Origin of the sequence: Streptomyces sp. HP-A2021 (assembly GCF_022807935.1) — a bacterium.
GTDB classification, from domain to species: Bacteria; Actinomycetota; Actinomycetes; order Streptomycetales; family Streptomycetaceae; genus Streptomyces; species Streptomyces afghaniensis.
Map to the genome: position 1 here is coordinate 1,646,582 of NZ_CP094344.1, position 56,227 is coordinate 1,702,808.

The 56,227-nt window shown below is 71.9% G+C and carries 52 protein-coding genes and 5 pseudogenes (2 of these 57 cut by a window edge); 31 read left to right on the forward strand and 26 right to left on the reverse strand.

Annotated elements, in window-relative coordinates; translation table 11 throughout:
• On the forward strand, positions 1–186 hold the end of the coding sequence (locus MQE23_RS07450) for an ATP-dependent DNA ligase (protein WP_020277730.1). The gene continues 879 nt to the left of window position 1, outside the view; only the last 186 of its 1,065 coding nucleotides appear in the window; the start codon falls outside the window, past its left edge; the stop codon is at positions 184–186.
• A 16-nt stretch (positions 187–202) separates the two neighbouring features.
• On the opposite strand, the gene MQE23_RS07455 is transcribed toward MQE23_RS07450, so the two are convergent.
• Complete coding sequence (locus tag MQE23_RS07455; protein WP_243378616.1) at positions 203–1,393, reverse strand: zinc-dependent alcohol dehydrogenase; 1,191 nt, start codon at positions 1,391–1,393, stop codon at positions 203–205.
• A gap of 184 nt (positions 1,394–1,577) precedes the next feature.
• On the opposite strand from MQE23_RS07455, the gene MQE23_RS07460 reads away from it, so the two are divergent.
• A complete protein-coding gene (locus MQE23_RS07460) occupies positions 1,578–2,591 on the forward strand; it encodes a DUF3048 domain-containing protein (RefSeq protein WP_243378617.1) in 1,014 nt (337 codons plus the stop codon).
• 17 nt (positions 2,592–2,608) lie between these two features.
• Here the strand turns inward: MQE23_RS07460 and MQE23_RS07465 are convergent, their stop codons facing one another.
• Positions 2,609–3,073 (reverse strand): MarR family transcriptional regulator, encoded by a 465-nt coding sequence (locus MQE23_RS07465; RefSeq protein WP_243378618.1) that lies wholly within the window; start codon positions 3,071–3,073, stop codon positions 2,609–2,611.
• A gap of 207 nt (positions 3,074–3,280) precedes the next feature.
• On the opposite strand from MQE23_RS07465, the gene MQE23_RS07470 reads away from it, so the two are divergent.
• From MQE23_RS07470 to MQE23_RS07505, 8 genes are all read left to right on the forward strand, one after another.
• Positions 3,281–4,036 carry a CoA transferase subunit A gene (locus MQE23_RS07470; RefSeq protein WP_243378619.1) on the forward strand — a complete coding sequence of 252 codons (756 nt, stop codon included), beginning with the start codon at positions 3,281–3,283 and terminating at the stop codon, positions 4,034–4,036.
• Entirely contained in the window at positions 4,036–4,680 is a 645-nt protein-coding gene (locus MQE23_RS07475) for a CoA transferase subunit B (RefSeq protein WP_020277735.1), read from the forward strand. The genes MQE23_RS07470 and MQE23_RS07475 overlap by 1 nt, the downstream gene beginning before the upstream one ends.
• Positions 4,677–5,879 (forward strand): thiolase family protein, encoded by a 1,203-nt coding sequence (locus tag MQE23_RS07480; RefSeq protein WP_020277736.1) that lies wholly within the window; start codon positions 4,677–4,679, stop codon positions 5,877–5,879. The genes MQE23_RS07475 and MQE23_RS07480 overlap by 4 nt, the downstream gene beginning before the upstream one ends.
• Positions 5,880–5,896: 17 nt before the next feature.
• A complete protein-coding gene (pcaH, locus tag MQE23_RS07485; protein WP_020277737.1) occupies positions 5,897–6,670 on the forward strand; it encodes a protocatechuate 3,4-dioxygenase subunit beta in 774 nt (257 codons plus the stop codon).
• A gap of 6 nt (positions 6,671–6,676) precedes the next feature.
• Entirely contained in the window at positions 6,677–7,282 is a 606-nt protein-coding gene (pcaG, locus tag MQE23_RS07490; RefSeq protein ID WP_020277738.1) for a protocatechuate 3,4-dioxygenase subunit alpha, read from the forward strand.
• A complete protein-coding gene (pcaB, locus tag MQE23_RS07495) occupies positions 7,279–8,574 on the forward strand; it encodes a 3-carboxy-cis,cis-muconate cycloisomerase (protein ID WP_243378620.1) in 1,296 nt (431 codons plus the stop codon). The genes pcaG and pcaB overlap by 4 nt, the downstream gene beginning before the upstream one ends.
• Complete coding sequence (pcaD, locus tag MQE23_RS07500) at positions 8,571–9,692, forward strand: 3-oxoadipate enol-lactonase (RefSeq protein WP_020277740.1); 1,122 nt, start codon at positions 8,571–8,573, stop codon at positions 9,690–9,692. The genes pcaB and pcaD overlap by 4 nt, the downstream gene beginning before the upstream one ends.
• 64 nt (positions 9,693–9,756) lie before the next feature.
• Positions 9,757–10,548 (forward strand): SDR family NAD(P)-dependent oxidoreductase, encoded by a 792-nt coding sequence (locus MQE23_RS07505; protein WP_243378621.1) that lies wholly within the window; start codon positions 9,757–9,759, stop codon positions 10,546–10,548.
• Between the two features lies 1 nt (position 10,549).
• Here MQE23_RS07505 and MQE23_RS07510 read toward each other — a convergent pair.
• Positions 10,550–13,311, reverse strand: a pseudogene (locus tag MQE23_RS07510) (AAA family ATPase).
• A 180-nt stretch (positions 13,312–13,491) separates the two neighbouring features.
• On the opposite strand from MQE23_RS07510, the gene MQE23_RS07515 reads away from it, so the two are divergent.
• The 3 genes and pseudogenes from MQE23_RS07515 to MQE23_RS07525 form a co-directional block, all read left to right on the forward strand.
• Entirely contained in the window at positions 13,492–14,802 is a 1,311-nt protein-coding gene (locus tag MQE23_RS07515; protein ID WP_243378622.1) for an MFS transporter, read from the forward strand.
• A 32-nt stretch (positions 14,803–14,834) separates the two neighbouring features.
• Positions 14,835–15,989 (forward strand): anhydro-N-acetylmuramic acid kinase, encoded by a 1,155-nt coding sequence (locus tag MQE23_RS07520; RefSeq protein ID WP_020277743.1) that lies wholly within the window; start codon positions 14,835–14,837, stop codon positions 15,987–15,989.
• A 57-nt stretch (positions 15,990–16,046) separates the two neighbouring features.
• A pseudogene (locus MQE23_RS07525) lies at positions 16,047–16,163 on the forward strand (DUF2510 domain-containing protein); the annotation flags it as partial.
• 72 nt (positions 16,164–16,235) lie between these two features.
• Here MQE23_RS07525 and MQE23_RS07530 read toward each other — a convergent pair.
• Positions 16,236–16,601, reverse strand: a complete 366-nt coding sequence (locus tag MQE23_RS07530) for a hypothetical protein (RefSeq protein ID WP_243382999.1) — start codon at positions 16,599–16,601, stop codon at positions 16,236–16,238.
• A 138-nt stretch (positions 16,602–16,739) separates the two neighbouring features.
• Here MQE23_RS07530 and MQE23_RS07535 point away from each other — a divergent pair.
• Positions 16,740–17,621 (forward strand): annotated as a pseudogene (locus MQE23_RS07535) (hypothetical protein); the annotation flags it as partial.
• 185 nt (positions 17,622–17,806) lie between these two features.
• On the opposite strand, the gene MQE23_RS07540 reads toward MQE23_RS07535, so the two are convergent.
• Positions 17,807–18,415 carry a TetR/AcrR family transcriptional regulator gene (locus tag MQE23_RS07540; protein ID WP_243378623.1) on the reverse strand — a complete coding sequence of 203 codons (609 nt, stop codon included), beginning with the start codon at positions 18,413–18,415 and terminating at the stop codon, positions 17,807–17,809.
• 167 nt (positions 18,416–18,582) lie between these two features.
• On the opposite strand from MQE23_RS07540, the gene MQE23_RS07545 reads away from it, so the two are divergent.
• Both MQE23_RS07545 and MQE23_RS07550 read left to right on the forward strand, forming a co-directional pair.
• Positions 18,583–19,404 carry a phosphatase PAP2 family protein gene (locus MQE23_RS07545; RefSeq protein ID WP_243378624.1) on the forward strand — a complete coding sequence of 274 codons (822 nt, stop codon included), beginning with the start codon at positions 18,583–18,585 and terminating at the stop codon, positions 19,402–19,404.
• Positions 19,401–20,348, forward strand: coding sequence for a hypothetical protein (locus MQE23_RS07550; protein ID WP_243378625.1), 948 nt, complete (start codon positions 19,401–19,403; stop codon positions 20,346–20,348). Before MQE23_RS07545 ends, MQE23_RS07550 begins: the two co-directional genes overlap by 4 nt.
• Here MQE23_RS07550 and MQE23_RS07555 read toward each other — a convergent pair.
• On the reverse strand, positions 20,338–22,389 hold the full coding sequence (locus MQE23_RS07555) for a phospholipase C, phosphocholine-specific (RefSeq protein ID WP_037670013.1): 2,052 nt from the start codon (positions 22,387–22,389) through the stop codon (positions 20,338–20,340). The genes MQE23_RS07550 and MQE23_RS07555 overlap by 11 nt on opposite strands.
• A gap of 163 nt (positions 22,390–22,552) precedes the next feature.
• Here MQE23_RS07555 and MQE23_RS07560 point away from each other — a divergent pair, with 163 nt between their 5' ends.
• A complete protein-coding gene (locus MQE23_RS07560) occupies positions 22,553–23,842 on the forward strand; it encodes an MFS transporter (protein ID WP_020273473.1) in 1,290 nt (429 codons plus the stop codon).
• Between the two features lie 25 nt (positions 23,843–23,867).
• Here the strand turns inward: MQE23_RS07560 and MQE23_RS07565 are convergent, their stop codons facing one another.
• From MQE23_RS07565 to MQE23_RS07585, 5 genes and pseudogenes are all read right to left on the reverse strand, one after another.
• Positions 23,868–24,815, reverse strand: a complete 948-nt coding sequence (locus MQE23_RS07565; protein WP_243378626.1) for a hypothetical protein — start codon at positions 24,813–24,815, stop codon at positions 23,868–23,870.
• A gap of 257 nt (positions 24,816–25,072) precedes the next feature.
• Positions 25,073–25,324, reverse strand: a pseudogene (locus tag MQE23_RS07570) (peptidoglycan-binding protein); the annotation flags it as partial.
• Positions 25,325–25,360: 36 nt separating this feature from the next.
• Positions 25,361–25,501 (reverse strand): annotated as a pseudogene (locus MQE23_RS43500) (LysM domain-containing protein); the annotation flags it as partial.
• Positions 25,502–25,596: 95 nt separating this feature from the next.
• On the reverse strand, positions 25,597–26,835 hold the full coding sequence (locus tag MQE23_RS07580; protein WP_243378627.1) for a SpoIIE family protein phosphatase: 1,239 nt from the start codon (positions 26,833–26,835) through the stop codon (positions 25,597–25,599).
• A 1,007-nt stretch (positions 26,836–27,842) separates the two neighbouring features.
• Positions 27,843–28,049, reverse strand: coding sequence for a LysM domain-containing protein (locus MQE23_RS07585; RefSeq protein ID WP_037670016.1), 207 nt, complete (start codon positions 28,047–28,049; stop codon positions 27,843–27,845).
• A 178-nt stretch (positions 28,050–28,227) separates the two neighbouring features.
• Here MQE23_RS07585 and MQE23_RS07590 point away from each other — a divergent pair, with 178 nt between their 5' ends.
• Genes MQE23_RS07590 through MQE23_RS07600 form a run of 3 tightly spaced genes read left to right on the forward strand, consistent with a single transcriptional unit; the run spans position 28,228 to position 30,406 of the window.
• Positions 28,228–29,298: an aromatic ring-hydroxylating dioxygenase subunit alpha gene (locus tag MQE23_RS07590; protein ID WP_243378628.1), complete on the forward strand. Its 1,071-nt coding sequence runs from the start codon at positions 28,228–28,230 to the stop codon at positions 29,296–29,298.
• The gene (locus MQE23_RS07595; RefSeq protein ID WP_020273480.1) at positions 29,295–29,474 is read left to right on the forward strand and encodes a hypothetical protein; all 180 of its coding nucleotides are present in this window, start codon (positions 29,295–29,297) and stop codon (positions 29,472–29,474) included. The genes MQE23_RS07590 and MQE23_RS07595 overlap by 4 nt, the downstream gene beginning before the upstream one ends.
• Entirely contained in the window at positions 29,471–30,406 is a 936-nt protein-coding gene (locus tag MQE23_RS07600; protein WP_243378629.1) for a PDR/VanB family oxidoreductase, read from the forward strand. The genes MQE23_RS07595 and MQE23_RS07600 overlap by 4 nt, the downstream gene beginning before the upstream one ends.
• Here the strand turns inward: MQE23_RS07600 and MQE23_RS07605 are convergent.
• On the reverse strand, positions 30,321–31,172 hold the full coding sequence (locus tag MQE23_RS07605; protein WP_020273482.1) for an IclR family transcriptional regulator C-terminal domain-containing protein: 852 nt from the start codon (positions 31,170–31,172) through the stop codon (positions 30,321–30,323). The genes MQE23_RS07600 and MQE23_RS07605 overlap by 86 nt on opposite strands.
• Before the next feature lie 192 nt (positions 31,173–31,364).
• On the opposite strand from MQE23_RS07605, the gene MQE23_RS07610 reads away from it, so the two are divergent.
• Genes MQE23_RS07610 through MQE23_RS07625 form a run of 4 tightly spaced genes read left to right on the forward strand, consistent with a single transcriptional unit; the run spans position 31,365 to position 34,735 of the window.
• Entirely contained in the window at positions 31,365–32,339 is a 975-nt protein-coding gene (locus tag MQE23_RS07610) for an ABC transporter substrate-binding protein (RefSeq protein ID WP_243378630.1), read from the forward strand.
• A 46-nt stretch (positions 32,340–32,385) separates the two neighbouring features.
• Positions 32,386–33,159, forward strand: a complete 774-nt coding sequence (locus tag MQE23_RS07615; protein ID WP_243378631.1) for an ABC transporter permease subunit — start codon at positions 32,386–32,388, stop codon at positions 33,157–33,159.
• Positions 33,156–33,935, forward strand: a complete 780-nt coding sequence (locus MQE23_RS07620) for an ABC transporter permease subunit (RefSeq protein WP_243378632.1) — start codon at positions 33,156–33,158, stop codon at positions 33,933–33,935. Before MQE23_RS07615 ends, MQE23_RS07620 begins: the two co-directional genes overlap by 4 nt.
• A 20-nt stretch (positions 33,936–33,955) precedes the next feature.
• The gene (locus MQE23_RS07625; protein WP_243378633.1) at positions 33,956–34,735 is read left to right on the forward strand and encodes an ABC transporter ATP-binding protein; all 780 of its coding nucleotides are present in this window, start codon (positions 33,956–33,958) and stop codon (positions 34,733–34,735) included.
• Positions 34,736–34,828: 93 nt separating this feature from the next.
• On the opposite strand, the gene MQE23_RS07630 is transcribed toward MQE23_RS07625, so the two are convergent.
• From MQE23_RS07630 to MQE23_RS07660, 7 genes are all read right to left on the reverse strand, one after another.
• Complete coding sequence (locus tag MQE23_RS07630) at positions 34,829–35,497, reverse strand: GntR family transcriptional regulator (RefSeq protein ID WP_243378634.1); 669 nt, start codon at positions 35,495–35,497, stop codon at positions 34,829–34,831.
• A complete protein-coding gene (locus MQE23_RS07635; protein WP_243378635.1) occupies positions 35,494–36,495 on the reverse strand; it encodes a proline racemase family protein in 1,002 nt (333 codons plus the stop codon). The genes MQE23_RS07630 and MQE23_RS07635 overlap by 4 nt, the downstream gene beginning before the upstream one ends.
• Positions 36,496–36,509: 14 nt before the next feature.
• A complete protein-coding gene (locus MQE23_RS07640) occupies positions 36,510–37,400 on the reverse strand; it encodes a dihydrodipicolinate synthase family protein (protein ID WP_020273488.1) in 891 nt (296 codons plus the stop codon).
• Entirely contained in the window at positions 37,397–38,761 is a 1,365-nt protein-coding gene (locus MQE23_RS07645) for an NAD(P)/FAD-dependent oxidoreductase (protein WP_243378636.1), read from the reverse strand. Before MQE23_RS07645 ends, MQE23_RS07640 begins: the two co-directional genes overlap by 4 nt.
• Positions 38,751–39,083, reverse strand: coding sequence for a (2Fe-2S)-binding protein (locus tag MQE23_RS07650; RefSeq protein WP_243378637.1), 333 nt, complete (start codon positions 39,081–39,083; stop codon positions 38,751–38,753). Before MQE23_RS07650 ends, MQE23_RS07645 begins: the two co-directional genes overlap by 11 nt.
• A complete protein-coding gene (locus MQE23_RS07655) occupies positions 39,080–40,234 on the reverse strand; it encodes an FAD-binding oxidoreductase (protein WP_020272692.1) in 1,155 nt (384 codons plus the stop codon). The genes MQE23_RS07650 and MQE23_RS07655 overlap by 4 nt, the downstream gene beginning before the upstream one ends.
• A gap of 96 nt (positions 40,235–40,330) precedes the next feature.
• Positions 40,331–40,990 (reverse strand): hypothetical protein, encoded by a 660-nt coding sequence (locus MQE23_RS07660; RefSeq protein WP_020272693.1) that lies wholly within the window; start codon positions 40,988–40,990, stop codon positions 40,331–40,333.
• Positions 40,991–41,228: 238 nt separating this feature from the next.
• On the opposite strand from MQE23_RS07660, the gene MQE23_RS07665 reads away from it, so the two are divergent.
• The 3 genes from MQE23_RS07665 to MQE23_RS07675 all read left to right on the forward strand — a co-directional run bounded on the left by MQE23_RS07665 (position 41,229) and on the right by MQE23_RS07675 (position 42,870).
• Positions 41,229–41,888 (forward strand): helix-turn-helix transcriptional regulator, encoded by a 660-nt coding sequence (locus MQE23_RS07665; RefSeq protein WP_037669263.1) that lies wholly within the window; start codon positions 41,229–41,231, stop codon positions 41,886–41,888.
• Positions 41,889–41,920: 32 nt separating this feature from the next.
• Positions 41,921–42,451, forward strand: a complete 531-nt coding sequence (locus MQE23_RS07670; protein ID WP_020272695.1) for a hypothetical protein — start codon at positions 41,921–41,923, stop codon at positions 42,449–42,451.
• Positions 42,452–42,627: 176 nt separating this feature from the next.
• Positions 42,628–42,870, forward strand: a complete 243-nt coding sequence (locus MQE23_RS07675) for a hypothetical protein (RefSeq protein ID WP_020272696.1) — start codon at positions 42,628–42,630, stop codon at positions 42,868–42,870.
• 47 nt (positions 42,871–42,917) lie between these two features.
• Here the strand turns inward: MQE23_RS07675 and MQE23_RS07680 are convergent, their stop codons facing one another.
• Together MQE23_RS07680 and MQE23_RS07685 are read right to left on the reverse strand one after the other, a co-directional pair.
• A complete protein-coding gene (locus MQE23_RS07680) occupies positions 42,918–43,595 on the reverse strand; it encodes a 4'-phosphopantetheinyl transferase superfamily protein (protein WP_020272697.1) in 678 nt (225 codons plus the stop codon).
• Positions 43,592–44,452, reverse strand: a complete 861-nt coding sequence (locus MQE23_RS07685) for a metallophosphoesterase (RefSeq protein WP_243378638.1) — start codon at positions 44,450–44,452, stop codon at positions 43,592–43,594. Before MQE23_RS07685 ends, MQE23_RS07680 begins: the two co-directional genes overlap by 4 nt.
• A gap of 261 nt (positions 44,453–44,713) precedes the next feature.
• Here MQE23_RS07685 and MQE23_RS07690 point away from each other — a divergent pair, with 261 nt between their 5' ends.
• Positions 44,714–45,850: an ATP-grasp domain-containing protein gene (locus MQE23_RS07690; RefSeq protein ID WP_020272699.1), complete on the forward strand. Its 1,137-nt coding sequence runs from the start codon at positions 44,714–44,716 to the stop codon at positions 45,848–45,850.
• Positions 45,851–45,878: 28 nt separating this feature from the next.
• On the opposite strand, the gene MQE23_RS07695 is transcribed toward MQE23_RS07690, so the two are convergent.
• The 5 genes from MQE23_RS07695 to MQE23_RS07715 form a co-directional block, all read right to left on the reverse strand.
• Positions 45,879–46,772, reverse strand: a complete 894-nt coding sequence (locus MQE23_RS07695; RefSeq protein WP_243378639.1) for a sulfotransferase — start codon at positions 46,770–46,772, stop codon at positions 45,879–45,881.
• Between the two features lie 143 nt (positions 46,773–46,915).
• On the reverse strand, positions 46,916–48,166 hold the full coding sequence (locus MQE23_RS07700; RefSeq protein ID WP_020272701.1) for an alpha-L-fucosidase: 1,251 nt from the start codon (positions 48,164–48,166) through the stop codon (positions 46,916–46,918).
• A gap of 3 nt (positions 48,167–48,169) precedes the next feature.
• The gene (locus MQE23_RS07705) at positions 48,170–51,214 is read right to left on the reverse strand and encodes a glycoside hydrolase family 38 C-terminal domain-containing protein (RefSeq protein ID WP_243378640.1); all 3,045 of its coding nucleotides are present in this window, start codon (positions 51,212–51,214) and stop codon (positions 48,170–48,172) included.
• 70 nt (positions 51,215–51,284) lie between these two features.
• On the reverse strand, positions 51,285–52,622 hold the full coding sequence (locus MQE23_RS07710; protein ID WP_020272703.1) for a 6-phospho-beta-glucosidase: 1,338 nt from the start codon (positions 52,620–52,622) through the stop codon (positions 51,285–51,287).
• Positions 52,619–53,383, reverse strand: a complete 765-nt coding sequence (locus MQE23_RS07715) for a DeoR/GlpR family DNA-binding transcription regulator (protein WP_020272704.1) — start codon at positions 53,381–53,383, stop codon at positions 52,619–52,621. Before MQE23_RS07715 ends, MQE23_RS07710 begins: the two co-directional genes overlap by 4 nt.
• Before the next feature lie 163 nt (positions 53,384–53,546).
• On the opposite strand from MQE23_RS07715, the gene MQE23_RS07720 reads away from it, so the two are divergent.
• The 3 genes from MQE23_RS07720 to MQE23_RS07730 form a co-directional block, all read left to right on the forward strand.
• The gene (locus tag MQE23_RS07720; RefSeq protein ID WP_020272705.1) at positions 53,547–54,566 is read left to right on the forward strand and encodes a carbohydrate kinase family protein; all 1,020 of its coding nucleotides are present in this window, start codon (positions 53,547–53,549) and stop codon (positions 54,564–54,566) included.
• A gap of 48 nt (positions 54,567–54,614) precedes the next feature.
• Positions 54,615–55,892 (forward strand): extracellular solute-binding protein, encoded by a 1,278-nt coding sequence (locus tag MQE23_RS07725; RefSeq protein WP_020272706.1) that lies wholly within the window; start codon positions 54,615–54,617, stop codon positions 55,890–55,892.
• 124 nt (positions 55,893–56,016) lie between these two features.
• Positions 56,017–56,227, forward strand: the start of a protein-coding gene (locus MQE23_RS07730; RefSeq protein WP_020272707.1) for a sugar ABC transporter permease. Its footprint extends 674 nt past the window's final position; only the first 211 of its 885 coding nucleotides appear in the window; its start codon is at positions 56,017–56,019; its stop codon lies off the right edge, out of view.

The following is a 56,227-nucleotide window of genomic DNA, read 5'->3' on the forward strand; positions in this document are numbered from 1 at the left end:
TCGTGGGTGCCGCTGCGGCCGGAGCGGGTGGCCGAGGTGGCGTACGACCACATGGAGAACGGTCAGCGCTTCCGGCACACCGCCCGTTTCCGCCGCTGGCGCCCGGACCGGACCCCGGAGAGCTGCACGTACGCGCAGCTTCAGGAGCCGGTCCGCTACGACCTGGCGGAGATCCTGGGCGCGTAGCGCGCACACGGACCGGTCAGGGCTGCATCAGCACCTTGACCGCGCCGTCCTGCTTGCGCTGGAACATCTCGTACGCGTGCGGGGCCTGAGACAGCGGCACCCGGTGGGTGGCGAAGTCCTCGACGCCGAGCGGGTCCTCGTCGGTCAGGTACGGGATGATGTCGTCGCTCCAGCGCCGGACGTTGGCCTGGCCCATCCGCATCTGGATCTGCTTGTCGAACAGGGTGAGCATCGGCATCGGGTCGGCCATGCCGCCGTAGACGCCGGACAGCGAGATGGTGCCGCCACGCCGGACCAGGTCGATGGCGGTGTAGAGGGCGGCGAGGCGGTCGATGCTGAATCGTTCGGCGAGCGGGCCGCTCAACTTGCGGGGCATGATCGCCGTGGCCTGCTGGGCGAGCTTGGCCGCCGCGCTGCCGTGGGCCTCGGTGCCGACCGCGTCGATCACGGCGTCGGGCCCGCGGCCGTCGGTCTCGTCGCGGATCGCCGCGACGAGTTCCTTCTCGTCGTCGAAGGACCTGAGGTCGTACGTCTCCACCCCGCGCGAGCGCGCCCGGCGCAGCCGCTCCGGGACCAGGTCCACGCCGAACACCCGACCGGCGCCCCGCACCTGGGCGACGCGGCAGGCCATGTCGCCGATGGGTCCGAGGCCGAGCACGGCGATGCTGCCGCCCTGCGGGACGTCGGCGTAGGCGACCGCCTGCCAGGCGGTGGGCAGGACGTCGGAGAGATAGACGAAACGGTCGTCGGGCGGGCCTTCCGGCACCTTGATCGGCCCGTACTGCGCCTGTGGGACGCGCAGGTACTCGGCCTGGGCGCCCGGTACCGAGCCGTACAGGCGGGTGTAGCCGAACAGCGCGGCGCCCATGCCCTCGCCGTGCACCTGGGTGGTCTCGCACTGGGTGGGCAGGCCGGTCAGGCACATCCAGCAGTTGCCGCAGGCGATCTGGAACGGCACCACGATCCGGTCCCCCGCCTGGAGGTCCGGGACGCCGGCGCCGACCTCCTCGACGATGCCGATGGGTTCGTGGCCGAGGATGTCCCCGGGTGTCATGAACGGCGTGAGCACTTCGTACAGGTGCAGGTCCGAACCGCACAGCCCGGTGGACGTCACGCGGATGACCGCGTCCGTCGGTTCCCGGATCTCCGGATCGGGCACCGTCTCCACCCGGACGTCCCGCTTGCCCTGCCAGGTCACAGCCCTCATCGCCTCGCGCTCCCTCCGTCAGCGTGCGCGTCGGTCGGCCGGTCGGTCAGTCGGCGACGCCCGGGTACCCGGGCGGATCCGCGCTGAACCTTGAGCCGATCGACGGACGAAGCGAAGACCCTCCGCCAAAATCGATCGGGTATGGCCATCGGTGGACATATAAGTGCACAATCAAGACAAATCGATGACATGGAGCCCGGTGGCGACGGTGGGCAGGGAACGAGGGGCGCGCGGACGGCGCGCCGCGACGACAGCGGCGCTGCTGGCCGCCACGGTGACGGCCGCCCTGGCCGCGGGCTGCACCGGCGGGGGCGCTCCCGGCGACGACGGACGGGGCACCTCCAGGCAGTCGGAGCCGGGCACATCCCCCTCGGCGACCGGCTCCTCCGTGCTGGCCGTCAAGCTCGACAACGCCGCCGCGGCCCGGCCGCACACCGGCGTCGACGCCGCGGACGTGGTGTACGCGGAGCAGGTCGAGGGAGGGCTGAGCCGGCTGATGGCGGTGTACGCGACGCGGCTGCCGAAGGAGGTCGGCCCGGTGCGCAGCGCACGCGAGTCGGATCTGGAGCTGCTGCGCCAGTTCGACCGGCCCATACTCGCCTTCTCCGGCGCGCAGAAGAAGCTCCTGCCGCTGATCGACAGGGCACCGCTGCGGGCGGAGACGCCGGACAGCGCCCCCGACGCCTTCTTCCGCGGCTCCGGCAAGCCCGCCCCGCACAACCTCTATCTGCGGCCCGAGCGGATCCTCCCCGAGGCCCCGGGCCCGGCCGCCCTGACCACCGGTTTCCGCTACGGCCCCGCCCCGGCCGGCGGCGGCACGGCAGCGACCTCGCAGACGGTGCGCTACCCGGCGGCCCGCTTCACCTTCACCTGGTCGGACTCCCGGGACCGCTGGCTGGTCGGCATGGACGGCGCCCCCGCCACGACGGCCGACGGGACGCGGATGGCGGCCGCGACGGTCGTGGTGCAGTACGTGAAGGTGCGCGAGTCCGCCTTCCGCGACTTCCTCGGCAACAACACGCCGTACACCGAGACGGTCGGCTCCGGGAAGGCCAGGGTGCTGCGCGACGGGCGGGCCTACGACGTGAACTGGAAGCGCGAGGACGCCTCGGACGGCACGGCGTTCACCACCGGCGACGGCATGCCGGTGAACTTCGCGAAGGGCCAGGTGTGGGTGGTGTACGCCAAGGCGTCCTGACGCGCGGGCCGCGCCCGTCAGCGGGGCGCCACCAGGGGCTCCCCCGGATTGCGCAGCCCCTCGGCCGCGTCCGCGACACGCCGGATGAGGTCGAAGAACACCGTCCGCTCCTCGGCGGTCAGCGGGGCGAGGAACACCTGGTTCATCCGGGCGGTGCGCACGGTCAGCTTGCGGTGGGTACGCACGCCCTCGTCCGTGAGACGCAGCAGGGAACGGCGGCCGTCCTCCGGGTCGCGGACCTTGTCGAGGAGTCCTCGCCGGCTGAGCCGGCTGATCACCTCGGCGATGGTCGACCGGTCCAGGCCCACCCGCTCCCCCACCGTGCGCTGGTCCAGCCCGGGCTCGTCGACGAGCGTGTTGAGGACCGCGTACTGGGGCGAGGTGATCTCCTCGGAGACCATCGTGTTCCACAGCAGGTAGTGCGCCTGCTGGAGCCGCCGGGCCAGGTGCCCCGGGTGGGTGGTGAGGTCCGCCGCCGCCATGTGCACCCCTCGCTCGTATTCATCGGTGTACTGAACAATACCCGGCCGCTCCTGGACTGTCTGCCGTCCGAACAAGGGATCACGGCCGGAAAAACCGAGGTCTTGACGCCCATCCGCCCCGATGGCAGCGTGAGAGCAGCTTCGCAGAAATACTCAGTGCCCTGACTAAAGCGTGTCGGGTCGCTCGGAAGAGATGGGGCTTCTCGGATGGACAAGGTGGTCGCCACAGCCCTTGAGGCGGTGGCCGACGTCCCGGACGGCGCGTCGCTCGCGGTGGGCGGTTTCGGGCTGAGCGGTGTGCCGAACGTGCTGATCGGGGCGCTGTACGAGCGCGGGGTGGCCGGGCTGTCGGTGGTCTCCAACAACTGCGGGGCGATGGAGTCGGGCCTGGCGGTGTTGCTGGCGGCGGGCCGGATCTCCCGGGTGACGGGGTCCTACATCGGTGCCAACAAGGAGTTCGCCCGGCAGTACCTGGCCGGTGAGCTGGAGGTCGAGCTGATCCCGCAGGGCACGCTGGCCGAGCGGCTCCGGGCCGGCGGCGCCGGCATCCCCGCCTTCTACACCCCGGCCGGAGTGGGCACGCAGGTCGCCGAGGGCGGGCTGCCGTGGCGCTACGACGGGCAGGGCGGGGTCGCGATCGCCTCCCCGGCGAAGGAGGTGCGGGAGTTCGGCGGCACGGAGTACGTGCTGGAGCACGGCATCCGCACCGACTTCGCCCTGGTCAGGGCCGCGAAGGGCGACCGGCACGGCAACCTGGTCTTCAACAAGTCCGCCCGGAACTTCAACCCGCTGGCCGCGATGGCCGGACGGGTCACGATCGCCGAGGTGGAGGAGCTGGTGGAGCCCGGCGAGATCGACCCGGACGCGGTGCATCTGCCCGGCATCTTCGTGCAGCGGGTGCTCGCGCTCACCCCTGAGCAGGCGACGGACAAGAAGATCGAGCAGCGGACGGTGAGGTCCTGATGGCCTGGACTCGCGAGGAGATGGCCGCACGGGCGGCACGGGAGCTGAGGGACGGCCAGTACGTCAATCTCGGCATCGGCCTGCCGACCCTCATCCCCAACTACCTGCCCGAGGGCGTCGAGGTCGTCCTCGAATCCGAGAACGGCATCCTGGGCACGGGTCCGTACCCCACCGAGGACGCCGTCGACCCTGACCTGATCAACGCCGGGAAGGAGACGGTCACCGTCCTGCCGGGCGCATCCTTCTTCGACTCCGCGCTGTCGTTCTCGATGATCCGGGGCGGGCACATCGACGTGGCGGTGCTCGGTGCCATGCAGGTGTCCGAGCGGGGCGACCTGGCCAACTGGGCGATCCCCGGCAAGCTGATCACCGGGATCGGCGGGGCGATGGACCTGGTGCACGGCGCCCGCACGGTCGTCGTCGTGATGACGCACACCGCCAAGGACGGCTCCCCGAAGATCCTCACCGAGTGCGCCCTGCCGCTGACCGGCAAGGGGTGCGTGAACCGGATCATCACCGACCTCGGCGTCCTGGACGTCACCGACGACGGGCTCGTCCTGGTCGAGACCGCGCCGGGTGTGACCGCCGCCGAGATCGTCGCCAGGACCGACGCCGAACTGACCGTGCCGGAGGGCGTGAAGTGAAGGACGTCTACATCGTCGACGCGGTCCGTACGCCGATCGGCCGCTACAACGGCGCACTGGCCGGCGTGCGCCCGGACGACCTGGCCGCGCACGCCGTCCGCGAGATCCTCGCCCGCACGCCGGAGTTGGATCCGGCGCGGATCGAGGACGTGTACTTCGGCAACGCCAACGGCGCCGGTGAGGAGAACCGCAACGTCGGCCGGATGGCCGCCCTGCTCGCGGGCCTGCCCACCTCCGTGCCGGGCGTGACCGTCAACCGGCTGTGCGCGTCAGGCCTGGAGGCCGTGATCCAGGCGGCCCGGGCCATCGCGCTCGGCGACGCGTCGATCGCACTGGCCGGCGGCGTCGAGTCGATGACCCGGGCGCCGTACGTCCTGCCGAAGAGCGACAAGCCCTTCCCGGCGGGGCACACCGAGCTGTACTCCACCACCCTCGGCTGGCGCATGGTCAACCCGCGTATGGAGCCGCAGTGGACCATCCCGCTGGGCGAGTCGGCCGAACTCATCGCCGACAAGCACAAGATCGGCCGGGAGCAGCAGGACGAGTTCGCCCTGCGCAGTCACGAGAAGGCCGCGGAGGCTCAGCGGGCCGGGTTCTTCGACGCCGAGTTGGCCTCTGTCGAGATTCCGCAGCGCAAGGGTGACCCGGTGGTCTTCGCCGCCGACGAGTGTGTCCGTCCGGATGCGTCCCTGGCGGCGATGGCCAGGCTGAAGCCGTCGTTCCGTACGGAGGGCGGGACGGTGACGGCGGGCAACGCGTCGCCGTTGAACGACGGTGCGGCGGCGCTGCTGCTGGTGGATGAGGAGGGGTTGAGGGCGACGGGGCGTGAGCCGCTCGCCCGCGTCCGCGCGACAGGTGTCTCCGCGACCGACCCGCACTACTTCGGACTCGCCCCTGTCGAGGCGGTGAACCGGGCTTTGACCAAGGCGGGCAGGGGGTTTGGCGACCTGTCCGTGCTGGAGCTGAACGAGGCGTTCGCCGCGCAGGTGCTGGGGTGTGTGGCCGAGTGGCCCGAGTTCGATCCCGCGATCCTCAATCCGCAGGGTGGTGCGATCGCCCTGGGGCATCCGCTCGGTGCGTCAGGCGCTCGGCTTGCCGGGACCGTTGCTCATCAGCTGGCCCGGCGTGGCGGCGGTGTCGGTGTCGCCACGCTTTGTATCGGGGTGGGCCAAGGCCTCGCCCTCGTCCTCGAACGTTGACGAAACGCAGGATCACGATGACTCTCACTCAGCACGACATCGACCAGGAGATCGCGGCCGAGCGCGCCGCGTACGAGAAGCGGCTCGCCGACGGCGGGCCCGTCGAGCATCAGCCGCGCCGCGACTACGCGCCGTACCGGTCCTCGGTGCTCCGGCACCCCAAGCAGCCGCCGGTCACGATCGACGTCAGCAAGGACCCGGAGCTGGTGGAGCTGGCCTCCCCGGCCTTCGGGGAGCGGGACATCACCGAGATCGACAACGACCTCACCCGGCAGCACGACGGCGAGCCGATCGGCGAGCGCATCACCGTCTCCGGGCGGCTGCTGGACCGCGACGGCCGCCCGGTCCGCGGCCAGCTCGTGGAGATCTGGCAGGCCAACTCGGCGGGCCGGTACGCCCATCAGCGTGAGCAGCACGACGCCCCGCTGGACCCGAACTTCACCGGCGTGGGCCGCACCCTCACCGACGACGAGGGCCGCTACCACTTCACCACCGTCCAGCCGGGCCCGTACCCGTGGCGACAGCACCTCAACGCGTGGCGGCCGGCGCACATCCACTTCTCGCTCTTCGGCACCGCGTTCACCCAGCGGCTCGTGACCCAGATGTACTTCCCGAGCGACCCGCTGTTCCCCTACGACCCGATCATCCAGTCCGTGACGGACGACGCGGCCCGGCAGCGGCTGGTCGCGACGTACGACCACGGCCTGTCGGTGCCGGAGTTCTCGATGGGCTACCACTGGGACATCGTGCTGGACGGCCCGAACGCCACCTGGATCGAAGAAGGGCGCTGACCTGCCATGACGAAGATCGACACCAGCAGGCCGGAGAGCGTGCTGCCCACCCCGTCGCACACCGTCGGCCCGTTCTACGGCCACGCCCTGCCGTTCCGGGGCGGCGAGGACATCGCGCCCCTCGGGCATCCGGACACCGTCACCCTGCACGGGTACGTCACCGACGGCGCGGGCGATCCGCTCCCCGACGCCCTGATCGAGCTGTGGGGCGCGGACCCGGACGGCAACCTGCCGACGGCGGACGGTTCGATGCGCCGCGACCCGGCGTCGGGCGGCTTCCTGGGGCGCAACGGCGTGGAGTTCACGGGCTGGGGACGTATCCAGACCGATGCGAACGGCCACTGGTACGCACGCACGCTGCGGCCCGGTGCGCGCGGTCGGAGCGCCCCGTACATCAGCGTGTGCGTCTTCGCGCGCGGGCTTCTCGTGCACCTGTACACCCGCATCTATCTGCCGGGCGACGACGCCGTGCTCACCGCCGATCCGCTGCTGTCCGGGCTGGAGGACGGGCGCCGCGACACGCTGATCGCCGTGGCGGAGGCGGCCGGGACGTACCGTTTCGACATCCGCCTTCAGGGCGAAGGCGAGACGGTCTTCCTGGAGTTCCAGTGACAACTGCCCGAGGTGACACCGGTCTGCTCGCCCCGGGGTGGGCAGACTCGGCGGCCGCGTCCGCCACGAGCGACCACGCGTATCTACGGGCGCTGTTCGACGCGGAGGCCGCGCTGACCCGGGCCCAGGCGGCGCTCGGGCTGGCCCCCGCCGAGGCGGCGACGGCGGTGACCGAGGCGGCCGACGCCGGCGCCTTCGACGTACGGTCCCTCGCCGAGCGGGCCCGCGCGGGCGGCAACCCCGTCATTCCCCTGGTCGCGGAGCTGACGAAGGCCGTCGGCGAGGAGTACGGCCCCTATGTCCACCGGGGGGCGACCAGCCAGGACATCATGGACACCGCGACGATGCTGGTCGCCGTGCGCACGCTGGACCTGGTCCTCGCCGATCTCGGCCGCACCGAGCAGGCGCTCGCCCGGCTGGCCGCCGAGCACCGTGACACCGCGATGCCGGGGCGGACACTCACCCAGCACGCCGTACCGACGACGTTCGGGCTGAAGGCGGCCGGATGGCGGGCGCTGGTCCTCGACGCGCGGGACCGGGTGAGGGCCGTGCGGGACTCACTGCCCGCCCAACTCGGTGGCGCGGCGGGCACATTGGCGGCCTTCGGGGCGTACGGCGCGAGCGATCCGGTGGCGCTGCCGACGGCCTACGCCCGTGAAATCGGCCTCCGCGCGCCCGATCTGCCCTGGCACACTCTGCGGACGCCCGTCGCCGATCTCGCCGGCTGTCTCGCCTTCACGGCGGGCGTGCTCGGCAAGCTCGCCGTGGACGTCCTCACCCTGTCGCGTACCGAGATCGCCGAGGTCGCGGAGGGCAGCGGCGGGGGTTCCTCGGCCATGCCGCACAAGTCCAATCCCGTACGGTCCACCCTCATCGCCTCCGCCGCGCGGCGGGCACCGCAGCTCGCGGCCACGCTGTACGGGTCGATGGCGGCGGAGGACGAGCGGCCGGCCGGGGCCTGGCACGCGGAGTGGGAGCCGCTGCGGGACCTGCTGCGGCTGGCCGGCGGGGCCGCCCGGGACGCCGTCGAGCTGGCGGAGGGGCTGCGGGTCCGGCCCGAGGTCATGCGCGAACACCTGGATCTCACCGGCGGGTTGATCGTCTCCGAGCGGCTGTCGGCCGAGCTGGCCCCGGTGCTGGGCCGCGCCCGCGCCAAGGAACTCCTCACCAGGCTGGCCGCCGAGGGGCGCCCGCCGGCCCAGGCGCCGGAACTGGCGGACGTCGACCTCGATCCCACCCACTACACCGGCTCCGCCGGAGCCCTCACCGACCGTGCTCTGGAGCGACGTTGACACTTCTCGCCCACCGTGCCGAAGGACCCTCTTCCGCACCCCCGCTGCTGCTCGGCCCTTCGCTCGGCACGTCGAACGCCCTGTGGGACAAGGTGGCGCCCGAGCTGTCGATCACCCATCGGGTCGTCCGCTGGGACCTGCCGGGACACGGCGGCTCGGCGGCCGGTCTCATCAAGGCGGGCGCGACGGTCGGTGACCTCGCCGACCTGGTACTGGCGCTCGCCGACTCGCTCGGCATCCAGCAGTTCGCGTACGCGGGTGTGTCGCTGGGCGGGGCGGTGGGGCTGCACCTGGCCGTCCACCGTCCGCAGCGGCTGTCGTCCCTCGCCGTGATCTGCTCCTCCGCGCACTTCAACGGGGCGAAGCCCTGGCAGGAGCGGGCCGCGCTGGTGCGGCGGGAAGGGCTGGCCGGGCTGGCGGAGAGTGCGGACGCGCGCTGGTTCACCTCCGGTTTCACCGTGCCGGAGCTGGTGGACGACCACCGGCGCGCCGACCCGGACGCGTACGCCGCCTGCTGTGACGCGCTCGCCGCGTTCGATCTGCGGGACCGGCTGCCCGAGATCGCCGTGCCGACGCTGCTCATCGCCGGACGGGACGATCCGGCGACGCCGCCCGCGCATCTGCGGGAGATCGCGGACGCGGTGCCGGGCGCTGCGCTCGTGGAGCTCCCGGGCGCCTCGCACCTGGCGCCCGCGCAGTGCCCGGAGGCGGTGCTGACCGCGCTGCGGGCACACTTCGGCGGGACCGCCGGACGCGGTATGGAGGTGCGGCGCGAGGTGCTCGGCGACGCGCACGTCGACCGGGCGCAGTCCCGGCAGACCCCGTTCACGGCACGCTTCCAGGACTTCATCTCGCGCTACGCCTGGGGCGAGATCTGGACCGACCCGACGCTGTCACGCCGCGAGCGCAGCATGATCACCCTCACCGCGCTGGTGGCGCACGGCCACTACGACGAACTGGCCATGCACGTCCGGGCGGCGCGCCGGGGCGGGCTCACCCCGGAGGAGATCGGCGCGGTACTGCTCCAGTGCGCGGTCTACTGCGGGGTGCCGGCGGCGAACTCGGCGTTCGCGACGGCCCAGCGGGTGCTGGCGGAGGAGGACGGCACGCCAGGGTGATCCTGCTGGTCGTAGGCTCGACGGCAGCTCGCTCCGGCCCGCCCGGCGTGCCTACGGTGGGAGCATGTCCACCATCCTGATCACCGGCGCCACCTCGGGGCTCGGCCGGTACATCGCCTTCGAACTCGTCCGCTTGGGGCATGTCGTCCTCGTCCACGGCCGGGACGCGGGCCGCACCGAGCGGCTGGCCGGGGAACTGCGCGCCGAGGGGGACGCCGAGGCGTTCGTCGCCGACCTGGCATCGCTGGCGCAGGTGCGCGAGCTGGCCGGGCACGTCGCCGACGCGCATCCCGAGCTCGACGTGCTGGTCAACAACGCGGGCGTGGGGTTCGGGACGCCCGGTGCGGGCCGTGAGCTGAGCGCCGACGGGCACGAGTTGCGGCTGGCGGTGAACTATCTGGCGCCGGTCGTGCTGACCCGGGCCCTGCTGCCGGTGCTGCGGGCGAACGCGCCGGCGCGGATCGTCAACGTCGGTTCGGCCGGTCAGGAACCCCTGGTCGCCGAGGACCCCGAGTTCACCCGCGGCTACGACGGCGTGTCGGCGTACTGCCGCAGCAAGTTCGCGCTCGCCGCGCACACCTTCGCGCTCGCCGGGGAACTGGACGGCACCGGCGTCTCGGTGAACGTGCTGCACCCGGCGACGTACATGGACACGGCGATGGTCCGCGAGGCGGACGTCACGCCGTGGAACACGGTCGCCGACGGGGCGGCCGGTGTGCTGGCCCTGGCCACGCGCGACCTGGGCAGCGGCCGGTACTACGACGGGACGAGCCCGGCACGGGCCCATGAGGCGGCGTACGACCCCCGGGTGCGCAGGCGGCTCGCGGCGGTGACCGAGCAGTTGCTCGGCGCCTGAGCTACCCGGCTCCGGCGCCCGCCTTCAGCGCCGCCCGCGCCCGTGCCGCCAGCCCGTCCGCGCCGCAGGAGACCGCCAGGCCGAGGCCGCGGTCGAGGTCGGCGGCCGAGCGGGCGGCGATGCCGTACTCGATGCGGGCCGCCGCGTGCTCGTACTGGCAGGGCGAGGACTCCAGGTAGGTGACGGCCTGGGCGGCGAGGCGGACCGCACGCTGGCCGGTCTCCAGGGCGGCGGCGCAGCGCAGGGCCTCCCCTATGGCGGTGTCCGTACCGAAACGCTCGGCCCGGCGGCGGACGTCGACGGCGAGCCGGGCGGCACGGGCCGGGTCCTCGGTGGCCAGGGCCCGGGCGAGGTCGCCCGCCCAGGGGACGAGCACGGGGTTGTGGTGCCCGCGCGCTGCCGCCGCCTTCTCGGCGGCCTCCAGTTCGTTGACGCCGTCCTTGGTGCGGCCGACGGCCAGCAGCAGCCGGCCGCGCACCGAGCGCGGGTCCGGCAGCACGATGGTGGACGGGTAGGGCGGGGCGAAGCCGTACCGTTCGGCGACCTCCCAGGCCTCCTCGACATGGCCGCGGGCGAGCAGTGTGTCGACGAGGTTGCAGGTCGCGGACCAGTACAGGCGACCTCCCAGGCCTCCTCGACATGGCCGCGGGCGAGCAGTGTGTCGACGAGGTTGCAGGTCGCGGACCAGTACAGAGGAAGGCGGCGGCCGACGCGCTCGGCGAGGCGCAGCGACTCGCGCAAGGACTCCTCCGCCTCCTTCAGCCGGCCCCGCCTGCGGTGGCCGAGCCCGACGTAGGCGTGGGCCAGGGCGAGGTGGCCGCCGCTCCAGCCGGCGGTCTCGTAGGCGCGCAGGGCCTCGTTGTAGAGGGTCTCGGCGCGGTCGAGGCGGTCGGTGAAGGCGTACGCGTTGGCCAGCATCAGGAGCAGTTCGATGCCCCACTCGGTGTCGGTCCAGCCGAGCCCCGGGGCCAGCCGGCCGTTGACGAGGGCGCGGTCGCACAGTTCGACGACCTCCTCGGCGTTCTCGCCGTGCATCAGGGCGTCGAAGCCGCGCAGGATGAGCAGGGCGCGTTCGGAGTTGTCCCGGCCGGTGCAGGTGCGGGCGAGGTCGGCGAGCCGCCGGGAGCGGTCGGGTGAGGTGGCCTCGCCGGCGTGGATGCCCTCCCACATGAAGTGCACGGCCTGGAGCCGCATCCGGGCGGGGCCGGGCTGGAGCCGGGCGGCCTCCGCCTCGACCGTGCGGACGGCCTCCTCCAGCTGGTCGTTGTGGAGCAGCGCCTGGGAGAGCCGGAAGACGGCGTCCACCCGCTTGTCGCCGTCGAGGCCGGGCATGCCGAGCGCGGCCCGCAACTGGCTGATGGTGCGGGCTGGCGCGGTGAGGAAGGTGGCCTCGGCCAGTTCGTACAGCACGTGCGGGTGCGTCTCGGGCCGGGGCGGCTCCTTCAGGGCGCGCTCCAGGCAGCGGCGGGCCGCGTCGGGTGCGCCGACGGCGAGGTGCTCGCGGGCGGCCTCGCGCAGTTGCCCGACGAGTTCCTCGTCGTCGTCCGGGTGGACTTCGAGGAGGTGCCGGGCGGCGGCAGCGGCGCCGTGTCCCTCGTCGGCGACGATGCGGGCGGCGATACCGTGCATGGCGGTGCACAGGGCGTCGGGGATCGAGTTGTAGACGGCGGTGGCGATCAGCGGGTGGACGAACTCCAGATCGCCTTCGGCTGTGCGGCCGGTCGCGGGGTCGGGGGCGGTGAGGATGCGGGCGGTGCGCAGCAGTTCGGCGCAGCGGCGGGCCACGTCGGGCTTGAGGGTGGCGAGCTTGGCGACCAGGTCGATGGAGATGCCGGTGCCGAGGATGGCGGCGGCCCAGGCGAACCTGGTGGCGTCGATGCCGAGTTCCTCCAGGCGGGCGACGAGGCCGCCGCCGCGGGCCGAGCGGTTCAGCTCGCGCAGTTCGCCGGCGCGGGCCTCGACCGGTTCGAGTTCGCTGTCCTGCACCTTGGCGAGGAGTTCGACGGTGTCGTAGGGATTGCCGGCGGTGACGGCCCAGACCTCGCGGCAGAACGCGGCGTCGGCGTGTTCGCCGAGGGTGGCGCGGGTGAGTCCGGCCGTGGCGTCCGGGGTGAGGGCGCTCAGGGTCGTGGCGGGGCCGTCCGCGGCGGCGGCGACGGTGTCGAGGAGACGGGCGCTCGTGCCGGAGACCTCGCCCGGGCGGCGGGTGACCACGACCAGGACGGACATCTCGTCGCGGCGTTCGGCCAGCGCGGCGAGCCAGTGCAGGGTCTCCTGGTCGGCCCAGTGGGCGTCGTCGATGAGCAGCACCAGCGGCCAGTCCCGGCGGGAGAGCCGGCGCACGGCGGCGACCAGGCCGTCGCACACGCCCTGCGGGTCGGCCTGCCGGTCGCCGGGGTCCGCGATGCCGAGGGCGGGCCCGGCGATGTCGTACCAGTCGCCGAGGTACTCGCGGGCCTCCTCCGGCAGCATCGACAGCAGCGCCGGTTGCAGTAACTGCCGTACGACGTTGAAGGGGACCGACCTGAGGGTCTCGCCGCCGCGTGCCGACCAGACCTGGCAGCCGTGTGCCTCGGCGATGCGGCGGGTTTCGGCCAGCAGCGCGGTCTTGCCGAGCCCGGCCTCGCCGCGGAAGACCAGCAGCCCGCCGGACGAGGAGCGGTCCGCGCACAGGCTGTCGACCGCCCGCGCGACGGCGGCGACTTCCTCGTCGCGCTCCCACAGGGAAGCCGAGGCGGCGGCCGTGGGCCGTACCTCCGTCATCCCGCTACCTCCCGAAGTCGCCCGAACGACGTACAGACGTCGAGCGTAGCCGTCCGATTGCCTGAGTGGAGGATGGACGGGGCACCTGTTGCCGTGACGGGTGACACCGGGTGCGATCGGACGACGTACCCGGGCCGTCACCAGCCGTCTTCGCGTCAACGGCGTGCAATTGCAGGGGAGGTGACGTTCATTCACCACACCGGGGAGACACGTCGGGGCCGGCGGGCGCTGGTCGCCGGGTCGGTGGGCAATCTCATCGAATGGTACGAGTTCGGCGTCTACGGCTACTTCGCGACGATCATCGCGGCACGGTTCTTCACACCGGAGGGCGGCAGCGAGGCCGAGGCGTTGGTGAAGACGTACGCGTCGTTCGCGCTCGCGTTCTTCTTCCGGCCCGTCGGGGCGGCGCTTTTCGGCCGCCTGGGCGACCGGGTCGGCCGTCGTCCTGTGCTGGTCCTGGTGATCACGCTGATGACGGTCGCGACGGCGCTGATCGGCGTGTTGCCGACGTACGCGCAGGCGGGAGCCCTGGCGCCCTGGCTGCTCACCTTTCTGCGGGTGCTCCAAGGGTTGTCCGCCGGTGGGGAGTTCGGCGGCGCGGTGTCGGTGATGACGGAGTTCGCGCCGCCGGGCAGGCGAGGGCTGTACGGGTCGTTGCAGTCGTTCACGGTGGCGCTGGGGCTGCTGGCCGGTGCGGGCGCGGCGGCGTTGCTCGCCACGGTGCTGACCGAGGAGCAGTTGGGATCGTGGGGCTGGCGGCTGCCGTTCCTGCTGACGCTGCCGCTGGGGCTGGGGGCGTTGTGGCTGAGGCTGCGGCTGGACGAGACGCCGGCGTTCATGGCGGAGGCGGCACGGGAGACGCCTCCGCCGCGCGAGGTCGCCAGAGCCGTCGTGCTGGGCGCGGGGCGGATCATGGGCTGGGCCGCTGCCGGTTACACGTTCCTCGTCGTGCTGCCGTCATATCTGCAGAGTTCGCTGGGCGCGACCTTCCAGCAGGCGCTGGTCGCCACCGTGCTGGCCAACCTGGGCTTCGCCGTGACGATCGTGCCGGCGGGGCTGCTCAGCGACCTGCTCGGGCGGCGGACGGTGATGCTGACGGGGGCCGTGCTGGTGGTGGTCCTCGCGGTGCCGCTGCTCAACCTTCTTCAGGAATCCGGCGTTTCGAACACCGTGAAGGGTGTGGCGGTGTTCGGCGCCGGTGCGGTGGTGGGGCTGATGGCGGGGCCGGGTCCGGCGATGCTGTCGGAGATGTTCCCGGCCCGGGTGCGCTGCACGGGCCTGGGACTCGCCTACGCGCTGTCCAATGCGGTGTTCTCCGGGTGCGCCGGGCTCATCATCACGGAGACGATCGAGCGGACGGGGAGCGTGGACATCCCCGCGTACTACGCGGCGGTGACGTGCGCGGTGAGCGTGCCGGCGCTGCTCACGCTGTCCGGGCGGGGGGTGGCCGAGGGGGCAGAGGAGAAGGCTGGACGGACGGAATGCGGGTGAACGGATGCGGGTGAACGGATGCGGGTGAACGGATGCGGGTGATCGGACTCATGTCCGGGACGTCGTACGACGCCATCGACGCGGCGGTGGCCGACCTGGACCTCGTCGGCGACAGCCTGGTGCTGAAGCCGCTCGGCATGGTCAGCGAGCCGTACGACGGTGAACTGCGCGAGGCCCTGACCGCCGCCCTGCCGCCGGGGCACACCACGCTGGGCGAGGTGTGCCGGCTGGACACCCTCATCGGGCAGGCCTTCGCGGCGGCCGCGGTCCGGGCCGACCGGGAACTGTGCGAGGGGTTGGCCGGGTTGGTGGCCTCGCACGGGCAGACCGTCTACCACTGGGTCGCCGAGAAGGAGGTGCACGGCACGCTCCAGCTCGGGCAGCCGGCCTGGATCGCCGAGGCGACCGGGCTGCCCGTGGTCGCCGACTTCCGGCCGCGGGACATCGCCGCCGGCGGGCAGGGTGCCCCGCTGGTCAGCCTGTTCGACCTGCTGTGGCTGCGGGGCCGGCCGGGCAGGCCCGTCGCGCTGAACATCGGCGGTATCGCCAACCTCACCGCGCCCGACGGGACCGCCTTCGACACCGGGCCGGGCTGCGCGCTGATCGACGCGGCGGCCCGCGGGTTCAGCGGCGGAGCCCTGTCCTACGACACGGACGGGGCGCTGGCCGCCCGCGGCCGGGTGCACGGGCCGCTGCTGGACCGGCTGCTGGAGGAGCCGTACTACGCGCTGCCCGCGCCCAAGACGACGGGCAAGGAGCTGTTCCATCTCGGTCGTCTGCGGGACGCGCTGGCCGGGTTCGGGACGCTGCCCGCCGAGGACGTCGTCGCCACCCTGACCATGCTCACGGCCCGGACGGTGGCGGACGCCGTGCGGTCGGTGGGCGCGACGGAGGTCGTCGCCTCGGGTGGCGGTACCCGCAACCCGGTGCTGATGGGGATGCTCGGGGAGCTGCTGCCGGGGGTGGCGGTGCGCACCTCGGACGAACTGGGGCTGCCGTCCGGCGCGAAGGAGGCGTACGCCTTCGCGGTCCTGGGGTTTCTGACCCTGCACGGCCTGCCCGGCACCGAGCCCGCGAGCACGGGGGCACGGCATCCGAGCGTGCTGGGGTCGGTGACCCCCGGCCGGGAAGGGCTGCGGCTGCCCCCGCCGGCCGGCCGGGGGCCGACGCGCCTGCTGCTGGACTGACGCGATCTGTTCGGCTCCTCTCATCCCACTTTCACCGACGCCTCATACGGTGGGGGCATGACGCAGGAGACTCCTCCCGGGTGGTACCCCGACCCCGGGCAGAAAAGTGACGGGCCCGCCACCGAGCGCTGGTGGGACGGCAGGGCCTGGACGGACCGCATCCGCCCGGCACAGCCGACCGCGACCTGGGGTCCCGCTACGCGCGAACCGGCCCCTGGCGAGGCCCCGTCGGGAGATCCGGCACCCTCAGGCGATACGCCGCCCGCGGGGCAGCAGGGTGGTGCCGCCGGGCAGCAGAACGGCGTCGGACAGCCGGAAGCGGGACAGCCCGCCGGTGCCGGGGCACCGGGAGCCGCTGGGAGTCCGGCCGGTACCGGGGATCCAGGCGGTGCCGGGGATCCAGCTGGCGCCGCACAGCCGACCGGCGTCGGACAGCCGGAAGCGGGACAGCCCGCCGATGCCGGGGCACCGGGAGCCGCTGGGAGTCCGGCCGGTGCCGGAGGCCCGACCGGCCCGGGAACCCCGGGAGCCTCCGCGTATCCGGCGAGTGCCGGACAGCCGGGAACCCCCGGGAATCCGCCCGGTGCCGGCGCCCCAGGCGCCTCGGCACATCCGGAAAGTGCCGGACAGCCGGGAACCCCCGGGCACCCGGTCGGCGCCGGGGCACCGGGCGCCTCCGCCTACCCGGGTAGCACCGGACAACCGGGAGCCCCCGCGTATCCAGGCGGCCCTGGGTATCCGCCCGGCGCCGGGTATCCCGCGGCCCCGGGGTATCCCGCCTACCCCGCCGCTCCTCCGGCCGCCGGTCGAGGGCGAGGGCTGCGGATCGGGATAGCCGTGGCGGCAGCCGTCGTCGTCCTGGCCAGCATCGGTGTCGGCGTGTACGCGTTGACCGACAACGGCGGCTCGGGCGGCGGTTCCGCCACCTCGCAGGGGCCCGGCGGCCCGGGCGGAGCCGGGGGTCAGGGCGGGCCGTTCGGCGGACCGGGCGGATCCGGAGGTTCCGGCGGCGACGGCGGATCCGGTGGCTCCGGAGGTTCCGGCGGGGACGGCGGATCCGGTGGGCAGGGTCCCTCGCCCGAGCAGTCCGAGCCGCCGAAGATCAGGAGCGGGTCGGTGACCGACTCGGTCAGCGGGATCAGCCTGCCGATCCCCAAGGGCTGGTACGGCCAGGAGGTCAGGGCCGGCGCGCAGGTGACGTCCGACGACTCCTACAAGTGCCCCGGCGACACCACCTCGACCTGCACGAAGGGCGGAGCCTACTCGGCCCCGGCCCTGGCCCTCGGCACCAAGGGCAGCACCGCCGAGGAGATCGCCAAGGCGGACATCGCGGCGAACGCCGAGGAGTCCTACGGCGGCAAGTCCTACGGCGGGATCACCTCCCACGACGTGCTGGCCGCCGAGTCCGTGACCGTGGCCGGGCAGAAGGGCTACCTGGTCCGCTGGAAGGCCATCACGAGCAAGGGCGCCGACGGCATCGTGGAGTCGCTCGCGTTCCCCTCCCCCGCGAACCAGAAGCTGATGGTCGTCGTCCGCTTCGGCGTCGACGCCGACCAGAAGGAGTCCGTCCTGGACGAGATCACCAAGGGCATCAAGGTGTCGACGGGCGGTGGCAACGGCCAGACCGTCTGACCGGCCCAGACCCGGCCGGACAGCGACCGGACGACAAGGGGGCCGCGGACACCGACGGCCGGGTGGGGCGCCCCCGCCGCTCACAGGGGCACCCCGCCCGGCCGGGGGGTGCGCGCCGCCCCCGTCCCCACGGGTCGGCGCGGTCGGGTCGCCGTCCGGTCATCCCGTGGACGGCGGCCCGGGTCTCAGGTGAGGCCGAGGGCCGGCAGCACGGCCGCCTCCACGAACCGGACCAGATAGTCCGGGTCCGCGTCCTCGCCCTCCAGGACGGGCCGGATGCGCAGGACGCCGAACATCTGCGCCGGGATGTACTCCAGCGCCGGATGATCGGCGGGCACCTCGCCCCGTTCGACCCCGCGCCGGATGATCTCCTTCAGCGCGGCGATCTCCGGTTCGACCAGCGCCTCGCGCAATGCAGTCTTCAGCTCGGGGTCCTGGGGCGCGGCATGGGCGAGCGCCTGGAGGAGCTTGGTGTCCCGGCCCGACAGCTCACCCGCCGCCCTGGCGGCCTCGCGCAGATCGTCCGCGAGCGAGCCGGTGTCGATGCAGCTTGTCCGCCGGTGGGAGCGCAGCGCCGCCGCCACGAGCTGGGGCTTGGTCTTCCACTGCCGGTAGAGCGTGGACTTGCTGCACCGGGTGCTGGCCGCGATCCCCTCCATGGTGACGGAGTCGTATCCGCACTCGCGGAGCTGCTCCAGCACGGCGTCGTAGAACTCCTGCTCACGCTCGGGCGTGATCTTGGAGCGGCGCGTGACACCGACCGGCTCGGGCCGGTCCGCAGCCTGCGACGTCATGGGCGGTGCTCCTGGCTTTCCTCGGGCCGCCGGAAAATTCCCGGTCGGCGGTGTGTCGTTCGTCTATCGATACGCCAGTGTACCGGTACGCGGCCGTATCGGTACACTGGCGTATCGGTACGCACTCGTACCGATAACAGCAGCACCGTCACCGAAAGGGCCGGGGGATGAATGCCCGCACCGAGCCTGCGCCGGCGGGGTCCGACGCGATAGCGCGACCGCCGCTCGTCCGGGAGCTCCTGCTCGTCGCAGGGCTCTTCCTCGTCTACAAGCTCGGCCGGCAGCTGGCCACGGGCCACACCGGCGAGGCCTTCCACAACGCGCACCGCGTGTGGGACCTCGAACGAGCGGTCCACCTGCCCGGCGAGGGGGCGGTGCAGTCCCTGCTGCTGCACGGCGACGGCCTGGTGCACCTCGCGAACACCTACTACGCGGCCGTCCACTTCCCGGCCACCGCCGCCTTCCTGGTCTGGCTCTACCTGCGCCGCCCGGCCCACTACGTGTGGGCCCGCCGGGTGCTGGCCGCCGTCACCGCAGCCGCCCTGGTGCTGCACCTGCTGTTCCCGCTCGCCCCGCCGCGCATGCTGGCCGCGACCGGCCTGGTGGACACGGCGCGGGCGTACGGCCCGTCGGTGTACGGCAGTCCCGCGACCGACTCCCTGTCGAACCAGTTCGCGGCGATGCCGTCGCTGCACTTCGGCTGGGCGCTGATGGTGGCGGTCGGCCTGATCGTGGCGACCCGCTCACGGTGGCGCTGGCTGTGGCTGCTGCATCCCCTGCTGACGCTGCTGGTGATCGTCGGTACCGCGAACCACTACTGGCTCGACTCGATCGTGGCGACGGCGCTGCTGGGTCTCGCACTCGCGGCGATCCCCCTGCCGCACCGCACGGTGACGACAGCGGGCCGCGCGCAGGGCGGGCTCGTCCCCGTCCGGGCCCGGGCTCAGGCCCGGGCCGACGAGCAGGCGCTCGCGGGAGCGGGCCGATGAGCGCCGTCCTCGCCGCCGTGGTCCTGTCCCTCGTCTCCGCCGTCGCCTACGCGGCCGCCGCGGTCGCCCAGGAGCGGCTCGCCTCCCGCTCGCCCGGCTCGGGCACGCTGCGGCTGCTCGCCCGTGGCGCCTGGTGGTGGTCGGTCGGGCTGAACGCGGGTGCCGCGCTGCTGCACGTCGTGGCGCTGAAGTACGGTCCCCTGACCGTGGTTCAGCCGCTCGGCGCGCTCACCCTGGTCGCGGCGGTGCCGATGGGGGCGCGGCTCGCGGGGCGGCGGGTGAGCACCGTCGAGTGGCGGGGCACCGCGCTGACGCTGCTCGGCCTGGCGGCGATCCTGGTCACGGCGTCCGGGCCGGCGCCCGACGACGTGCTGAGCGTTCCCGAGGCGCTGACGGTCGCGGGCGCGACCGCGGCCCTCATCGGGGTGCTGTCCCGGCCGGGCGCCCGCCCCGGGCTGCGGCACGCGAGCGCGTCCGGCGTGGCCTCCGGGGTGGCCTCGGCGCTCACGCAGACGGTGACGGTGGCCGCGACGGACCGGTCCGGTCCGCTGCTGAGCGTCCAGGTGGTCGGGGTGGCGCTGCTCGTGGCGGCGTTCGCGGCCGGTGGGCTGCTGCTGTCGCAGACGGCCTACCGGGGCGGTCTCGGCGGCCCGCTCGCGATGGTGACCCTGGCCAACCCGCTGGCCGCCGCGGTGATCGGCCTGGCGCTGCTGGGCGAACGCCTCCAGGGCGGCCCGGCGGGCGTGCTGCTCGCCCTCGCCGGGGCCGGCCTGGCGTCCTGGGGCGTGGTGCTGCTCAGCCGGGCGGCGCCCGCGGCCGTCCCGGCGGACGACGACCATCCCGTGGCCGCCGTCCTGGCGCTGGAACCCGGTTCGGCCACGGCCGAACCGGCGCTGGTGCCCCGGCCGCACGATCCGGGGCACCTCACCACGGCTACGCGGTGATGATCGCCGGGTCGCTCACGCCCGGCTGCCCGTTCTCCACGTGTCCCGCGAACCGCCGCAGGAACGCCTTGTCGCCCTCGGCGGTGACGGTCAGGTCGTACCAGCGGCGGCCGGCGGCGAGTTCCACGGTCCGGCACACCCTCGCGCCCGGGCGGACGGTGACGGTCGAGGGCCGGCCGCCGTACCCGTCGGAGACCTTCAGCCGTGCCGTGCCGGAGCCCTTGTTGGTGAAGGTCAGCTCGATGTCGTCACCGGTGTGGCGCGCGGTGACCTCGCAACCGGCTGTGGTGTTCGACCCCTTGAAGACCCGCACGAAGCCGTTCGGGCCGTGCACGGTCAGGTCGTACGAGCCCGCGGAGTAAGCGGAGTTCCAGGTGTCGGAGAGCGTCTTGCCGGCCTCGGTGGTGTACATCCAGGGGCCATCCGAGCGGTTGCCGGAGGTGACGTGGAAGGCGGCGCCGGCCTTCGGCCCGGAGGCGAAGGCGAGGGTGAGCTTCCCGGCCACCGCGTCGACGGAGGCGTCCACGTGCGGGGCGTACTTCAGCGGCCGGGTGCGGCGCAGACCGCGTTCCTGGCGGGGCATACGCGGGTCCGCGGGCGGGGCGGGCTTGTAGTCGGGGTGGCGTTCGCGATCCTGCGGCTCGTACGCGTCGGTGCCGGGCAGCGGGACGGGGCGCGCGTCCTTGCGGGAGAAGTCGAACGCGGACGTCAGGTCACCGCAGATGGCCCGGCGCCAGGGCGAGATGTTGGTCTCGCGCACGCCGAAGCGGCGCTCCATGAACCGCAGGATGGAGGTGTGGTCGAACGTCTCCGAGCAGACGTATCCGCCCTTGCTCCACGGCGAGACGACCAGCATCGGCACCCGCGGGCCGAGACCGTAGGGGCCGGCCGTGTTCTTGCCGTCGCCCGGGAAGAGGTCGAGAGAGACGTCGACGGTGGACTTGCCGCGGGAGGCGTCCTTCGGCGGCAGGGGCGGTACGACGTGGTCGAAGAAGCCGTCGTTCTCGTCGTAGGTGATGAACAGGGCCGTCTTCGACCAGACCTCCGGGTTGGCGGTGAGGGCGTCCAGGACCTGGGCGATGTACCAGGCGCCGTAGTTCGACGGCCAGTTGGAGTGCTCGGAGAAGGCCTCGGGGGCGGCGATCCAGGAGATCTGCGGCAGCTTGCCGGCCTTGACGTCGGCCTTCAGCAGGTCGAAGTAGCCGTCGCCCGCCTTGGCGTTCGTGCCCGTGCGGGCCTTGTCGTACCACGGGTCACCCGGCTTGGCGTCCCGGTACTTGTTGAAGTAGAGCAGCGAGTTGTCGCCGTAGTTGCCCCGGTAGGCGTCCTCGATCCAGCCCCAGGAGCCCTTCGCGTCGAGGCCGTCGCCGATGTCCTGGTAGATCTTCCAGGAGATGCCGGCCTGCTCCAGGCGCTCGGGGTAGGTCGTCCAGCCGTAGCCGAGTTCGTCGTTGCCGAGGACCGGTCCGCCGCCGGTGCCGTCGTTGCCCGTGTAGCCGGACCACATGTAGTAGCGGTTCGGGTCGGTGGAGCCGATGAACGAGCAGTGGTAGGCGTCGCAGACCGTGAAGGCGTCGGCGAGGGCGTAGTGGAAGGGGATGTCCTCGCGGGTCAGGTACGCCATGGTCGTGGTGCCCTTGGCGGGCACCCACCGGTCGTACTTGCCGCCGTTGTAGGCCTGGTGGCCGTCGGGCCAGGAGTGCGGCAGCCCTTCCAGGAACTGCATGCCGAGGTCGTCGGCGTCCGGGTGGAACGGCAGGATCTCCTTGCCGTCCTTCTCCTGGTGCCAGACCGGTTTGCCGTTGTCGAGGGCGACCGGACGCGGGTCGCCGAAGCCGCGCACGCCTCTCAGGGAGCCGAAGTAGTGGTCGAAGGAACGGTTCTCCTGCATCAGGACGACGATGTGCTCGACGTCCTCGATCGACCCGGTGCGGTGGTTGGCCGGGAGCGCGGCGGCGCGCTGGATGCTGGCGGACAGCGCACTGAAGGCCGTGGTGGCACCCGCGAGTTGAAGAAAGCGGCGCCGGTTGACTTCGGACATGAAGGACAGACCTCTCATCCTGAGGTACGGGATGGCCGGAACATGACGGAATCTGCGCGGAAGGAGTGTTTCAGGGACACCAAACGCCAAGGAAGGGGCTGGTGACACTCGTGTGAAAGTCGCCGGTACGTGAGGTGTGCCGGGGCATCGGCAGGGGAGGGTCATGGACGTGACAGAGACGCAGACGGTTTCCCCGCCGACGAAACGGCCCGTTCGCCAGCTCCTCGCCGCCTCCGTGGGCAACGCGGTGGAGTGGTACGACTGGTACGCCTACACGTTTCTGGCCACCTACATCGCCGCCCAGGTCTTCCCCAAGAGCGCGGACAACTCGCTGGTGCCGCTGCTGTCCACGTTCGCGGTCTTCGCGGTGGGCTTCTTCATGCGGCCGGTCGGCGGGCTGCTGATGGGCGCGGTCGCGGACCGGCACGGGCGGCGCGCGGCGCTGACGGTCACCATCCTGCTGATGGGCGGCAGCAGCCTGCTGGTCGGGCTGACCCCGACGTACGCGGCGGTGGGCGTGCTTGCGCCGGTGGTCCTGGTCCTCGCGCGGCTGTTGCAAGGCCTGTCCGTGGGCGGCGAGTTCGCCGCCTCGACGACCTTCCTGGTGGAGTCGGCCGGCCCCGGCCGGCGCGGGCTGTTCTCCAGCTTCCAGTACGTGTCGACGACCGTGGGTCAGCTCGTCGCCTCCGGCATCGCGACGCTGCTCGTGGACACGCTGAGCGACGGGCAGATGAACGGCTGGGGCTGGCGGGTGCCGTTCGTGCTCGGGGCCGTGCTGAGCCTGGTCGGCTTCTGGATCCGGCAGGGCGCGCAGGAGACCCGCAGCGCCGAGCAGCAGAAGGCCCCGCGGCCGGGGTTGTTCGAGGCGCTGCGGCGGCACCCGCGCGAGTCGCTCCTCATCGGCGGCATCACGGCGGGCGGCACCATCGCCTACTACACGTGGACCTCGTACCTGCCGACGTACGCCGAGCTCAACGCGGGTCTTGAGAAGTCGGACGCGCTGCTCGCGGGCACGATCTCACTGGCCTTCTTCGCCCTGCTGCAACCGCTCGGCGGCCTCCTGTCGGACCGCTTCGGGCGCCGCCCGCTGCTCCTCTTCTTCGGCCTGGGCTTCGCCCTGCTCACCGTGCCCCTGTTGCACGCCCTGCGGGACTCGTTCGCGGTACTGCTGCTCGTACAGTGCGCCGGCATGGTGCTGCTGACCGGGTTCACTTCGATCAGCGCGGCCGTGAACGCGGAGATCTTCCCGCCCCGGGTCCGCGCGGCCGGTATCGGCTTTCCCTATTCGCTGACGGTCGCCCTCTTCGGCGGTACGGCTCCGTACGTGGGCACGCTGTTCAAGGAGATGGGCCACGCCGGGCTGTTCCCCTGGTACGTCGCGGTGCTCTGCCTGCTGTCGTCGCTGGTGTACCTGCGGCTGCCGGAGACGGCGCACGCACCGCTCCGGCGGTGAACGGGCGCGCCCGGGCGGCGGACGGTCAGGGCCCGGCTCCCGGGCGAGACCCGTCCGCTCCTTCGTCCGCGCGCTCTCCGTCGCGGGTTCCCTCCTGTGGCCCTTCGTGCGGTCCCGCGCCGTCCTGGAAGGCGGTCGGCGGTCCGGGCGCGCCGGCCTCTCCCAGCACGTTGTGCTCCCGGACGGCGGCTCTCTCGGGGTCGACCACGGCGTCGGTCGTCCTGCCCACCTCCGACAGCGTCATCTGGGCGCGGTCGTCGACCAGTCGGGTCACGAGGTGCTGTGCGGCGCCGAAGGCCGCGGCCCAGCCGAGGACCTGCGCCCTGCTGTCGAGGTCGCTGAGCCCGGGGACGAAGGCGCCCCGGATCAGCAGCAGTCCGAGGAAGGCGGACAGGGCGCCGGTGGGGAACTTCAGCACCGCCGATGCCAGGGGCAGCATGTAGGGAGCGTCGGTGCCCCGGATGTGGCGCAGTGAGGCGATGACGGTGAGTGCCGCGCCGGCGAGCCCGGCGATCTCGACGGTGAGGATGTCCTTCGACTGGGCCAGACTGCTGGCGGGGGTGCCCACCTTCTTGCCGGGATGCTCCGCCGTGGGACACACGACGTCGACTCCGCCCGCGTCCCCGGGATCGACCTTGGGCGTGAAGCACAGGCTCAGCGACTGGGGGAAGAACCAGCCGTAGACGGCGAGGCCCGCCACACCGAGCAGGACGACGAACGTCGCGGTCCACAGGATGTTGCGCAGGCTGCGCACCCGGGCCAGCTCGTCGTCCAGGGCGTTGTATGCGGCGTCGAGCGCCCGGACCATGAGGTCACGGTCGCTCGGTGAGATCTCGCCGGAGATGATGGAACGGAGCCGCCGGGCGAGGCGGACCCGTCGTGGGTCGTCCTTGTCAAGGTGATCCTTGACCAGCGCCATGACCTCGCTGGCACGTCCGGAGGCTTCCTCGTCGGAGACCAGCTGCAGGAGCATCACCTCCGCGCTGCGTATGTTCGACCAGACGCCCTCACGCGCGGCCGATCCGGACCAGGCACGCCGCCATCCGAAACCCTCGTCGGCAGCCGCGCCGGCCTTTTTCAGATGGCCCCGCATTCCCTCGACGAGCGTCTCGCGTTCTTCGGAGCACGGCTTGACACGTTCGCGTTCCAGCTGGGCTTCGAGATAGGCGATCCGGGTTTTCGCCCGTGCGCGCCAAGCGGTCCGCGGTGGCCGTCCCGGAGCGGTTCCGGTCACTCGTAGACGGCCGGTACGCGCAGCCTATTCCACGACTTCCGGCCCGGTATGCCGTCAGCGTCCTGGCCCCTGAATCCGAGTTTCCACTGCCAATTCGCGTACGACTTCCGGTCCGCTTCGCTCCACCGCGAGTCGGGCCCGTGGGCGTACACCCCGCAACCCTCGTCGATGAGGCGGTAGCCCATGGCCTCGATGACCGGGCTGCTCACGGAGGGCTGGAAGAAGTCGGCCCCTGGGAAGGGTTCAAACTCACCCTCCATTTCCGGGGGAGCCACGCGGATCCGCTGTCCGGGGTAAATGAGATCCGGATTCGTGATCTGAGGGTTCCACTCCAGAATCTGGTCCAGCGTCACGCGGTGCATAACCGCGATCTTACTGAGCGTGTCGCCACGTTTCACTACGTAGAACTCTACTGTCTTCTCCATGTGCCCACACTAAGCGAATCACCCGACATGGGAAAGTTGAGAATTCCGTTTCAATTTCACTTTTTGATTCGGAAACTGCTTCCGTTGAAACCGCCTCACAGGCGGACGACGACCAGGGCGATGTCGTCGTCCTGACCACCGCCGGGGACACCCATCCGGGCCAGCAGCCTGTCGGCGATCTCCTCCCCCGGGAGCGTGCCGTACTGGGCCAGAGCGTCGATCAGCCGGGCCAGGCCGACGTCGATGTCCTCGTCGCGGCGTTCGATGAGGCCGTCGGTGTAGAGCACGAGGGTGTCCCCGCGGACGTAGGACAGGCCGGCCTGGGGGCGGGGGACGTGTTCCGGCCGGGCGCCCAGCGGCGGGTCGGTGGCCTGGTCCAGCAGTTGGCAGCTGCCGTCCGGGCTGAGCAGTATCGGCGGTGGGTGGCCGGCGTTGCTGTAGATGATCAGCCGGCTGCGCGGGTCGATGAGCACCTTGGCCACGGTGGTGGCCAGCGCGCCGTCGACCGCCCTGGCGTACAGGCCCAGCACCTCCAGGGCCTGTGCGGGGCTGGGCACAGCCCGGATGGCGGCGCTCAGGGCGCTGCGCAGCATCCCCATGACCGCGGCGGCCTCCAGGCCGTGGCCGACGACGTCCCCGATGGCGACCGCGTACCGGTCGGGCGGCAGATCGACCACGTCGTACCAGTCGCCGCACACGTTGAGCGTTCCGTAGGCCGGCAGGTAGCGCACGGCGATCTCCCGGTGCCTGTCCAGGTCGGGCGAGCGGAGCATGACCTCCTGGAGGGTGACGGCGATCTCGCGTTCACGGGCATGCGCCTGGCGCAGCCGCTCGTTCAGCTGTTCCAGATCGTGCGACCGGGCGTACACCTGGGCTGCGATCCCTGTCGCCTGGTTGCTCAGCGGCGGGGTGATCTCCCGGATGACCGGGGAATGCATCAACTCGGTGACGTCGTCGGCCCGCGCGATGATCCATTTCACGGCGCCGTCCGTCCCCAGGACGGGGCTGGACATCCCGCACCACCAGCGCTCCTCCACCTCGCCCGGCTTGCCGTCGACGGGAATGTCGAATCGCCGCGGTGCCACCGCGTCGGGCGCGTGGGAGTCCAGCACGCGCTGGAGCGAGGCGCCGAAGTCACGCGCCGCCTCCGGCGCGCCGGGAGTGTCCGGAAACGCCTCCAGGATGTGCCGCCCGGCCAGTTCTTCGCGGCTCCTGCCGGTGGCCTGGAGGTAGGCCCGGTTCGCATAGCAGACCACCAGGTCGACGTCCAGCACCAGGTACGGATTCGGTGCGGCGTCGAACAGCTCCTCGAAATCGATCTCCGCTGACGTCACGCGTGACCTGCCGATCTTTACAGGCGCGACCGCTGCAACTCCAACCTACGAGCAGCTCGCCGGGCACGCCCTCCGGACGACGCGTCGCGCCCTGCAGTCCGGCCCCCGTCGTGGCGCTCGACTCCTCGCACTCGATGCCAGGAGGATACGCGCCACCTGCACGGGTGCGCCCGGCCGGCCGCTCACCCGCCGCCGAGGCCGGGGTGAGCCGACGGGACGGCTCACCCCGAGTCACGGAGACTTCTTCCTCATCGGCATCTGGGCCAGCTTCGCCGGAGCCGTGTTGTTCCTGACCTCCGTACTGGCCCACCGGCCGCTGGCCGGTGTCCTGTGGAACGTCGCCCCGGCCGAGGCCCGCGCCCTGCCGGCCAACACACTCGGGGCGCAGCGGGTGGGGGTCGAGCCGGAAGCGGGCGAGCGCCTGGCTGACCGTGCGCCCGTCTACCCCTGCCGCTGCGCATCGCTGCCGCCAAGCTGTCCCCGTCACCGGGGATCGCCAGGCCGCCGTCCGTACCGCCTTCGACCACTCCTACGCCGCGGTGAAATCCGGGCCGGGGTGCAGACCGAGCAGGGCGAACAGGCGTGACCGGTTCCAGTTCCACGACCTGCTGCGGCTATACGCCGCCGAGCTTCCCGGCACGCGCGCAGAATCCACTCGCTTCAACGACGAGTACCAGGCCCTGGCCTGGCTGGAGGCCGAACTCGCCTGCTCAACCCTGCGATCACCCGGACCAGCGATTCTCCCCTCCGTATACCGGATGCAACGCCATTCACCTACTGAAACGCTCACGCGCGGGCTGAATACGCGTGGCCGGAAAGCCGACGTCGGTAGCGGTGCGGACCCTTTCGTGATGCCCCCGCTTCCTTCGATGAGCGTCATACTCTCTTCCGGGCGGGGACTGACGCTTTCGTATTCGAGTTGCGCTTCGAGATAGGCAACCCGCGCGGCCCGTTACGCAGGCCTGTCATTCGGCTGCGCGTACGGGCCGGCCGGCTTTCAGTTCTGGTCATTCGCTCTCGAACTCACCGCCCTCTCCGGCCGCTGCCCGGGGCGGGGCCACGCGAATCCGATCGCCGGGGTGGATGACGTCCGGATCCTCGATCTGCGGGTTCCACTCCAGAATCTCATCCAGACTCACGTGGTGCATCCGCGCGATCTTGGTGAGATTGTCACCGCGTTTCACTACGTAGAACTGCGTTCTTGTCTTTCCCATGCATCCACCCTAAGGCAATTCTCCGCGAGGACAAAGTGCAGAATTCTGTTTCGATTTCACTTTTTGATTCGGAAACCGCTTCTGCCGAAGGCGGCTTCCGCCTGACGGAAGGGCCGTTGCGGTGCCCGGAGGGCCGCCCCGACGATGACGGCACAACCAGAGACGGGAGCCAGTGCCCATGCCTCACATGACCGCCTTCGCCAGGAACCAGTGGTACGTCGCCGCCTACAGTCACGAGGTCGGGCGGGAGTTGCTCGGACGGACGATTCTCGGTGAGACGCTCGTGCTCTACCGGACCGAGGAGGAGGGCACGCCGGTCGTGCTGCACGACCGGTGTGTGCACCGCCGGTACCCGCTGTCCGAGGCCCCGACGCGCCTCGACGGCGACCGGATCGTGTGCGGGTACCACGGGTTCACGTACGACACGACCGGTACGTGCGTGTACGTGCCGGGGCAGAAACGGGTGCCACGCACGGCCCGGGTCGCCTCCTACCCGGTCGTCGAGCAGGACTCGTTGATCTGGGTGTGGATCGGTGACCCGGCCCTGGCCGATCCGCAGAGCATCCCGCGGGCCCGGCACCTCGACTCCCCCGGCTGGGTCACCGTCCGCGGCATGGAGCCCATCGACTGCGACTACGGCCTCCTGGTCGACAACCTGCTCGACCTGTCCCACGAGACGTATCTGCACGGCGGCTACATCGGCACCCCCGAGGTCGCCGAGACGCCGATCACGACGGAGGTCGACGAGGGCGCCGGGATCGTCCGGGTGAGCCGGCACATGGACGATGCCGCGTGCCCGCCGTTCTACGCCAAGTCCACCGGCATTGAAGGCCGGATCACCCGCTGGCAGGACATCGAGTACCACGCGCCCTGCCTGTATCTGCTGCACAGCCGCATCGCGCCGGTCGGTGTGCTGCCCGAGCCGGACGGCAGCGACCCGAACGGCTTCCACACCGAGATCACCTACGCGATCACCCCGTCCGGAGACGGCAAGGTGTACGACTTCTGGGCCGTCTCCCGCGACTGGGCGACCGACGACGCCGAGGTCACCGAGTTCCTGCGCGGCAACAACCACACGGTCGTGATGCAGGACGTCACCGCCCTCAACCTGCTCCAGAAGACGCTCGGCACCGAGCGCACCGGCTACCAGGAGCTGAGCATCAACATCGACACCGGTGGTCTGGCCGCCCGCCGTATCCTCGCCCGCCTGGTCGAGGAGGGCGAGAAGCCCGTGGAGAAGGTCCAGTGACGAGCCCGACCGGCGAGGTCTACCGCATCGACTGGCTGCCCGGCACCGACGTCCTGCACGGCACCTGCCACTGCGGCCGCGAGCACACCGCGCAGGACCCGGTGGAGATGTGGGAGTGGATGCTCGCCCACCCCCAGGGGCATGACGTCGACGAGCCACGAGGAAACAGCTCATGACCGTGTACGAAGCCGAACTCGTCGTCGAGCGGCGTGAATTCGCCGCCGACGGCGTGCTCGCCCTCACCCTGCGCCACCCGCTCGGCGAGCCGCTCCCGGCATGGGAGCCGGGCGCCCACATCGACGTCGTGCTCGGCCCCGGGCTGGAGCGGCAGTACTCGCTGTGCGGCGATCCGGCGGACCGGTCGGCCTGGCGGATCGCGGTGCTGCGCGAGCCGGACGGCCGGGGCGGCTCGGCCCATGTGCACGAGCAGGTCGGACAGGGCGACAAGGTCCGGGTGCGCGGTCCCCGGAACAACTTCGCCCTGGAGCCCGCCCCCCGCTACCGCTTCGTCGCGGGCGGCATCGGCATCACCCCGATCCTGCCGATGCTGGCGGCGGCCGAGGCGGCGGGCGCCGAGTGGACGCTGCTGTACGGCGGGCGCACCCGCCGGTCGATGGCGTTCGGCGAGGAACTGGCCCGGTACGGCGACCGGGTGACGATCGCGCCGGAGGACGAGACGGGGCTGCTGGACCTGCCCTCGGTGCTGGACGACGTACCCGAGGGCACGCTGGTCTACTGCTGCGGCCCCGGCCCGCTGCTGGACGCGGTCGAGGAGCGCTGCCCGTCCGCGGTGCTGCGCGTCGAGCGGTTCCGTGCGAAGGAGCAGGAGACCGGTGGCGACACCGGGTTCGAGGTGGAGCTGGCGCGCAGCGGCAGGAAACTCACCGTGGCGCCGGACGTGTCCGTACTGGACGCCGTGCGCGACGCCGGGGTCGAGGTGCTCTTCTCCTGTACAGAGGGCACCTGCGGCACCTGTGAGACCGACGTCCTCGACGGCACCCCGGAACACCGGGACTCCGTGCTCACTCCTCAGGAGCGGGAGAGCGGGGAGACGATGATGATCTGCGTGTCCCGGTGCCGGGGGCGGCGGCTGGTGCTGGACCTGTGATCCGCAGGTCGGCCTCGATTCCGGCGACCGTCGCCAGCAGGTGCGGCAACAGGTCGCGGCGTACGGAGTCGACGGAGTTGCGCCCGGCGTGCACGGCGATGTTGACGGCCGCGACCACCTCGCCGTCCCGGTCCCGCACCGGGGCGGCGACCGACCTCAGCCCCTCCTCCAGCTCCTGGTCGACGACGGCGTAGCCCTGCCGGCGGACGCGGAGCAGCTCCGCCCGCAGGGCCTTCGGCGTGGCGATCGTGCGTGGGGTGAGGGGCTTCAACTCCGCCCCGGTGAGCCTGACTTCGACGTCCTCGTCGGGAAGGTGGGCGAGGATCACCCGGCCCACCGACGTCACGTACGCCGGGAAGCGGGTACCGACCGTGATGGACGCGGTCATGATGCGGCGGGTCGGGACCCGGGCGACGTACACGATGTCGTCGCCGTCGAGGACACAGAGCGAGGACGACTCCCTCACCCGCGCGACGAGTTGCTCCAGATGGGGCTCGGCGATCTGGGGCAGCGTGTAGCCGGCGAGGTAGGAGTAGCCGAGTTCCAGCACCCGGGGGGTGAGGCGGAAGCGGCGGCCGTCGGTGTGCACGTAGCCGAGGTCGGCGAGGGTGAGCAGGAAGCGGCGCGCCGCCGCGCGCGTCAGTTCGCAGGCCCGCGCGACCTCGCTCAGGGTCAGCGCCGGATGCTCGGCGTCGAAGGCGCGGATCACGGCGAGGCCGCGCTCGAAGGACCGGACGAAGTGCGGTGCGCGGGCTTCAGCGGACATCCTGGGCCTCCGGCGTGATGTACGACCGTGCGCTGTGCGCACGCTAGGAGTGCGGATCTCGTGATGTCAACGAGCAGTGCAGGCAAGGGCATTGACCATGGAGCGGACACGGCCATACGTTCTCGCTGAGCACAAGCGTGCTGTCTGCGCACAACCTGTCGGAGAACCACAGCCGGTCCCACAGGAGGAGTCTTGCGTCGTCGTCTCTTCACCCGTCTCGCGGCCGTGTCCGTCCTGCTCACCGCGGCGGCCTGTGGCTCGTCCGACGGCGGTGGCGCCTCCGACGCGGGCGCCTCGTCCGGCGGGGTGACCACCGTCGAGGTCGGGCTCATTCCCATCGTCGATGTGGCTCCGCTCTATCTGGGCCAGGAGAAGGGCTTCTTCGAGAAACAGGGACTGAAGCTGCGGTTCACCACCGCGCAGGGCGGCGCGGCGATCGTGCCGGGGGTGGCCAGCGGTCAGTTCCAGTTCGGGTTCTCCAACGTGACGTCGCTGATGATCGCCCAGTCCAACAACGTGCCGGTCAAGGCCGTCGCGAACGCGATCGCCTCGACCGGTGTCGAGGGCAAGGACTTCAGCGCGATCACGGTGGGCAAGGACAGTCCGATCAGATCGCCGAAGGACCTGGAGGGCAAGCGGGTCGCCATCAACACTCTGAAGAACATCAACGAGACGTCCGTGCGCGCGTCGGTGCGCAAGGCGGGCGGCGACCCGGACAAGGTCAAGTTCGTCGAGCTGGCCTTCGACCAGATGCCGGCCGCCCTCGACAGCGGGCAGATCGACGCCGCCCAGGTCGTCGAGCCCGCCCTCGCCACCGTCAAGAGCCAGGGCGGGCGCGAGATCGCCTCCAACCTGGTGGACGTGGCACCCGACCTCACCGTCGCGCTGTACTTCACCTCGACCCGGTACGCCCAGCAGAACCCGGAGGTGGTCGAGAAGTTCCGGAAGGCCACCGCCGAGTCCCTCGCCTACGCCGACGCCCACCCGGACGAGGCCCGGCAGATCGTCACCACGTACACGAAGATCCCGGCGGCGGTGCTGGACAAGGTGACCCTGCCGAAGTGGCCGGCGGAGCCGAACCGCGCCTCCATCGAGGCACTGATGAAGCTCGGCGAGGACGACGGCCTGTTCAAGTCGACGCCGGATCTGGACAAGCTGCTGCCGTGAGGGCCACAGACTCATGAGGGCGCGGACGCATGAGGGGCGCAGACGCATGAGGGGCGTGAACGCCGCACTCGGTGCGGCCGGGCTCGCCGCCTTTCTCGCCCTCGGTGAGGCGGTACCACGGCTCGGCCTGGTCGAGGAGACCTACTTCCCGCCCACCAGCCGTATCGCTGGAGCGCTCGCGGACGAAACGTCCGACTCGGCCTTCTGGACGGCGCTCGGCGACACGCTCACCGGCTGGGCGCTGGGCCTGGCGATCGCGTCCTGCGCGGGGATCGTGGTGGGCGTGCTGATCTCCGTCGTGCCGTATCTGCGTGCGGCGACGGCCTCGACGATCGAGTTCCTGCGCCCGATCCCGTCGGTCGCGCTGATCCCGCTGGCGGTGCTGCTGTACGGCACCGAACTGCGCTCGGTGCTCCTCCTCGTCGTCTACGCGTCGTTCTGGCAGGTCCTGATCCAGGTTCTGTACGGCGTCCAGGACGTCGACCCCGTCGCCGACGAGACGGCACGGTCGTACGGCCTCGGCACCTGGGCGCGGATCCGGCATGTGCTGTGGCCGACCGCGCTGCCGTACGTCATGACGGGCGTCCGGCTGGCGGCGGCGGTCGCGTTGATCCTCGCCATCACCTCCGAACTCGTCATCGGTGCACCGGGGCTGGGCAAGCGCATCGGGGTGGCACAGGCCTCGCAGGCCGTGCCCGAGATGTACGCGCTGATCGTGGTGACCGGGCTGCTGGGTCTGCTGATCAACGTCGGCGCTCGCACGGTGGAGCGGCGGGCGCTGGCCTGGCACCAGTCGGTGCGCGGGGAGGTGGCGGTGTGAGGCGTGCGCTGCTGCGGCTGGTGTTCGCCGTCGCCCTCCCGGCCCTGCTGGTGACGGTCTGGTGGGTGGCGTCCGCCGGCAGTACGGACGTGTACTGGCCGCCCCTGCGGACCATCGTGGAGGCCTTCCCGGACGTGTGGACGGCGGAGCGCCTGCGGGGCGACGTACTGCCCAGCGTGCTGCGGCTGGCGGGCGGTTACGCGCTGGCGGCGGTCGTGGGCGTGGCGCTCGGTACGGCCATCGGGTCGTACCGGCGGGTGCGGGCGGTGTGCGAGCCGGTCCTGGAGTTCCTGCGGGCGGTGCCGCCGCCGGTGCTGGTGCCGGTCATCATGCTGTTCGCGGGCATCGGCGACACGATGAAGGTCACGGTGATCGCGGCCGGCTGCGTATGGCCCGTCCTGCTCAACACGGTCGAGGGCGTGCGGGCGGTGGACCCTGTGATGGCCGAGACGGCGCGCTCGTACGGCATCACGGGTGCGGCGCGGCTCAGGAACCTGGTGCTGCGGTCGGCGAGCCCGCAGATCTTCGCGGGTCTGCGCCAGGCCCTGTCCATCGGCATCATCCTGATGGTGATCAGCGAGATGTTCGCCGCGAGCAACGGGCTCGGCTTCACCATCGTCCAGTTCCAGCGCGGCTTCGCGATCCCGGACATGTGGACCGGCATCCTCGTGCTCGGTCTGCTCGGTTTCCTGCTGTCGGTCGTCTTCCAGTGGGTCGAGCGGCGGGTGCTCGGCTGGTACCACGGTCTGCGCGCCTCGGCCCGGCGGTCGCCGTGAACCTCTCGAAAGGGCGGACCATGCTCGACGTACGGGGTCTGAAGAAGGTCTACGAGGGGTCGGGGCGGCGTGTGGAGGCGGTCCGCGACCTCACCTTCGCCGTCGGCGCCGGAGAACTCGTCTGTCTCGTCGGGCCGTCGGGCTGTGGCAAGACGACGCTGCTGAAGTGCGTGGGAGGGCTGCTCGCACCGACCGGCGGTGAAGTGCTCCTGGAGGGGCGGAAGGTGAGCGGTCCGCCGCCCGGGATGGCGTTCGTCTTCCAGGAGTACGGGCGCAGTCTCTTCCCCTGGATGCGGGTCGGCGAGAACGTCGGACTCCCGCTGCGGCAGAAGGGCTTGAGCAGGGCCCGGCGCGGGGAACTGGTCCGCGACGCGCTGGAGTCGGTGGGGCTGGCGGACGCCGTGCGGGCGTATCCCTGGCAGCTGTCCGGCGGTATGCAGCAGCGGGTCGCCATCGCCCGGGCGCTGGCGTACGAGCCCCGTGTGCTGCTGATGGACGAGCCGTTCGCGGCGGTGGACGCGCAGACCCGGGCCGATCTGGAGGACCTGGTCCGGGGGCTGTGGCGGGAGCGCGGCATCACGATCCTTTTCGTCACGCACGACATCGACGAGGCCGTCTACCTCGGAGAGCGGGTGATCGTGCTGTCCGCGTCCCCCACGGTTGTCCGGGAGCAGCTGAAGGTCGATCTGCCGGTCGAGCGGGATCAGTTGCACACGAGGGTGGATCCGCGTTTCGCCGAGCTGCGCACGCATGTGTACGAGCAGATTCAGGCCGCGAAGAAGGGGGTCGTCGCGTCCTGAGAGCTCGGTCCGGTCTGCCGTCTGGAGGCTGCGGGCTGTGGGGGCTGGTCGCGCCCACGCGGCGGAGCCGCATGGTGTTACAGCCCCGCGCCCCTAAGGGGCGCTTGCCCACAGTCCCCGGACGTGTCCGAGGTGCCGGGTCATGACCGCCCTTACCGCCTCCTCGTCGCGGGTGAGCAGCGCGTCCAGGATCTCCAGGTGTTCCTCCGCCGATGCCTCCAGCCGGCCCTGCTCGACGAGCGCGGTCAGTCCGTACAGCCGGGAGCGGCGTCTGAGGTCCCGGACGACGTCGACGAGGTGGTCGTTGCCGGCGAGGGCCAGCAGGCCGAGGTGGAAGCGCAGGTCGGCCTCGACGTAGGCGATGAGGTCGCCGGCCGCGGCGGAGGTGACTATCTCCTGGGCGACCGGGCGGAGCGCCTCCAGCGCCACCGGGTCGGCCGTGGCCGCGAGGCCCGCCGTGGTGGGGATCTCGATCAGCGCGCGGATGTGGGTGTACTCGTCCAATTGCTTCTCGGAGACGGCCGTGACCCGGAAGCCCTTGTTGGGCACGGTGTCGACGAGGCCTTCCTTGGCCAGGTCCAGCATGGCCTCGCGCACGGGGGTGGCCGAGACGCCGAAGCGGGCGGCGAGGCCCGGGGCCGAGTAGACCTCGCCTGGGAGCAGCTCGCCGGCGATCAGGGCGGCCCGCAGCGCGTCCGCGACCCGCTCCCGGTGACTGGGCTTCCTGCTGCCCAGCACGGGCAGCGCAGGGGTGCGGCTCACAGGACGAACCCCGCCGGGAACGGGTCCTCGGGGTCCAGCAGGTACTGGGCGGTGCCGGTGATCCAGGCGCGTCCGGAGAAGCTGGGCAGCACGGCCGGGCGGCCTGCCACCTCGGTGGTGCCGAGCAGTCTGCCGGTGAACCGGGTGCCGATGAAGGACTCGTTCACGAACTCGGTGTGCAGCGGGAGTTCGCCGCGCGCGTGCAGCTGTGCCATGCGGGCGCTGGTGCCCGTGCCGCAGGGCGAGCGGTCGAACCAGCCGGGGTGGATGGCCATGGCGTGCCGGGAGTGGCGGGCGGTCGAGCCGGGGGCGGCCAGGTAGACGTGGTGGAGGCCGTGGATGGACGGGTCCTCCGGGTGCACGGGCGGGTCCTCGGCGTTGACGGCGGCCATGAGGGACAGGCCGGCGCGGAGGATGTCGTCCTTGCGGGCCCGGTCGAAGGGCAGGCCGAGGTGGTCCAGCGGCAGGATGGCGTAGAAGTTGCCTCCGAAGGCGAGGTCGTACGTCACCGTCCGGCCGTCGGCGAGGGTGGCCTTGCGGTCGAGGCCGACGGCGAAGGAGGGCACGTTCCGCAGGGTGACTCCCTTGGCGGCGCCGTCCGCCACGGCCACCTCGGCGACGACGAGACCCGCCGGGGTGTCGAGCCGGATGGTGGTGACCGGTTCGACGACCTCGACCATGCCGGTCTCGACGAGCACGGTCGCCACGCCGATCGTGCCGTGCCCGCACATCGGCAGATAGCCGGTGACCTCGATGTAGACGACGCCCCAGTCGCAGTCGGGCCGGGTCGGCGGCTGGAGGATGGCGCCGCTCATGGCGGAGTGACCCCGCGGTTCGTTCATCAGCAACTGCTTGATGTCGTCGCGGTGTTCGCGGAAGTAGAGCCGCCGCTCGTTCATCGTGGCGCCGGGGATGGTGCCGATGCCGCCGGTGATGACGCGGGTCGGCATGCCCTCGGTGTGCGAGTCGACGGCATGCAGGACGAGTCTGCTGCGCATGATCCCGCCTTCCCTTACGACAGTCCGGCCGCGACGGCCTTCTCGGTGGCGGCCCGGACGGCGGCCTCCTGCTCGGGCAGCAGGGGCATGCGCGGCGGGCGGCAGGGTCCGCCGTGGCGGCCGACGAGGTCCATGGACAGTTTGATGGCCTGGACGAACTCCACGCGCGAGTCCCACCGCAGCAGCGGATGCAGCTGCCGGTACAGGTCCCGCGCGGTGTCGAGGTCGCCGTCGACGGCCGCGTGGTACAGCTCGACGGACGCCTGCGGCAGCGCGTTCGGGTAGCCGGCCACCCAGCCCTTGGCGCCCGCGACGGCCAGCTCCAGCAGGACGTCGTCCGCGCCGATCAGCAGGTCGAGCTCGGGGGCGAGTTCGGCGATGCGGTAGGCCCGGCGGACGTCTCCGGAGAACTCCTTCACCGCCCGGATGTACCCCTCGCCGTGCAGCCGGGCGAGCAGCTCCGGCACGAGGTCGACCTTGGTGTCGATCGGGTTGTTGTACGCGACGACCGGCAGGCCCGCCTTCGCGACCTCGGCGTAGTGGGCGAGGACGGAGCGCTCGTCGGCGCGGTAGGCGTTCGGCGGCAGCAGCATCACCGCCCGGCAGCCCGCCTCGCCCGCCTGCTCGGCCCAGCGCCGGGACTCGGCGGATCCGTAGGCGGCGACGCCGGGCATGACGCGCTGCCCGCCGATCGCGGCGACGGCCGTCTCGACTACCCGGGCGCGCTCCTCGGGGGTGAGCACCTGGTACTCGCCGAGGGAGCCGTTCGGCACGACACCGTCGCAGCCGTTCTCGACCAGCCAGGCGCAGTGCTCGGCGTACTGGTCGTAGTTCACGGAGAGGTCGTCGTTCAGCGGGAGCGCGGTGGCGACGAGGACGCCGCGCCAGGGGCGGTGGTCGGTCATGACAGTTCCTCCTGGGTGTGTTGCCTTGCGAGGACGCCGAGCGGTACGGGACGGGCGAACGGCCTTCTGGACGGGGCGGGTGGACAGCCGGCGAGACCCGCGACGGCGACGGCGCACATCCGGCCCTGGCACCAGCCCATTCCGGCCCGGGTCAGCAGCTTCACGGTGCGCTCGTCGCCCGCCCCGAGGTCCAGGGCGTCGCGCACGGCACCGGCGGTGACCTCCTCGCAGCGGCAGACCACGGTGTCGTCGGTGAGCTGTTCAGGCCAGTGCGCGGGCGGCGTGTAGGCGGCGTCGAGGGCGGCCGCTGAACTCCTCAGTCGGGTACGGGCCTTGAGGGCGGCGGGGGCCGGGTCGGGGGCGGTGCCGCGCAGGTGGGCGGCGGCGGAGCACCCGGCGATGTGCCCCTCGGCGAGGGCGAGGGCCGCGCCGCCGATACCGGTGGACTCCCCGGCCGCCCACACGCCGGGCACGTCCGTGCGCTGCTCGGCGTCGACGGCCACGGCGAGCCCGTCCAGGCCGCAGCCGAGGCCCTCCGCCAGGTCGGTGTGCGGGAGCATGCCGTGGCCGACGGCCAGGGTGTCGCAAGGCAACTGCCGCTCGGTGCCGGGCCGGACGCGTCCGTCGGTGTCGAGGGCGGCGACCGTGACGCCGGTCAGCCGGTCGTCACCGTGGGCGCGGACGACGGTGTGGCGGGCCAGTACCGGCACGCGATGGCGCAGCAGCCGGGCGGCGTATCCGGCGCCCTCGGGGAGCTTGGCGGCCAGGGCGAGGCCGTGGCGGGCCAGGCGCCTTGGGCCGGTGGACTCGACGAGTGCGGCGACCTCGACGCCGGCTGCCGCGAGCCCGGTCGCCACGGGCAGCAGCAGCGGCCCGGTCCCGGCCACGACGACTCGGCGCCCCGGCACCACGAGGCCGCCCTTGAGCATGGCCTGGGCTCCCCCGGCGGTGACCACGCCCGGGAGGGTCCAGCCGGGGAAGGGCAGCACGTGTTCGTATCCCCCGGTGGCCAGGAGCACGGCACGGGCGTGCACCTCGGCCGGCTCCTCCTGCTCCGGGCCGAGCAGCGCGTGCACGGTGAAACCGCCGGACTTCCGCTCCACGCACCAGACGTGATGATCCGTCAGCAGGCGTACGGAACTGGCGGCGAGGCCGTCCCGCAGTCGCTCCCAGGTCCGCCACCGGTGGTGCAGCGCCTCGGGCCGCCCGGCTCCGAGTCCGGCGGCGGGCTGCCGGTAGAACTGCCCGCCGGCCCCCGTCGCCGCGTCCACGAGGGCGACCCGCGTGCCGCGCGCGGCGGCCGCCAGGGACGCGGCCAGCCCGGCCGGCCCTGCGCCGATCACGACGAGTTCAGTCCGCATGGCCGTCTCCCCCGTCGCCGTCCGCTCCTCCATGGCCCGTCCCCTCCTGCGTGCCGATCACGTCGCCCGGACGCACCGGGAGCAGACAAGCGCGTTGGTTGGGGCGGCCGTTGACGGTCACGAGGCAGTCGAAGCAGACGCCGATCCCGCAGAACACCCCGCGCGGACGGCCTCCGCCCCGGGTGGTGCGCCAGGAGGTGACACCCGCCGCCCACAGCACGGCGGCGACCGTCTGGCCGGGCAGCGCCTCGACCGGCCGCCCGTCGAAGGTGACCGTGAAGGCGGGGCCGGGCCCGGCCCCCGCCAGCTCCAGTGGATTCACTCGGCCTCCTCGGGAAAGCGGTCGGGCCGGAACGGGCCGAGATCCAGGTCGGGCGTCCGCCCCGTCAGCGCCTGGGCGATCAGTAGCCCGGTGCCGGTGGCCAGACCGATGCCCGCGCCCTCGTGGCCGCAGGCGTGCAGGAGTCCGGGCGCCCGGGGGTCGGGGCCGACCGCGGGCAGATGGTCCGGCAGATACGGCCGGAAGCCGGCGTACGTCCGCATGGCCCGGACTGAGGCGAGGAACGGGAAGAGCCGCGTCGCGCCCGCCGCCAGCGCCCGCAATGCCGGGAGCGACAACGACCGGTCGAAGCCGACCCGTTCGCGGCTGGCGCCGATGAGGACCGGCCCGGCGGGTGTGCCCTCGACCACCGGGGACGTCTGGAGGGCCGCCGAGTCGCTGGCGACGTCGGCCACGTAGTCGGCGGCGTACACCTTGTGCCGGATCCGGGGCGGCAGCGGCTCGGTGACCAGGACGAAACCACGCCGGGGCAGCACCGGCAGCGATACCCCGGCGCGGGCCGCCACCTCGCCGCCCCAGGTGCCGCCCGCGTTGACGACCGCCGGGGCGTGGATGTCGCCCCGGTCGGTACGTACCCCGCGCACCGCACCGTCGGGGCCGCGCAGCACCCCGGTCATCTCACGGCCGGTGAACAGCCGGGCGTTCGAGGCTCGCAGCAGGTGCGCCGCCGCCAGGGCGGGCATCACCTGGGCGTCCTGCGGATAGAGCACGCCGCCCGCGAGGCCGGGGGCCAGGTAGGGCTCCAGGTCGGTGAGCCGGTCGGGCGGCACCGGGACCGCCTCGACGCCGGCCGCGCGCTGCCCGGCAGCGAGCCTCTCCAGGCCAACCAGCGCTTCGCCGGAGCCGGCGACGACGACCCCGCCCTTGGCCTCGTACTCGACCGCCTTCCCCAGCCCCTCCTCGGCCAGTTCGGACCACAGCCGGGCGGACAGCAGGGCCAGGTCGAGCTCGGGTCCGGGTTCCTTGTCGGAGACGAGGAGGTTGCCCTCCCCCGCGCCGGTCGTACCGCCGGCCACCGGGCCCCGGTCCACCACGACGGTGTCCAGGCCCGCCCGAGCCGTGTACAGGGCGCAGGCGGCGCCCACCACTCCGGCTCCGACCACCACGACATCGCAGGTCAGCGGCTTGCTCACGTCAGTACTATGTCACACACCACTCTGGCTGGGAATGGGGCGGACGCCGGTGACGCGGTCCTGCGGTGATGGTGACCCGGGGGGGAACGTCGGGGCTCAGTCGGCCGCCGGGACGACCCTCAGGTGGGAGGCGGTACGGCGCGTCCGGCGGTCCCGCGACGGGGCACGGCGGGCCTCGCGCAGCACGAACGTGAGCCTGGTGCAGCCCAGTTCCTCGAGCGTCCTCGACGTCTCGACGACGATCCGGCAGTCGGTGGCGCCCCAGCGCGGATCCGGGTGCAGCAGCGGCCGTACGGCACCGTCCTGCTCGACGGCGCTCTCGCCGACCGAGCGGATCCAGTGCGGCAGGCCGTGCCGGTAGGCGGCCTCCATGATCGGGTCCTGGGCGATGTCGCGGCGGATGGCCTGGAGCCCGTGGTCGGGGCCGTGGCTCTCCACGGTCCGCGCGAAGTGCGCGAGCATCGGCAGGCACCAGCTCGCCTCGTGCTCGCCGAGCACCGTGGGAGCGTCGGGGTGGAACAGCACGAACCTGAGGAAGTTGTCGCCCGGCATGGCCGTCGGGTGCGGGCCGACACCACCGAAAAGTGACCGGAAGGCGCTGTTGGCCAGCACCACGTCCCAGCAGTGGTCGACGACGAGCGAGGGGAAGGACACGGCCTCCAGAAGTCCGGCGTAGTCCTCCAGGTAGGCCTGGACATCGGAAGTCTCGGGGACGGGCCGCGGTGCCGGCCGCTGCCCTCCTGCCTGATATGCCATCGGGAGGTCACCCCTCTTGCCTGTGCGGCCTTGACGCGGCGCCCCGATCCTGGTGCCCGGAGCTGAGGCGTGTCAACTATCGTGGCATTTCATGCTGGTTGACGGCTGAAATTGGCCACAGTTGTGGCGAGACCTGGATGTGAGTTCGAAGCACCGGCTACGCTCCGGGAAGTTCACGCCGGGGTAAGTCACGGCATCCGCTTGTGAGAAGCCTGTGAGAGACGTAGGAGATCTGTCGGTGACGGGTGGCTTCGTCGAAGGTCCGGGCGCCACGCCGACGGCCGTGCTGGCGGCCGTCGTCTCCCGTGTCACCGCGCTCGCCGACCGGCTCGGCGTGCCGCACGCCGAGGTCTTCGACGTCGGCCGGCTGTCCGTCGCCTCCGGCGTCCCGGAGCCCGTGGTCAAGGCCCTGCTCGGCGGCCGGCCGGCGGGCGAGCCCGATGTGCAGGCCCGGTTCCTCCAGCGCCTGGACCTGCTGCGCCGGACCCGGCTCAAGCCCAACGGCCGCAAGTACACCCAGCAGGAGATCGCCGACGGCGCGGGCATGTCCCGGCAGCAGGCCGGCGCCCTCATCAACGGCGACCGGCGGCCGACCATGGAGCACTGCGACGCCCTGCAGCGGTTCTTCCGGGTGCATGCCGGGTTCCTCACGGCCGAGGACCCCGAGGCGCTGGTGAGCGCCCTCCAGCACACCGAGCAGGAACTGCTCCAGAAGCTCGCCGACCGGGAGCGGGAAGCTGCCGCGGCGGCCGACGACCCGCTGGAGCGGCTGTTGCAGGACCACGGCGTGCGCGGCATCGCCTGGCGGGCCGCGCAGCTGCCCACCGACCAGCACCGCGACAAGGTGGCGGAGTGGCTGGACATGCTCCTGGAGAGCGTCAAGCGGCCCGAGTCGTGACCGTGGGGAGAACTGTGGGCATCGGTAAGGAAATGCGCCGCCTGTGCGGCGAACTGGTCGCGGAGCTGACCCTCCCCGCGCCGGCGCGGCCCGACGAGCTGTACGCCGCCCTGTGCGACGCCATGAGCAGACGCCGGGGCCGCCCCGTCCACTTCCGTACGGCCGCCTTCCCGCCCGGGACCGCGAGCGGGCTGTGGCTCGACATGGCCGAGCAGGACCTGGTGGTGATCGAGGAACGCACGGCTCCCGACCACCAGTTGGTGATCCTGGGCCACGAGCTGTGGCACATGAACGCGGGGCACTGCTCCCACCACGTCGAGGGCGCCGCCGTCGCGGCCAGGCTGCTCCACGACGGCGCCGACCTCCAGGCGACGGTGCTGAAGGTCGCCGCCCGCACCCGCTTCGACCTCCGCGACGAGAAGGAGGCCGAGAGCTTCGGGCTGCTGCTGGCCAGCAAGTGCCGGGCGTGGCTGGCGGGTTCGTCGTCGCGGGGGCCGGTGCAGCGGGACCATCTGGCGGGGCGGATCGAGGCGTCGCTGGGGTATCCGGGGTCGCAGGGCTGAGAGGCGGGCCCGGCGGGCCGAGGCGGGGTTTCGCCTCCGCCGAGCGGGCGAACCGTCGGACGGCGGGGCCGGATTGTCAGTGGTGGGCGGCAAGCTGGAGGGGCGCCCCTTGTGTGCGGGGCGTGCGCGCCATCAGGGCGCGGGACCGACGACGCCGACACGGGGAGAGCCGACCGATGCCCACCGCCGTACTGACCGACCGCGAACGCACCGCCGTCCAGGCCTATCTGCGGCTGCTGCACACCGTCCGGGCCGCCTTCGACCTGGAGACGGGCCCGCCCGGCGCGCACCGGCCCCCGGTCGTCCCGCCCGGCGTCCTCGCCGAGGCGGAAGAGGCCCTCGAACGAGCGGGCCTCACCGGCAATGAGGAGGCGTTCTTCCACCTGCTCCAGAGCTGGTGCCCGGAGCCGGGCCCCTGAGCCGGCGGCCGGCGACGCGACCGCACCGACAGGCCTGAGCGCCGGCCTCAGTCGTGCGGTACGGCGACCGCCGTCGCGACCAGGCCGCGTTCGGCGGTCCACCGGCCGTCGAAATGGCCGAGGCGGCGGTCGCCGACCCGTGGGCCGGGGACGAGGAGCGTGGCGCGGAAGGTGCCACGTGGCCGTTCGCCGGGGCCGGCAGAGATCTCGATGTCGGCCTCCGTGAAGTCCAGCCACTTGCCGGTCAGGGGGAACCACGCCTTGTAGACGGACTCCTTCGCGCTGAACAGCAGCCGGTCCCAGTGGACGTCGGGGCGCTGTGCCGCCAGCCGCCGCAGGCGCTCGGCCTCGGCCGGCAGGGAGACGGCGGGCAGGACCCCTTCGGGCAGCGGCCCGTGGATCTCGGCGTCGATGCCGAGGGAGGCCAGGTCGGTGGCGCGGACCAGGGCGGCGGCGCAGTAGCCGTCGCAGTGGGTCATGCTGCCGGCCAGCCCCGCCGGCCAGCGCGGGGCGCCGCGTTCCCCGGGCAGGACAGCCTGCGGCGGCACGCCGAGCTTCTCCATGGCCCGGCGGGCACAGGAGCGGACGACGGCGAACTCCCGGCGCCGCTTGGCGACCGCCCGGGCCACGAGCGCCGCCTCCTCGGGGTACAACGGGGTGTCCGCGCCCTCGTTGCCGTACGCCTCCACGGTGACGACGGTCTGGGGCAGCAGTTCCTCGATCACCGCTCCTCGCCCTCTCTCGGCAGGATCCGCCGCAGCCGCCCCGGCTCCCCGGACCGCTTGCGCCACTCCCGGGGGTAGCCCACGGACACCTCCTCGAAGCGCACGCCCTCGTGGACGGTGGTGCGGGGGATGTGCAGATGGCCGTAGACCATCGTGTGGACGCGGAACCTGCGGTGCCAGTCGGCCGTCAGGTCCGTGCCGCACCACATGGCGAACTCGGGGTGCCACAGGACGTCCATCGGGTGCCGGTGCAGCGGGTAGTGGTTGACCGGGATCACGGGCAGGCCGTCGGGCAGTTCGGCGAGTCTGCGTTCGGTCTCGGCGACCCGGGCCCGGCACCAGTCCTCCCGGCTCGGGTAGGGGTCGGGGTGCAGCAGGTACTCGTCGGTGCACACGATGCCCGTGCCCTGGGCGTACGCCAGGCCCTGCTCCTTGGTCGCGCAGCCGGCCGGCAGGAACGAGTAGTCGTACAGCAGGAACAGCGGTGCGACGGCCACGGGGCCGCCGGGGCCGTCCCACACGGGGTAGGGGTCCTCCGGTGTCGTCACGCCGAGGTCCCGGCACAGCTCGACCAGGTAGTCGTATCGGGCGACGCCCCGCAGGGTGACGGGGTCGCTCGGATGGGTCCACAGCTCGTGGTTCCCGGGCACCCAGACGACCTTGCGGAAGCGGCCGGCGAGCGTCTTGAGGGTCCAGCGGACGTCGGCCACGGTCTCGGCGACGTCCCCGGCCACGAGGAGCCAGTCGTCGTCCGTCCCCGGCCGCATCCGTTCGACCAGGGCGCGGTTCTCCGGGTAGCCGATGTGCAGATCGCTGATGGCCAGTAGTTGCGCGGCGCCACCGGCCGTCGACGTCACCCCTCGCCCCCTCCGCACGCCCGAACGCGAACGCCACCACGAGATCACATCCGCGGGCCGGGGGACAAGAGCGGCCGGACGATCATGGTCGTAAATCCGTAACCCGCGCGTTGCACGACACGGCTCGCCGAAGCCGTATGATCTGGCCCAACACCACCGCTAAGAACTTCCCTCTCACAGGGGCGGTTTGGTGACCCTCCATTCATCCTGCCCGGGCACGGGCTGCTGAGCCCTGCCCGCGAACCGTGAAAGGCGGCCTGCATGGTCTCTCGCGTACGCGTCTGGCTCAACCGCACGTACGCGGAGAACGTGTTCTTCATGGATCAGCTGCGGAGAAATCCCAGCGACCGGGCCGTCGAGATCCATGCCACGCACGGCGACCCCGACTCCCCCGTACTGGCCGCCGCCGACACCGCCGAGCTGGAGCCCGAGAACCTCTCACCCGCCGGGTACGTCGAGTACGCGCTGGACCAGTGCGGGCGGCGCGGTGTCGACGTGTTCGTGCCCCGGCTGCACCAGTCGGCGATCGTGGCGCACCGCGCCGAGTTCGAGGCGGTCGGTACGGCGGTGCTGGCGCCGCCGCCCGAGGCGGTGGCCGTCTTCCAGGACAAGGTGATCGCCTACGAGGCGGTCCAGGCGATCGGTGTGCCGGTGCCGCCGTGGTGGCGGGTCCGGTCCAGTGATGAACTGGTCGCCGCTGTCGAGGAGTTGGAGGACGCCGGGCACAAGGCGTGCTTCAAACCGGCGTCCGGGGCGGGCGGGGTGGGCTTCCGCGTGATCACGCGCTCGCCCTTCTCGCTGATGCACCTGAGCGGTTTCCCGAGCCCTTACGTACCGCTCGACCTGGTGCTGGAAGCGCTGCGGCGGGCCGAGGAGCCGGTCGACTGGCTGGTGATGCCGCGCCTGGAGCAGCCCGAGGTGTCGGTGGACTGCCTGACCGGTCCGGACAACCGGGTCCGGCTGGCCATCGGCCGCACCAAGAACGGCCGCCGCCGGGGCTTCACGCTGCACGAGCAGTGGCTGGAGCCGGCCCGGCGGATCGCGGAGGGCTTCGGTCTGCACTACCTGTCCAACATCCAGTTCCGGATGTTCGGCGACCGGCCGGTCCTGATGGACGTCAACACCCGTCCGGCCGGCGGCCTGCACCAGCTGTCCCTGTGCGGTGTCAACGCCCCCTGGGCCGCCGTCCAGCTGGCGCTCGGCGAGGACCCGGGCGAGGTGGTCCCGCCGTTCCTGGGCCAGGACTACACGGTGGTGTCCGGCCCGCGTCCGCTGCGGCCGGTGCAGCTGCCGCAGCAGCGGCCGGAGGCCACGGAGCAGCAGCCGCTGCCCGCGGCGCCGGCCGGCTCCGTCGAGGCGGCGGCCCCGCAGGCCACGGTCGGAGCCCTGCACCTCTAGGGGGTGTGAGCGAAGCCCCTGCTCCCCTTCAGTCCCTGTACCCCCACGCCTGGGCCAGTTCCCTCAGGCGTGGGGGAAGTTCGACGTCCGGGTCGGCGCCGCGGGCCGACTGGATGCGGCCGGACTTGATGGTGCTGGACCAGTCGCCGAGCTGGGGGCGGAAGGTGCCGTGGTCCTTGCTGCCGTAGTCGAGCATGGCGGGCTCCCAAGGAACGCCGAGGTGGTCGCAGACGCCCCGGGTGACCTTCTCCGGCTCGGCGGTGAGCTCCTCGTAGGTGATCACATGGGGGTCGAGGTTCCGTCGGGCCTCCTCCAGCTTCTCGCTGTAGTCGAGGACCTCGGCGCGGACGGCCTCGTGATCGGGGTCGGTGCGGCGGGCGGTGAGGGATGTGACGACCGCGCCGGGGTGGCGCAGCAGCAGGATGTAGCGGGCGTTGGGCCAACATCGGCGCAGGCGGGGCCAGACGAGGGTGTTCGGCGGGGTCTTGTCGACGATGACGTCCTTGCCGCTGCGGGTGAGCTCCAGGTGCAGCACCCGGTCCCACAGCACGTGTTCCAGCTCGTCCTTGTCGAGGTGGAGGGCCCGCATGGCGTCCGCGGTGAAGTCGCGGGACAGGTTGACGTGCACCGTGCGCAGGTGCATCTCGTGCGGGGCGCGGATACGGCTGTGGCTGTTGAGCAGGACGCGCAGCAGGGTCGAACCGGAGCGCACCGACGACAGGACGAAGACCGGCGAGTCGACCAGCCGGGGGGCGAGCGGGGCGGTGTAGGTGTCGGCCGCCGGGCGGGGGGCGGGGACGGCGTCGAGGTTCCGGTGCGGTGGGCTGACCGCGTCCCGGCGCGGTGGACTGACCGCCTGCATCACCAGCCTTCCGCGACGCTTCAGGCCCTTGCCGATCGCAGCCATACGCGGGTCTCGCACGGTGACACCTTTCGTTCGCGTTGTGCGTTCCGCATCCCAGGGGGACGGGGCGAACTTCAGGTGTCCGGAAGGCGAAGCGGCCTGCTCACGGGCGTCCACATACCGCCTGTGAGCAGGCCGTTTACCCGTTTCTTAAACTTTCGTCAGAACCGGCCGGCGCCGCGGTACAGCTCCAGTTCTCCTTCCAGTTCGACGGCCAGCACCGTGGCGTGCGGGTCGACGTCCGGCGCGGCGGGAGGCTCGATCCACAGGACGCCCGGTGTCTCGTGGAGGCCGCCGGTGACCCGGTGGGCCAGTTCCGTGCCGCTGCCGAGCACCGAGACCCGGCGGACCTTGCTGAGCAGGCCGCGCACGTTGATCTCGGCGCGCGGGGCGTCGAAGAGGGTCAGATAGAGGGTGCGGCGGTCCTTGGAGAGGGTGCTCGGGCCGTAGTGGTGGCCCGGCGGGAGTCCCCGTTCGGTGCCGTACACCGCCTCCGCGTGCCTGGCGATCCAGTCACCGAGCCCTTCCAGCCGCTGCGCCTGCTCGGCCGGGATGGTGCCGTCCTCCCGTGGGCCGACGCTGAGCAGCAGGTTGCCTCCGCCGCCGATGGTCTCGGTGAAGTAGCGGATGAGCTGGTCGACCGACTTGTGGTTGTGGTCGTGGTGCTGGTGGCCCCAGGAGTCGTTGATCGTCAGGCACAGCTCCCAGGGGCCCTCCGGCGGGACGACCGGGGCGCCCTGTTCCGGCGTCGCGTAGTCGCCCTCGCTGAGCATGCGGGCGTTGAACACGACGTCCGGCACCTCGGAGCGGATGAGGGCGGCTAGTTCCGGGATGCGCCACTGTTCCTCGCTGCGGTCCCACTCTCCGTCGAACCACAGCAGGTCCGGCTTGTACCGGGAGGTCAGTTCGCGGATCTGGCCGTCACGGTAGGCGAGGAACCTCTCCCAGGCCTGAAGGTCCTCGTCCTCGGCGGCGACCTCCGAGTAGCGGTTGTCCTCCAGCTCCGGCGGCCGGCCCGGCTTGCGGGTGGAGGCGTAGTCGGGGTGGCTCCAGTCCGAGTGCGAGTAGTACAGCCCGACCTTGAGGCCCTGCTCGCGCAGGGCGTCGGCGTAGCCGCCGACCAGGTCGCGGCCCACGTTCAGGTCGCCGTACGCCGTGTCCCACAGGGCGACGCCGTCGTGGTGGCGGCTGGTCAGCACGGCGTACTTCGCGCCGGCCCGCGCGAAGAGCCTCGCCCAGTCGCGCGGGTCGTAGCGGGCGGCCGTGAACCGGTCGAACTGGGACATGTACTGGTCGTACGGGACGATGTCGTCGTAGAACGACCAGGACTCCTGCACGCCGTCGACGGCGTAGATGCCCCAGTGGATGAAGATCCCGAGCTTGGCGTCGGTGAACCAGGGTTGCATGGCCATGCGTCAGCCCCTGCGCAGACGCAGGGTCAGGATCTGGAAGGGCCGCAGTTCCACGGGTACGGCGCCGTCGCCGTCCACGCTCGCCTCCTCCAGCGGCCGCTCCAGCAGGTCGGTGATCTGCGCGCCCGCGAGCGGGAAGCCGGTGCGCAGGACGCCCCGGGCCCGGCCGCCGCGGGATTCGTAGAGCCGTACGACGACGTCGCCGGAGGCGTCGTCGGCGAGCTTGACCGCCTCCACGGTGATGCCCTCGCCCTCGGTGGAGACGACCGGTGCGGGGGCGCCCGCCGCGTCGGCCACCCGGAGCGGGAGGTTGAGGGCGTAGCCCTCGGCGACGGCGTCCTCGATGGTCGCGCCGGGCAGCACCGCGTAGGTGAAGCGGTGGCGGCCCTGGTCGGCCTCGGGGTCGGGGATGCGCGGGGCGCGGACCAGGCTGAGGCGGACGGTGGTCGTGGTGCCGCCGTCCTCGCGGACCGTGCGGGAGACGTCGTGGCCGTACGTCGAGTCGTTGATGACCGCGACGCCGTAGCCGGGTTCGCCGATGTGCACCCAGCGGTGGCCGGAGACCTCGAAGCGGGCCGCCTCCCAGCTGGTATTGGTGTGGGTGGGCCGCTGGATGTGGCCGAACTGGATCTCGGCGGAGGAGTGCGGGGCCCGGATGTCGACCGGGAAGGCCGCCTTGAGGATCTTCTCGGTCTCGTGCCAGTCGATGTCCGTCTCGATGTCGATCCGGGGGCTGCCGGCGCGGACGGTGATCGTCTGGGTGATCTTCGAGCCCTTGCCGAAGTCCCGCTCGACGCGGATGGCGCCGACCAGCGGGTCCTGCTCGACGACCGTGACGGACGAGGCGTCGAGGAGGTCCGTGTAGCGGTTCTTGTAGTGCTTGTCGATGTCCCAGGCGTCCCAGTAGTTGGGCAGGTCGGTGTGCAGGCGCAGCAGGTTGCCCTGGTCGGCCAGGACCTCGCGGTTCGCGCGCAGGTCGCGGACGGACGACAGGGTGCCGTCCTCGGCCACCTCCACGCGGACCAGCCCGTTGTCGAGCACCCGGCCGCTCACGGTCACCGGCTGCGGGGGCTCGGCGTCGGCGAGGGGCGCGGAGCCGCTCGCGGGCACCTCCACGTACACCGGTGCGCCGTCGGCGGTGCGGACCACCTCGGCACGGTCATAAGGGCTGGTGTTGAAGACGCGGGTCCCGCCGGCGCCGAGGGCCGTGAGGGCATCGGCCGTCAGTGCCTGGAGTTCACGGGCCACTCGGGCGTACTCGGCCTCGGCCTCCCGGTGGACCCAGGCGATCGACGAGCCGGGCAGGATGTCGTGGAACTGGTGCAGCAGCACCGTCTTCCAGAGCCGGTCCAGCTTCTCGTGCGGGTAGGTGTAGCCCGGTGCGTGCAGCGCGGCCGTGGTCGCCCACAGCTCGGCCTCGCGCAGGAGGTGCTCGGAGCGGCGGTTGCCCTGCTTGGTGCGGGCCTGGGAGGTGTAGGTGGCGCGGTGCAGCTCCAGGTAGAGCTCGCCGACCCAGACGGGCGCGTCCGAGTACTCCTCGCGGGCCTTGGCGAAGAACTCGTCGGGGTGTTCGACGACGACCTTCGCGGAGCCCTCCAGGTCTGCCAGCCGGCGGGCGCGCTCCATGATCTCGCGGGTGGGGCCGCCACCGCCGTCGCCCCAGCCGAAGGGGGCCAGGGAGCGGCTGGCGCCGCCCTTCTCCTGGTAGTTGCGGACCGCGCGGGACATCTCCTCGCCGCTGAAGCGGGCGTTGTATGTGTCGACCGGCGGGAAGTGCGTGAAGATGCGGGTGCCGTCGATGCCCTCCCACCAGAAGGTGTGGTGGGGGAACTTGTTGGTCTGGTTCCAGGAGATCTTCTGGGTGAGGAACCACTCGTTGCCCGCGAGCTTGGCGATCTGCGGGTAGGCCGCGTTGTAGCCGAAGGAGTCCGGCAGCCAGACGCCCTTGGTCTCGACGCCGAAGTGCTCGATGAAGAACCGCTTGCCGTGGATGAACTGGCGGGCGACGGCCTCGCCGCCGGGCAGGTTGCCGTCGGACTCGACCCACATGCCGCCGACCGGCGCCCACTGGCCCTTCTTGACGGACTCCTGGATGCGGGTCCAGACCTTGGGGTAGTTGTCGCGGACCCACTCGTACTGCTGTGCCTGGGAGCAGGCGAAGATGAAGTCGTCGTACTCGTCGGCCAGGGACGTGACGTTGGAGAAGGTGCGGGACGTCTTGCGCTTGGTCTCGCGGATCGGCCAGAGCCAGGCCGAGTCGATGTGGGCGTGGCCGACGCCGGAGACGGTGTGCGCGCTGGCGTGCGCGGGCTTGGACAGCACCGGCTTCAGCGCCTCGCGCACGGCGGGCGCGGAGCCGGAGACGTCGTCCAGGTCGAGCAGGTCCATCGCCCGGTCGAGCGCGTGCGCGATCTCGTGCCGGCGCGGGTCGTGCTCGCCGAGCTCCAGCATCAGCTCGCGCAGCACCTGGACGTCGAGGTCGAGGTGCCAGACCTCCTCGTCGAGGATGGCGATGTCGGCGGCGCGGAAGGTGTAGAGCGGCTTGTCGCCGGCGGTGAGGATGTCGCCGAGCGGGGTGGTCTTCGAGAAGTTGTCGGCGAGGATGTCCGGGTTGGAGGCGGCCTCGACCAGGTACTCGACCGTCTCGCCGCCCGTCGCCGGGTTGGCGATCGCCACGTACTGGTTGAGCGGGTTGACGGCCTTCAGCGGGGTGCCGTCCGTCAGGTGCACCAGGGCCTCGGCCTGGTTGCCGGGCCAGTCGCCCACGAAGCCGAGGTCGATGACGGCCTCGACGCGGCGGCCCGCCCACGCCTCGGGCACCTGTCCGCGCATGCGGAACCAGGTGGTGCCCCAGGGCGGGCCCCAGGGGGTTCCCATCGCGAAGGGCGCGTACGAGGCGGCGGCGGCCTCCTCGAACGGGACCGGCTCCCCCGGGGCCTGCCAGGCCTCCACCTCGAAGGGGACGGTGGCCGCGTAGATCGCGGTCTTGATGCGCTGGTCGTGAAGGCGCTGCACGCGCTCCTCGATCCGGCGGCTTTCGTCATGCATGAGATGTCTCCAGGAAGCGGGAAGAGCGAGCAGACGGGAAGCGGTGGGGAAAGCGCTTACCGAGCGGCGTTCACCTAAGGTACGCCAGCCCGGGGTGGACCTCGGTGTAGCCCTCGACCAGCCTGCGGGCCACGTTGACGGAGTCGACGAGCGGGTGCAGCGCGAAGGCCTTCACGGCCGTGGCGCGGGATCCGGAGTCGGCGGCGGCCAGCACCTCCCGCTCGACCGCCTTGACCGCGCAGACCAGCCCGGTGGCGTGATCGGGCAGCGGGTCGACGGTGACGGGGTGGGCGCCGTTGGCGTCGACGAGGCAGGGGACCTCGATGACGGCGTCCGTGTCCAGGACCGACAGGGTGCGCTGGTTGCGGACGTTGAGGATCAGGGTCGTGCGCTCGTCCCGGGCGATCGCCCGCATCAGGGCGAGGGCCACCTTCTCGTAGCCGCCGGACAGGTCGTCCTCGTCGCGTTCGCCGGCGCCGGCGGTCTCCCGGTTCTCCGCCATGTAGGTGGCTTCGCGCTCGGCGCGGGTCTGGTTCCAGACCTTCCACGCGGGGGCGTCCGGGTTGCCCATCTCGGCGTAGAAGCGGGCCTGCTGGTCGTGCAGGAAGGCGCCGCGGGTCTTCTCGGCCTGCTGGTAGGCGCGTACGGCTTCCCGGTTGAAGTAGTAGTAGTGCAGGTACTCGTTGGGGATCGCGCCCAGGGACCGGAGCCAGTCGACGCCGAAGAGCTTGCCCTCCTCGAAGGAGCCGAGCAGGTCCGGGTCGGCGAGCAGACGCGGCAGCTCGTCCCGGCCGGCGACGCGCAGGCCGCGCACCCAGCCGAGGTGGTTGAGGCCGACGTAGTCGATCCAGGCCTCCTTGGGGTTCGCGCCGAGCACCCGGGCGATGCGGCGGCCGAGGCCGACCGGGGAGTCGCAGATGCCGATGACGCGGTCGCCGAGGTGGCGGGACATGGCCTCGGTGACCAGGCCGGCCGGGTTGGTGAAGTTGATGACCCAGGCGTCCGGCGCCAGACGGGCGACCCGCCGGGCGATGTCGACGGCGACCGGGACGGTGCGCAGCCCGTAGGCGATGCCGCCCGCGCCGACCGTCTCCTGACCGAGGACGCCCTCGGCCAGGGCCACCCGCTCGTCGTTCGCACGGCCCTCCAGGCCGCCGACGCGGATCGCGGAGAACACGAAGTCGGCGCCGCGCAGGGCCTCGTCCAGATCGGTGGTGGCACTCACCTCGGGCGCGTCGGGGACTCCGGCCGCCTGCTCGGCGAGGACGCGTGTCACCGCGGACAGTCTCGCGGGATCCAGATCGTGCAGGACGACGTGCGTCACCCGGCCCTCGGCGTGGTCCTGGAGGAGCGCCCCGTACACCAGCGGCACGCGGAATCCTCCGCCGCCCAGAATCGTCAGCTTCACGTCTGCACCCTTCCCGTCACGACGACCTCGACTCCTGCCTCCTGAAGGGAGGACCGCGTCGCCGTGTCGACCGGCTCGTTCGTCACCACCACGTCCAGGTCCTCGGGACCGCAGACCTTCGCCATCCCGTGCCCGGGGAACTTCGCCGCGTCAGCGAGCAGCACGACCTTCTCGCCCGCCTTGATCATGGCGCGCTTGACCGGCACCTCCACCACCGTCGTGTCCATGACCTGCCCGCCGGGCCGCACGCCGCTGGTGCCGAGGAAGAGCCAGTCGGCGTGCAGCTGGCGCAGGTTGTCCTCGGTGAGGAAGCCGACCAGGGAGCGGTACTCGCGACGGACCATGCCGCCGAGCAGGACCAGCTCGATGCCCTCGTCGTCGGCGAGCTCCTCGTAGACCACCAGGTTGCTGGTGATCACGGTGAGCCGGCGGCCGTGCAGCTGCCGGGCCAGACGGTAGGCCGTCGTCCCGATGTCCAGCAGCACCGACTGGCCGTCCCTGACCATGGCCGCCGCGCGCTCGGCTATGGCGTCCTTCTCGGCGACGCGCACCTCGGCGACCTCGGCGAAGGGCTGGTCGCCCTCCTCGACCACGGCGCCGCCGTGGACGCGGGTGAGCAGCCCGTCTTCTTCCAGTTTGACCAGGTCACGCCTGATTGTGGCGGGACTCACGCCGAGTTGCTCCGAGAGGTCGGTCACGGAGGCGGGCCCGCCGGAGCGCAGGGCCCGCAGGATGAGTTGGTGTCGTCGTTCTGCCAGCACGGCGTGAACAGTACTCGTCATCTCCAATCATTTCCATGCTCACTTCTGCTCGGGTATTGACCAATCTCTCCGATCGGCGCACGATTCCGGTCACCGAAATGAAGAGTTTTGACGAGCTCGCGGGGTGGGCTCCTCGAACGCTTCCGAACGAGAGGACCCCTCCGTGGACGACGACCGGCCCGATGTGCTGCTGACCGGGCTGCTCTTCTACGACCTCGTCCTCACGGGGCTCGGCAAGGCCCCGACCCCGGGCGAGGAGATCTGGACGACGGGCATGGGCTGCGGCCCGGGCGGCATCGCCAACCTGGCGGTGGCGGCCAGCCGCTTCGGCCTGCGCACCTCGCTGGCCACCGTGTTCGGCGACGACCTCTACGGCGAGTGCTGCCGGGACATCCTGTGCGACCAGGAGGACGTCGACCTCTCCCTCTCCCGTACGGCCGACGGCTGGCCCACCCCGGTCACCGTCGCCCTCGCCCACGGCACCGACCGTGCCCTGGTCACCCACGGCCAGGAGCCGCCGTACTCGCAGGACGTGCTGGTGGGCGACCCGCCCGCGGCGCGTACCGCCCTGGTGCACATCGAGGCGCAGCCGCGCGACTGGCTCGCCAAGGCCGCCGCGGGCGGCACGCAGATCTACGCGGACGTCGGCTGGGACCCCAGCCAGGAGTGGTCGACGGCCCTCCTGGACCAGCTCGCGCTGTGCCACGCCTTCCTCCCGAACGAGACGGAGGCCATGGCCTACACCCGCACGGACAGCGCGGTGGCCGCGCTCGGCACGCTGTCCGAGCTGGTGCCGGTCGCGGTCGTCACCCGGGGCGGGGACGGCGCGGTGGCCGTCGACCAGACGACCGGCGAGTACGCCGACGTGCCCGCCCTCGACGTCGAGGTGCTGGACGCGACGGGCGCCGGGGACGTCTTCGGCGCCGCGTTCGTCACCGCCTCGCTCGGCGGCTGGCCGCTCACGGAACGGCTGCGGTTCGCGGTGCTCGCCGCCGGGCTGTCGGTCCGGCACCACGGCGGGGCGCTGGCCGCCCCCGGCTGGTACGGCGTCGACCGCTGGTGGCGCTCACTGACCGACCCCGATCTGAAGCGGGCCTACGGCTTCCTGGCGGACCGGCTCCCGGATAACCCCGGGCCGCCGGTCGCGTACGCCCCCGTCACCCCTCCCGCACGGCAGCACTGACCCTCACCCACACCTCGGCACCACGAACAGGAAAAACAGGAGTGACCCGTGGACCTTTCTCGTAGAGGCTTCCTCCAGGCCGCCGCGCTCACCGCGGCCGCCTCCGGCCTGACCGTCGCATGCGGCGGCGGTTCGGGATCGGGCGGTACCAAGAACGGCAAGAGCCTCACCATGTGGTACTGGGGTGGCGCACTGAGCGACAAGGTGGTCGCGGAGGCCAGGAAGCACTTCGGCAGCCAGGTCAAGCTGACGGCCGCCTCCATCGGCGGCGACTTCAAGCAGAAGCTCACCACCACGCTCGCGGCGGGCAGCTCCGTGCCCGACATCACCGGCATCAAGGGCGAGGACATCGCATCCTTCCTGCCCAACGCCGACCGCTTCCTCGACCTGAACGACCTGGGCTTCAAGAAGATCTCGTCGCAGTACCTGGACTGGAAGACCAAGCTCGCCCAGACGGAGGACGGCAAGCAGATCGGGTTCCCGATCGACATCGGTCCCACCGCGCTCTTCTACCGCGCGGACCTGTTCCGCAAGGCCGGGCTGCCCACCGACCCCGACAAGGTCGCCGCCGAGGCCGGGAGCTGGGACGACTACTTCGCGCTCGGCTCCGAGCTGAAGAAGGCCGTGCCCGGCACCTACCTGATCAACAACATGGGCTCGGTGTTCAACATCGCGGTCGGCCAGGGCACCAAGCGGTTCATCGACGAGAACAACCACTTCATCGGCGACCAGGACCACATCCGCGGCGCGTGGACCACGGCGATCCGCCCCTACACGCTCGGCATCGACGCCAGGATCAACGACCAGACCTGGAACGCCGCCATCGGCAAGAACCTCGGCACCGAACTCGGCGCGGCCTGGCACGCGCTGGACATCGAGCAGGCCGCCCCGGGCACCAAGGGCAAGTGGCGGGTCTGTGCCACGCCCGGCGGACCGGCCAACCAGGGCGGCTCCTACCTGGCGCTGCCCAAGCAGTGCCGTAACCCCGAAGAGGCATTCAAGATCATCAGCTGGATCCTCAGCCCGGCCAACAACGCCCGCGGCTTCACCGACGCCGCCATCTTCCCCGCCTCCCCGGCCTCGTACGCCATGCCCGCCATGACGGGCGCCGACGCCTTCTTCGGCGGGCAGAAGATCATCGAGGTCTTCGGCCCGGCCGCCAAGGCCATCCCGGTCAGCTACGAGGCACCCGCCGACGCCGCGGTCATGGCCCCCTACTTCACCGAGCTGACCAACATCGAGGCCAAGGGCAAGAAGCCCGACGCCGCCTGGAAGGACGCCGTCAGCCAGGCCAAGCAGATCGCCCGGCGACAGGGGGTGAACTGAGGTGTCATCACCTCCGGTCACCGGTCCCGCCACGGTGCCCGAGCACCGCGGCGGGCCGGGCCCGGCCCGGTTCCGCCCGCGACGCACCCCGCCCGCGGGCGCCGTCCGGCCGAGCCGGCGCGGGGTGCTGTCGCACTGGCGGCAGTACCTGGCGATCTCGCCGTTCTACCTGATCTTCATCGCCTTCTCCTTCTTCCCGGTCCTCTACTCGCTGTATCTGGCCTTCCAGCGCTACGACGGCCTCGGCGCCAAGCAGTTCGTGGGCCTCCAGCAGTTCGAGTTCCTCTGGAACGACCCGGTCTTCTGGCTGTCGATCCGCAACACCCTGGCGATTT

Coding starts and splice junctions, on each gene's coding strand:
- MQE23_RS07455 (WP_243378616.1), bottom strand. CDS start 1,393: ATGAGGGCTGTGACCTGGCAGGGCAAGCGGGACGTCCGGGTGGAGACG.
- MQE23_RS07460 (WP_243378617.1), top strand. CDS start 1,578: ATGACATGGAGCCCGGTGGCGACGGTGGGCAGGGAACGAGGGGCGCGC.
- MQE23_RS07465 (WP_243378618.1), bottom strand. CDS start 3,073: ATGGCGGCGGCGGACCTCACCACCCACCCGGGGCACCTGGCCCGGCGG.
- MQE23_RS07470 (WP_243378619.1), top strand. CDS start 3,281: ATGGACAAGGTGGTCGCCACAGCCCTTGAGGCGGTGGCCGACGTCCCG.
- MQE23_RS07475 (WP_020277735.1), top strand. CDS start 4,036: ATGGCCTGGACTCGCGAGGAGATGGCCGCACGGGCGGCACGGGAGCTG.
- pcaH (WP_020277737.1), top strand. CDS start 5,897: ATGACTCTCACTCAGCACGACATCGACCAGGAGATCGCGGCCGAGCGC.
- pcaG (WP_020277738.1), top strand. CDS start 6,677: ATGACGAAGATCGACACCAGCAGGCCGGAGAGCGTGCTGCCCACCCCG.
- MQE23_RS07505 (WP_243378621.1), top strand. CDS start 9,757: ATGTCCACCATCCTGATCACCGGCGCCACCTCGGGGCTCGGCCGGTAC.
- MQE23_RS07520 (WP_020277743.1), top strand. CDS start 14,835: ATGCGGGTGATCGGACTCATGTCCGGGACGTCGTACGACGCCATCGAC.
- MQE23_RS07530 (WP_243382999.1), bottom strand. CDS start 16,601: ATGTGCCGAGGCGCCTGGGGCGCCGGCACCGGGCGGATTCCCGGGGGT.
- MQE23_RS07540 (WP_243378623.1), bottom strand. CDS start 18,415: ATGACGTCGCAGGCTGCGGACCGGCCCGAGCCGGTCGGTGTCACGCGC.
- MQE23_RS07545 (WP_243378624.1), top strand. CDS start 18,583: ATGAATGCCCGCACCGAGCCTGCGCCGGCGGGGTCCGACGCGATAGCG.
- MQE23_RS07550 (WP_243378625.1), top strand. CDS start 19,401: ATGAGCGCCGTCCTCGCCGCCGTGGTCCTGTCCCTCGTCTCCGCCGTC.
- MQE23_RS07555 (WP_037670013.1), bottom strand. CDS start 22,389: ATGTCCGAAGTCAACCGGCGCCGCTTTCTTCAACTCGCGGGTGCCACC.
- MQE23_RS07560 (WP_020273473.1), top strand. CDS start 22,553: ATGGACGTGACAGAGACGCAGACGGTTTCCCCGCCGACGAAACGGCCC.
- MQE23_RS07565 (WP_243378626.1), bottom strand. CDS start 24,815: ATGCTCCTGCAGCTGGTCTCCGACGAGGAAGCCTCCGGACGTGCCAGC.
- MQE23_RS07585 (WP_037670016.1), bottom strand. CDS start 28,049: ATGGGAAAGACAAGAACGCAGTTCTACGTAGTGAAACGCGGTGACAAT.
- MQE23_RS07590 (WP_243378628.1), top strand. CDS start 28,228: ATGCCTCACATGACCGCCTTCGCCAGGAACCAGTGGTACGTCGCCGCC.
- MQE23_RS07600 (WP_243378629.1), top strand. CDS start 29,471: ATGACCGTGTACGAAGCCGAACTCGTCGTCGAGCGGCGTGAATTCGCC.
- MQE23_RS07605 (WP_020273482.1), bottom strand. CDS start 31,172: ATGTCCGCTGAAGCCCGCGCACCGCACTTCGTCCGGTCCTTCGAGCGC.
- MQE23_RS07615 (WP_243378631.1), top strand. CDS start 32,386: ATGAGGGGCGTGAACGCCGCACTCGGTGCGGCCGGGCTCGCCGCCTTT.
- MQE23_RS07625 (WP_243378633.1), top strand. CDS start 33,956: ATGCTCGACGTACGGGGTCTGAAGAAGGTCTACGAGGGGTCGGGGCGG.
- MQE23_RS07635 (WP_243378635.1), bottom strand. CDS start 36,495: ATGCGCAGCAGACTCGTCCTGCATGCCGTCGACTCGCACACCGAGGGC.
- MQE23_RS07640 (WP_020273488.1), bottom strand. CDS start 37,400: ATGACCGACCACCGCCCCTGGCGCGGCGTCCTCGTCGCCACCGCGCTC.
- MQE23_RS07645 (WP_243378636.1), bottom strand. CDS start 38,761: ATGCGGACTGAACTCGTCGTGATCGGCGCAGGGCCGGCCGGGCTGGCC.
- MQE23_RS07660 (WP_020272693.1), bottom strand. CDS start 40,990: ATGGCATATCAGGCAGGAGGGCAGCGGCCGGCACCGCGGCCCGTCCCC.
- MQE23_RS07670 (WP_020272695.1), top strand. CDS start 41,921: ATGCGCCGCCTGTGCGGCGAACTGGTCGCGGAGCTGACCCTCCCCGCG.
- MQE23_RS07675 (WP_020272696.1), top strand. CDS start 42,628: ATGCCCACCGCCGTACTGACCGACCGCGAACGCACCGCCGTCCAGGCC.
- MQE23_RS07690 (WP_020272699.1), top strand. CDS start 44,714: ATGGTCTCTCGCGTACGCGTCTGGCTCAACCGCACGTACGCGGAGAAC.
- MQE23_RS07700 (WP_020272701.1), bottom strand. CDS start 48,166: ATGGCCATGCAACCCTGGTTCACCGACGCCAAGCTCGGGATCTTCATC.
- MQE23_RS07705 (WP_243378640.1), bottom strand. CDS start 51,214: ATGCATGACGAAAGCCGCCGGATCGAGGAGCGCGTGCAGCGCCTTCAC.